This is a genomic window from Streptomyces sp. NPDC040610 (genome assembly GCF_055594065.1).
In genome coordinates, this window is the sequence record NZ_JBVIXA010000001.1 from 1,530,858 (window position 1) to 1,578,446 (window position 47,589).

At 71.0% G+C, this 47,589-nt stretch carries 31 protein-coding genes and 1 pseudogene; 17 read left to right on the forward strand and 15 right to left on the reverse strand.

Annotated elements, in window-relative coordinates; translation table 11 throughout:
* The first annotated feature begins 254 nt into the window (after positions 1 to 254).
* Positions 255 to 4,088 carry a serine protease gene (locus ACZ6AA_RS06775; protein WP_471456552.1) on the forward strand — a complete coding sequence of 1,278 codons (3,834 nt, stop codon included), beginning with the start codon at positions 255 to 257 and terminating at the stop codon, positions 4,086 to 4,088.
* Positions 4,089 to 4,219: 131 nt separating this feature from the next.
* Positions 4,220 to 5,170 (forward strand): bifunctional riboflavin kinase/FAD synthetase, encoded by a 951-nt coding sequence (locus ACZ6AA_RS06780; RefSeq protein WP_468451810.1) that lies wholly within the window; start codon positions 4,220 to 4,222, stop codon positions 5,168 to 5,170.
* Between the two features lie 101 nt (positions 5,171 to 5,271).
* Here ACZ6AA_RS06780 and ACZ6AA_RS06785 read toward each other — a convergent pair whose 3' ends face one another.
* The 9 genes and pseudogenes from ACZ6AA_RS06785 to eccE form a co-directional block, all read right to left on the reverse strand.
* Positions 5,272 to 6,291 carry an oligopeptide/dipeptide ABC transporter ATP-binding protein gene (locus tag ACZ6AA_RS06785; RefSeq protein WP_468451808.1) on the reverse strand — a complete coding sequence of 340 codons (1,020 nt, stop codon included), beginning with the start codon at positions 6,289 to 6,291 and terminating at the stop codon, positions 5,272 to 5,274.
* Positions 6,292 to 6,442: 151 nt separating this feature from the next.
* A complete protein-coding gene (locus ACZ6AA_RS06790) occupies positions 6,443 to 7,468 on the reverse strand; it encodes an ABC transporter ATP-binding protein (RefSeq protein WP_471456638.1) in 1,026 nt (341 codons plus the stop codon).
* A 23-nt stretch (positions 7,469 to 7,491) separates the two neighbouring features.
* Positions 7,492 to 8,454: an ABC transporter permease gene (locus tag ACZ6AA_RS06795; protein ID WP_468451804.1), complete on the reverse strand. Its 963-nt coding sequence runs from the start codon at positions 8,452 to 8,454 to the stop codon at positions 7,492 to 7,494.
* On the reverse strand, positions 8,451 to 9,551 hold the full coding sequence (locus tag ACZ6AA_RS06800) for an ABC transporter permease (RefSeq protein WP_468451802.1): 1,101 nt from the start codon (positions 9,549 to 9,551) through the stop codon (positions 8,451 to 8,453). The genes ACZ6AA_RS06795 and ACZ6AA_RS06800 overlap by 4 nt, the downstream gene beginning before the upstream one ends.
* Positions 9,552 to 9,610: 59 nt before the next feature.
* A complete protein-coding gene (locus tag ACZ6AA_RS06805; protein WP_471456555.1) occupies positions 9,611 to 11,500 on the reverse strand; it encodes an ABC transporter substrate-binding protein in 1,890 nt (629 codons plus the stop codon).
* Between the two features lie 292 nt (positions 11,501 to 11,792).
* Entirely contained in the window at positions 11,793 to 14,714 is a 2,922-nt protein-coding gene (locus ACZ6AA_RS06810) for a MinD/ParA family ATP-binding protein (RefSeq protein ID WP_471456640.1), read from the reverse strand.
* A 786-nt stretch (positions 14,715 to 15,500) separates the two neighbouring features.
* Positions 15,501 to 15,629, reverse strand: a pseudogene (locus ACZ6AA_RS06815) (SCO5717 family growth-regulating ATPase); the annotation flags it as partial.
* Between the two features lie 342 nt (positions 15,630 to 15,971).
* The gene (locus ACZ6AA_RS06820; protein WP_471456641.1) at positions 15,972 to 16,769 is read right to left on the reverse strand and encodes a hypothetical protein; all 798 of its coding nucleotides are present in this window, start codon (positions 16,767 to 16,769) and stop codon (positions 15,972 to 15,974) included.
* A gap of 50 nt (positions 16,770 to 16,819) precedes the next feature.
* Positions 16,820 to 18,118 carry a type VII secretion protein EccE gene (gene eccE, locus ACZ6AA_RS06825; protein ID WP_468451798.1) on the reverse strand — a complete coding sequence of 433 codons (1,299 nt, stop codon included), beginning with the start codon at positions 18,116 to 18,118 and terminating at the stop codon, positions 16,820 to 16,822.
* Between the two features lie 172 nt (positions 18,119 to 18,290).
* On the opposite strand from eccE, the gene eccB reads away from it, so the two are divergent.
* Both eccB and mycP read left to right on the forward strand, forming a co-directional pair.
* On the forward strand, positions 18,291 to 19,835 hold the full coding sequence (eccB, locus tag ACZ6AA_RS06830) for a type VII secretion protein EccB (protein WP_468451796.1): 1,545 nt from the start codon (positions 18,291 to 18,293) through the stop codon (positions 19,833 to 19,835).
* 12 nt (positions 19,836 to 19,847) lie between these two features.
* Positions 19,848 to 21,131: a type VII secretion-associated serine protease mycosin gene (mycP, locus tag ACZ6AA_RS06835; RefSeq protein WP_471456557.1), complete on the forward strand. Its 1,284-nt coding sequence runs from the start codon at positions 19,848 to 19,850 to the stop codon at positions 21,129 to 21,131.
* A 650-nt stretch (positions 21,132 to 21,781) separates the two neighbouring features.
* Here mycP and ACZ6AA_RS06840 read toward each other — a convergent pair.
* Positions 21,782 to 24,031, reverse strand: a complete 2,250-nt coding sequence (locus ACZ6AA_RS06840) for a hypothetical protein (protein WP_471456559.1) — start codon at positions 24,029 to 24,031, stop codon at positions 21,782 to 21,784.
* Between the two features lie 10 nt (positions 24,032 to 24,041).
* Complete coding sequence (locus ACZ6AA_RS06845) at positions 24,042 to 24,554, reverse strand: hypothetical protein (protein WP_468482011.1); 513 nt, start codon at positions 24,552 to 24,554, stop codon at positions 24,042 to 24,044.
* 375 nt (positions 24,555 to 24,929) lie between these two features.
* On the opposite strand from ACZ6AA_RS06845, the gene ACZ6AA_RS06850 reads away from it, so the two are divergent.
* From ACZ6AA_RS06850 to ACZ6AA_RS06865, 4 genes are all read left to right on the forward strand, one after another.
* Positions 24,930 to 25,403: a hypothetical protein gene (locus ACZ6AA_RS06850; protein ID WP_468451786.1), complete on the forward strand. Its 474-nt coding sequence runs from the start codon at positions 24,930 to 24,932 to the stop codon at positions 25,401 to 25,403.
* Between the two features lie 1,765 nt (positions 25,404 to 27,168).
* Entirely contained in the window at positions 27,169 to 28,272 is a 1,104-nt protein-coding gene (locus tag ACZ6AA_RS06855; RefSeq protein WP_471456561.1) for a S8 family serine peptidase, read from the forward strand.
* A gap of 102 nt (positions 28,273 to 28,374) precedes the next feature.
* Complete coding sequence (locus tag ACZ6AA_RS06860) at positions 28,375 to 28,677, forward strand: WXG100 family type VII secretion target (RefSeq protein ID WP_468482014.1); 303 nt, start codon at positions 28,375 to 28,377, stop codon at positions 28,675 to 28,677.
* Between the two features lie 62 nt (positions 28,678 to 28,739).
* On the forward strand, positions 28,740 to 29,042 hold the full coding sequence (locus ACZ6AA_RS06865; RefSeq protein WP_380846863.1) for a WXG100 family type VII secretion target: 303 nt from the start codon (positions 28,740 to 28,742) through the stop codon (positions 29,040 to 29,042).
* 644 nt (positions 29,043 to 29,686) lie between these two features.
* On the opposite strand, the gene ACZ6AA_RS06870 is transcribed toward ACZ6AA_RS06865, so the two are convergent.
* Complete coding sequence (locus ACZ6AA_RS06870) at positions 29,687 to 30,019, reverse strand: DUF397 domain-containing protein (protein WP_468451780.1); 333 nt, start codon at positions 30,017 to 30,019, stop codon at positions 29,687 to 29,689.
* Positions 30,020 to 30,174: 155 nt separating this feature from the next.
* On the reverse strand, positions 30,175 to 34,143 hold the full coding sequence (gene eccCa, locus ACZ6AA_RS06875; protein WP_471456564.1) for a type VII secretion protein EccCa: 3,969 nt from the start codon (positions 34,141 to 34,143) through the stop codon (positions 30,175 to 30,177).
* Between the two features lie 581 nt (positions 34,144 to 34,724).
* Between eccCa and eccD the strand changes: the two genes are divergently transcribed.
* From eccD to ACZ6AA_RS06905, 6 genes are all read left to right on the forward strand, one after another.
* The gene (gene eccD, locus ACZ6AA_RS06880; protein WP_471456566.1) at positions 34,725 to 36,254 is read left to right on the forward strand and encodes a type VII secretion integral membrane protein EccD; all 1,530 of its coding nucleotides are present in this window, start codon (positions 34,725 to 34,727) and stop codon (positions 36,252 to 36,254) included.
* Positions 36,255 to 36,648: 394 nt separating this feature from the next.
* Positions 36,649 to 36,936, forward strand: coding sequence for a 30S ribosomal protein S15 (rpsO, locus tag ACZ6AA_RS06885; protein WP_030363216.1), 288 nt, complete (start codon positions 36,649 to 36,651; stop codon positions 36,934 to 36,936).
* Between the two features lie 402 nt (positions 36,937 to 37,338).
* Entirely contained in the window at positions 37,339 to 39,573 is a 2,235-nt protein-coding gene (locus tag ACZ6AA_RS06890; protein WP_468451772.1) for a polyribonucleotide nucleotidyltransferase, read from the forward strand.
* 15 nt (positions 39,574 to 39,588) lie between these two features.
* Positions 39,589 to 40,968 (forward strand): M16 family metallopeptidase, encoded by a 1,380-nt coding sequence (locus tag ACZ6AA_RS06895; protein ID WP_471456568.1) that lies wholly within the window; start codon positions 39,589 to 39,591, stop codon positions 40,966 to 40,968.
* A gap of 85 nt (positions 40,969 to 41,053) precedes the next feature.
* Positions 41,054 to 41,806, forward strand: coding sequence for a 4-hydroxy-tetrahydrodipicolinate reductase (gene dapB / locus ACZ6AA_RS06900; RefSeq protein ID WP_289945090.1), 753 nt, complete (start codon positions 41,054 to 41,056; stop codon positions 41,804 to 41,806).
* Positions 41,807 to 41,810: 4 nt separating this feature from the next.
* Positions 41,811 to 42,263 carry a hypothetical protein gene (locus ACZ6AA_RS06905; protein WP_468482017.1) on the forward strand — a complete coding sequence of 151 codons (453 nt, stop codon included), beginning with the start codon at positions 41,811 to 41,813 and terminating at the stop codon, positions 42,261 to 42,263.
* 9 nt (positions 42,264 to 42,272) lie between these two features.
* Here the strand turns inward: ACZ6AA_RS06905 and ACZ6AA_RS06910 are convergent, their stop codons facing one another.
* Together ACZ6AA_RS06910 and ACZ6AA_RS06915 are read right to left on the reverse strand one after the other, a co-directional pair.
* Positions 42,273 to 42,833, reverse strand: a complete 561-nt coding sequence (locus tag ACZ6AA_RS06910; RefSeq protein WP_468451764.1) for a PH domain-containing protein — start codon at positions 42,831 to 42,833, stop codon at positions 42,273 to 42,275.
* A 173-nt stretch (positions 42,834 to 43,006) separates the two neighbouring features.
* Positions 43,007 to 43,246 carry a hypothetical protein gene (locus ACZ6AA_RS06915; RefSeq protein WP_385724696.1) on the reverse strand — a complete coding sequence of 80 codons (240 nt, stop codon included), beginning with the start codon at positions 43,244 to 43,246 and terminating at the stop codon, positions 43,007 to 43,009.
* A gap of 210 nt (positions 43,247 to 43,456) precedes the next feature.
* Here ACZ6AA_RS06915 and thyX point away from each other — a divergent pair, with 210 nt between their 5' ends.
* The 3 genes from thyX (at position 43,457) to ACZ6AA_RS06930 (ending at position 47,169) form a co-directional block, all read left to right on the forward strand.
* Positions 43,457 to 44,197 carry an FAD-dependent thymidylate synthase gene (thyX, locus tag ACZ6AA_RS06920; protein ID WP_471456572.1) on the forward strand — a complete coding sequence of 247 codons (741 nt, stop codon included), beginning with the start codon at positions 43,457 to 43,459 and terminating at the stop codon, positions 44,195 to 44,197.
* Between the two features lie 257 nt (positions 44,198 to 44,454).
* Positions 44,455 to 45,354: a 4-hydroxy-tetrahydrodipicolinate synthase gene (dapA, locus tag ACZ6AA_RS06925; RefSeq protein WP_468482020.1), complete on the forward strand. Its 900-nt coding sequence runs from the start codon at positions 44,455 to 44,457 to the stop codon at positions 45,352 to 45,354.
* 129 nt (positions 45,355 to 45,483) lie between these two features.
* The gene (locus ACZ6AA_RS06930) at positions 45,484 to 47,169 is read left to right on the forward strand and encodes a ribonuclease J (protein WP_030363224.1); all 1,686 of its coding nucleotides are present in this window, start codon (positions 45,484 to 45,486) and stop codon (positions 47,167 to 47,169) included.
* Positions 47,170 to 47,589 lie beyond the last annotated feature (420 nt).

The window sequence follows — 47,589 nt, forward strand, 5'->3', positions numbered from 1 at the left end:
GGGTGTGTGTGGGTGGTGGTTTGGGTGGTGGGGGGGGGGGGGGGGGGGGGGGGGGGGGGGCGTTCTCCCCCCCCCCCCCCCCACGGTCCCCCCTTCAGAAGGTGTATCCACCCCCACCCGCCGATTCACCCCTACGGGCAGGCGCTCGGAGTGAACCGAGGGAGCGGAAGGGGGCGCGTTCGGCTCGCGTTCTGTCCGGCTGATCATCGCCGACCTACGGTCGAAGGTACGGGGTGCGGCTGGGAGGTTCGAGCATGGCGGGACGGGGCCCGCGCGCCCGGGGCGGCGCGGAGCGGGACCGGGGCCGGAGCGCGTGGACGGCGGGCCGCGACGCGTGGCGCGAGCCCGAGCGGTCCCTGGTGCGGATCTGCGACCTGGCCGGGCGTCCGCGCGGCCACGGCTTCGCCGCCGACGACGACGGCACCGTCGTCACCAGCCACGAGGCGGTCGACGGCCTCGCCCGGATAGTCCTGCACGCGCCCGGCGAGCGCACCTGCGTCGTGACCGCCGACGCCGTCACCGCGCTCCCGGAGACCGACCTCGCCCTCGTCCGCACCGACGGCCTCGCCCTGCGCCCGCTGCCCGTCGCCGCGCGCGACGGCGTGGACGTCGGCTCGTACGTCCGCATCGCCACGGGTGGCTGGCGCCAGGCCCGGGTTCTCGACTCGGCCGCCGTCACGTACACCGCCACCGACCGCTTCCACCTCCTCGACGCCGCCATGGAGCTGGCCATCGGCACCGACGGGGCGGACGCGCTGCGGCTCGGCGGCGGCGCCGCGGGCGGGCCCGTCGTCGACGCCGCCTCCGGCGCGGTGCTCGCCGTCCTCGCCACCGCGTTGCAGGCCCCGCACCGCGCCGCCGGGTTCGCCGTGCCGCTGCGGGCCGCGGCCGCCGCGGACCCCGGCGGGCCGCTCGCCGCCCTGCTCGCGCGCAACGCGGCGACCGTGCCCGGCTTCGGCCGCGATCTGAACCTCGCGGGCGCGCTGCACCTCACGGCCACGTCACTCGGCTCCGACGGGCCCCGCGCGCTCGACCCCGAACCGGTCGAACGCCCCTTCACCTGCCGGGAGTTCACCCACTTCGCCGCCGGACCCGCACGGGTGCTCGGCCTCGTCGGCGACCCCGGCACCGGCCGCACCACGGAACTCGCCGCCCTCGCCCGCCGCCGCGCCCGGGGCGCCGAACCCGCCCCCACCCTGTGGCTGCGCGGCGCCGACCTGCGGGACGCGGACACCTCCGTGGCCGACGCGGTGGGCCGCGCCCTGGAGCGGGCCGGGCGCATCCTCGCCGCGTCCGACGCGGCGGTCGGCGGGGACGAGGGGCTGGGTGACATCTCCGCGGGGCGGGTCGCCCGGCTCGTGCGGGACGCCGGGCGGCCGCTGCTGCTCCTGCTCGACGGGCCCGAGGAGATGCCGCCCGTGCTCGCCCACCGCCTCGCCGGGTGGAGCGCGGGGACGGCCGGATGGCTGCGGGACACCGGGGCGCGGCTCGTCGTGGCCTGCCGCGCGGAGTACTGGGAACAGGCCGGGGCCCACTTCCCGCCGGAGCTGCTGCACGTCCCGGACGGCGACGCGATGGCGTACCGCTCCCGGGCCGCCCTGCCCGGCTGCGTACGCCTCGGCGAGCTGCCCGAGGCGCAGGCGCGCCGGGCCCGCGAGCGGTACGGCATCGCGGACGGCGCGCTCGCCGACGCCGACGCCGGACACCCCCTGACGCTGCGGCTCCTGTCCGAGGTCACGGCGGCGCTGCCGGACGCCGCCCCCGCCGGGCGGCCCTGCCGCGAGGAGGTGTTCGCCGCCCACCTCGACCTCCTCTGCCTGCGCGTCGCCGTGCGGCTCGCCGCCGACAGCGGGCTGCGCGGGACGGCCGTACGGCGCCTCGCGGCGAAGGTGTCCGGGCAGGTCCACGAGGCCGCCCGGCGCTGCCTCGGCCCCGGCCAGGGACAGCTCGACCGCCCCGCCTTCGAGACGGTCTTCCCCTGGGGAGCTTTGCCCGGCAGGGGCGCCGACGGCTGTACGGGCTGGGCCTCGGCCGTCCTCACCGAAGGCCTCCTCGTCCCCGCGGGCCCCGGCTACCGCTTCGCCCACGAGGAGCTGGGCGACTGGCTCCAGGGCCTCCACCTCGACATCGACGCGGCCCTGACCTCCCTGACCCTGCGCTACGCCCACCCCCACGCCCCGCCCCCGCCCCGCTCCCTGCCGGTGCCCCACCACCGGGCCGGCCCGGTCCTCCAGGCCCTGCTGGGGCTCGAACGCCAGCGGGGGGCCGAGGAACTCGCGTTGAGGTTGGGGGAGTTGGTGGGGGCGCTTGAGGTGTTTGGGGGGATGGGGGAGGCGGGGGAGGCAGAGACCGAGGGGGAGGTGGTGGTTGCGGGGGAGGTGGCCGCTTTGGGGGAGGCGACGGCTTTGGGGGAGGGTGCGGCCGACAGTTGCGGGGGCTCGGGGGTGGTCGCGGTCGACAGTGGTCTTGGGTTGTCGGGGGAGGTTGTGGCTGGTGGGGGTGTGACGGTGTGGGGTGAGGGGGTCTGTCTGGCCCGTACTGATGTCCCACAGCCACGGGTGGGCGGGTGGGACGGCCGCCGCGGAGCGGCGGTGGGGGGCGGTCACGCCGGTGCCGGGTGCGGGGCGGGGGACCCGGGAGCCCGGGGCGGCGTCGGGGCGGGGGACGACGTGGGGAGTGCGCGGTGGTGGGCGCGGCATCTGGTGCGGGAGACGCTGCTCCGGGTGGCCGACGCGACCCCGTACGCGCCCGTGCTCCAACGCCTCGCCGGGCAAAGGCAGTTCGGCCCCGACTTCTGGCTGGCCCTGCCCCTCTCGGAGGCGGCCAGGTTCGAGCTGCTGCGGGCGGTCGTGGTGCACGACGGCCCGCCGGGCACCGGGCGCCGCTGCCTGGACGCCGTCGCGGAGCGCCTCGCCGCCGACCCCGCCGCCGTACAGCACCATCTGACCCGGTGGTTCGCCGACGAGAGGCCGCTGCGCGCCGCCCCCGAGGCGACCGTCGCCTCCGCCGCCCAGGCCCTCCTCCACACGCACCGCCACCGCGCCGTCGACGACCTCACCGAGGCCCTCGTCGACTGCGCCCACCCGCGCGCCGACGAACTCCTCGGCGCCCTCGCCGAGGACGAGCCGTCCGCGCTCTGCCGCGCCGTCGACCGCTGGGCCCACGACGCCCGCCCCGCCCGCCGCGTCGCCGCCGCCACCCACGCCCCGCGCGCCGCCCGGCACACCACCGGCGAGGCCGACCGTCGCCTGCTGCGGTACGCGGCCCAGACGCTCCTCGACCGCCCCGGCGACGAGTCCCTGCACGGCGCCGCCCTCGGCCTCCTCGTCCGTGACCCGCACACCCGCGCTCGCCACCTCCCGTACGCCCTGCGCCGCTTCGCCACCGGCGACCCGGGCCTGCCCGCGAGCGCCCTGGCCACCGCCCTCGGCACGCACCCGGAGCCGGTGCTCGCCGCCTTCCGGGACCGGCTGCGCGCCCGCGACACCGGCACCGCCGAGGTCCTGCGCGGCCTCCCCGACGTGCCCTCGCCCGCCCTCGCCCGGCGCGTGGCGGACCTCGTACGCGAGCGGGTGGAGCAGTGCCCGCGTGCCGCGGCGGACGCGGCGGCGTATGTGGATCTGCGCCTCGAACGGGGGCCGGAGGCGCGAGCCGAGCTGTTCCCGCTGGTCGTCGCCCTGCTGAAGGGCCGCGGCGTGGACGTGCGCGTCGCCCTCGCCCCCGTGCTTGCCGCCCCCGGCACCCCCGTCTCGCGGCCCCTGCGCGCCGAACTGCTCGACCTGCTGCTCGCCGCCGAGCGGGAGCACGTCGTCTTCGAGGCCGTGCTGCGCGCCGTCGGCGGCCGGGGCGGCGGCGCCGAGCGCGACCGCGACCTCGTCCGCCGCACCGCCCTCCTCGCCGGCCGCACCCCGGAAGGCGCAACGGCCTTCGACCGCGCCCTGGTCGACGTGGCCCGGCGCGTCCCCGGCTTCGCCACCCGGCTCATGGGCTGGCTCACCGAAGCCCCGCAGGACTGGGCCGCGCTGGTCGGGCCGAGCGCCCGGCGCACCATCGAGCACCTGACCGGCGAGGTGCCCGTGTCGGCGTGAGCTCCGCCACCCCGGCCGATGCGGGCGACAAACTGTCGGCATGGCAGTCTTAGACCTGCGCAATCGGCAAGGGAACGTACAGACGTACGGGCGTACGGATACATACACGGGTTCGGCGAGGAGCGAAGACAGTGCAGCGCTGGCGTGGCTTGGAGGACATCCCCCAGGACTGGGGGCGCAGCGTCGTCACCATTGGTTCCTACGACGGCGTGCACCGCGGTCACCAGCTGATCATCGGCCGCGCGGTGGCCCGCGCCCGTGAACTGGGCGTGCCCGCCGTGGTCGTCACCTTCGACCCGCACCCGAGCGAGGTCGTGCGCCCCGGCAGCCACCCGCCGCTGCTCGCCCCGCACCACCGGCGCGCCGAGCTGATGGCCGACCTCGGCGTGGACGCCGTCCTCATCCTCCCCTTCACCACCGAGTTCTCGAAGCTGTCGCCCGCCGAGTTCGTGGCGAAGGTCCTTGTGGACAAGCTGCACGCCAAGGCCGTCGTCGAAGGCCCCAACTTCCGCTTCGGCCACCGCGCCGCGGGCAACGTCGAGGTCCTCACCGACCTCGGCCGGACGTATGACTACGAGGTCGAGGTCATCGACCTGTACGTGAGCGGCACGGCGGGCGGCGGCCAGCCCTTCTCCTCCACGCTCACCCGCCGCCTCATCGCCGAGGGCGACGTCGCGGGCGCCCACGAGATCCTGGGCCGCCCGCACCGCGTGGAGGGCGTCGTCGTCCGCGGCGCCCAGCGCGGCCGCGAGCTGGGCTTCCCCACGGCCAACGTCGAGACCCTGCCGCACACCGCGATCCCCGCCGACGGCGTCTACGCCGGGTGGCTGCACGCCCAGGGCGAGGCGATGCCCGCGGCGATCTCCGTCGGCACCAACCCCACGTTCGACGGCACCGCGCGCACCGTCGAGGCCTACGCGATCGACCGCGTCGGCCTGGACCTGTACGGCCTGCACGTCGCCGTGGACTTCCTCGCCTACGTCCGCGGCATGGCGAAGTTCGACTCGATCGACGACCTCCTGGTCGCGATGGCGGACGACGTGAAGAAGTCACGGGACCTGGTCGAGGCGGCAAGCGACTGACTCGGGTCCGCGCGGTGACGACGGCCTGAGCGGCAACGATCAGCCCGTCCGGCGTTTGAGGACGAGCCCGCAGGACGATCTGCGGCGCGCCGACTGCAAGGTCACCCCCGGACCGCCGCCCAGTGGCACGCCACCTGCGTCCCCCCGGCGCCCGACAGCACCGGCAGGTCCTTCGTACGGCAGTCCTGCGCCACCCCGGCCCGCTCCGCCTCACCGCCCGCCAGGATCTGGCACCGCGCGTGGAACCGGCACCCGCCCGGCACCCTGGACGGGTCCGGCGGCTCCCCCGTGAGCACCACCGGCTCCCCCTCCGCCTCCGGCAGGACGGACAGCAGGGCCTGGGTGTACGGGTGCTGAGGTGCCGTCAGGACCTGCTCGACCTCGCCGGTCTCCACGATCCGGCCCAGGTACATGACGGCCACCCGGTCGGCGATGTTCCAGGCGAGCCCCAGGTCGTGGGTCACCACGAGCGCGGACAGGCCGAGTTCCTCGCGCAGCCGGAGCAGCAGCGCCAGGATCTCGCCGCGCACGGACGCGTCCAGGGAGGCCACCGGCTCGTCCGCGACGATCAGCTCCGGCTCCAGGACCAGCGCGCCCGCGATGACCACGCGCTGGCGCTGCCCACCGGACAGCTCGTGCGGGTACCGCAGGAAGAACCGCTCCGGCGGCCGCAGCCCCGCCCGGGACAGGGCCGCGCCGACGGCGGCCCGCTCGTCGCCCCCGTACCCGTGGATGCGCAGCCCCTCCGCCACGGCCTCGTACACCGTGTGCCGGGGGTTGAGCGAGCCGCTCGGATCCTGCAGGACGAGCTGGACGCGCTTGCGGTACGCCTTCAGGGCGCGGCCGCGGTAGTCCAGCGGCTTGCCGTCGAAGGTGACGCGGCCGGACGTGGGCGGGACGAGGCCCAGCAGGGAGCGGGCGAGCGTCGTCTTGCCGCAGCCCGACTCTCCCACGAGCGCGACGATCTCGCCCCGCCGGATGTCGAGGTCCACGCCGTCCACCGCGCGCGCCGGGTCGGCGCCCCGGCGCCCGGGAAAGGAGATGCGCAGGTCGGAGGCGGTGAGAAGCGGTGCGGAACCGGTCGGGGGCTCGGTCGGGCCGAGGGTGGCTTCGGTGGTCATGCGCTTCTCCTCGCGGCCGGGCGCCCGGGTGGGCGGTTCATGGCGTACGCCGGGTGGTGCGCGGCGTGGGGCGGTGGCGGGGCGGCGTACGCGGGGCGCGCTCCCCGGCGCCCCCTCCCCGCCCCGGAGGGCGGCGCCGTCCGATGCCCCGTCACGGCGCCCCCTCCACCACCGGAGCCGACGGCCGCGCGCCATCCCCGGCCTCCGGCGCGCCCACGTGCACGCACGCCGCCCGCCGCGCCGGTCCCGCCGCGCGCAGCGCCTGGTCGTCCGTCGAGCAGGACTCGATCGCCTCCGGGCAGCGCGGGTGGAACGTGCAGCCGGACGGCAGCGCCGAGGGGTCCGGCGGGTCGCCGGGCAGGCCCCGGGGCGCGAACCGCGACGACAGGTCCCCGATGCGCGGGAACGCCGCCGACAGCGCCTTGCCGTACGGGTGCCGCGCCCGCTCGTACACCTCCCGCGCCGGACCCTCCTCCACCACCCGCCCCGCGTACATCACCGCGAGCCGGTCGCAGGTGTCGGACAGGACCGCCAGGTCATGGCTGATCATGATCAGGCCCAGGTCCTGCTCGGCCACGAGCTGTTCGATGAGGCGCAGGATCTGCGCCTGGATCATCACGTCGAGCGCCGTCGTCGGCTCGTCGGCGATGATCAGGCGCGGGTCGCAGGCGAGGGCCATCGCGATCATCACGCGCTGGCGCTGGCCGCCGGACAGCTCGTGCGGGTAGGCGTCCGCGCGTGCGCCCGGGAGCCCCACGTGTTCCAGGAGCTCGCGGGCCTTCTTCTTCGCGCCGGCCGGGGTCGCCTTCTTGTGCAGCAGGACGGGCTCGGCGATCTGGTCGCCGATGCGGTGCACCGCGTTCAGGGAGTGCATCGCGCCCTGGAAGACGATGGACGCGCCCGCCCAGCGGACCGCGCGCACCCGGCCCCACTTCATGGTGAGCACGTCCTCGCCGTCGAGCAGGATCTCGCCGGTCACCCTCGTGCCCGCGGGCAGCAGCCGCAGCAGCGCCAGCGCCAGCGTGGACTTGCCGCAGCCCGACTCCCCGGCCACGCCCAGCTTCTGCCCGGCGGCCACGGAGAGGTCGACGCCGCGGACGGCGGCGGCCCCGGACGCGTACGTCACCGTGAGGTCCCGTACGTCGAGCAGGGTCCGCCCGGCGCCCGCGTCGCCCATCGTGGTCTCGGTCGTCTCGGTGGTCAACGGGACACTCCCAGCCTGGGGTTGAGCACGGACTCCACGGCCCGCCCGCACAGCGTGAACGCGAGCGCGACGACGGCGATCGCGATGCCGGGCGGCGCCAGGTACCACCAGTCGCCCGCGCTGACCGCGCCCGCCTCGCGCGCGTCCTGGAGCAGACCGCCCCAGGAGACGACCGTGGGGTCGCCGAGGCCGAGGAAAGCGAGCGTCGCCTCGGTGAGGATCGCGCTGGAGATGACGAGGGTGGTCTGCGCGAGGACCAGCGGCATGACGTTGGGCAGCACGTGCCGGGCCATGATGTGGCCGTGGCCGCCGCCGAGCGCCTGGGCCCGCTCGATGTAGGGCCGGGACTCCACGGCGAGGGTCTGGGCGCGCACCAGGCGGGCCGTGGTCGGCCACGTCGTCACGCCGATCGCGAGGATGACGGTCCACACGGAGCGGTCCATCACGGACGCGAGCGCGATGGCGAGGACGAGCGTCGGCATCACCAGGAACCAGTCCGTGACCCGCATGATGACGGTCGCGTACCAGCCCCGGAAGTGGCCCGCGGTGATCCCCACGACCGTCCCGATGGCCACCGACAGGAACGCCGCGAGCAGCCCGACCGTCAGCGAGATGCGCGCGCCCCACACGAGCAGCGCGAGCAGATCGCGGCCGAACTGGTCGGTGCCGAGCGGGAACTCGCCGGTCGGCGACTGCATGGCCTCGCCCGGCGCCTCTGTCACGCTCTGCGCGTCCGAGCCGACGAGCAGCGGCGCGAACACCGCGGCGAGGGCGATGAGGACCAGCGCGACCAGGCCGAAGACCCCGGCCCGGTGGGTGCGGTACTCCCGCCAGAAGCGGGCCGCGGAGTGCCGCCTGCGCGTCCAGGCGAGGGCGCGCGGGCTCTTCGCCTCCCGCGGGGCGCCCGTCTTCTCGGGCTCCTGCGGCGCGGGGACGGAGGAGGCTGTCTCGGTCGTCATCGGCCCACCCTGGGATCGAGCAGCGGATAGATCACGTCGGCCACCGTGTTCATCAGGATCACCGCCGTCGCGAAGACGAAGAAGAGCCCCTGCACCAGCGGCAGGTCCGGCACGCTGAGCGCCTGGTAGAACAGGCCGCCGAGCCCGGGCCAGGAGAACACCGTCTCGACCAGGATCGCGCCCGCGACCACCGTGCCCAGGTTCACGAACATCAGGGTGACGGTGGGCAGCAGCGCGTTCGGCACGGCGTGCCGCCGCCGCACCAGGTCGTCCCGCAGCCCCTTGGCCCGCGCCGTCGTCAGATAGTCGCTGCCCATCTCGTCGAGCAGCGACGAGCGCATGACGAGCAGCGTCTGCGCGTATCCGACGGCGACGAGCGTGACCACCGGCAGGACCATGTGGTGCGCGACGTCGACGACGTACCCGAACCCGCTCTCGTCACCGCTCTCCATGCCGCCCGTCGGGAACATCCCGGGCAGCGGCCCGACCCCCACGGAGAACGTGATGATGAGCAGAAGCCCGAGCCAGAACGACGGCACCGAGTACAGCGTCAGCGCGAGCCCGGTGTGGAAGCGGTCGCCGAAGCGGCCGTTGCGCCAGGCCGTGCGCGTCCCCAGCCAGATGCCGATGAGCGTGTAGAGGACGTACGCCGTGCCGGTGAGCCACAGCGTCGGGCCGAGCGCCTCCGTGATCTTGTCCATGACGGGCGTGTGGAACTGGTACGACGTGCCGAAGTCCCCGGTGAGGACATTGCCGCAGTAGTCGGTGAACTGCTTCCACACCGGCTGGTCGAGCCCGAACTCCGTGCGCATGGCGGCCAGTTGCTCACTGGAGACCCGCCGTCCGCCCGTCATCTGCTTCACCGGGTCGCCCGGGATGAGCCGGAACAGGAAGAAGCTGGTGACGAGCACGGCGAACATCGAGACGAGGGCGCCGCCGAGCTTGCCCGCGACGTACTGGAGATAGGCGGCCGTGCTGCCCGCCCGGGGGCCGCGGCCCCGGGGACCGGCCGGCACGGCCGGTCCGCCGGAAGCCGCGTCCTTGGCTTCGGCCTCGGCGGCGAGGATCGCCGCCGGATTGCGTTCGCCCCCGGTCATGCGTCACTCGCGGTGTGGGGGGACGTCCGCTTGGCTGTCATCCGCTGGTGTCTCATGCGTTACTCGCGGTCCTCTGCGGTCGAGCGGCGGCGCAGGGCGATCAGGACTCCGCCGCCCGCGAGCACCACCGCGGCGACGGCGATACCGATGATGACACCGGTCGAGCTGCCACCATCGGAAGAACTCTTCCCACTCGCCGGGACCGCCGACCACCAACTCCAATAGCCGTCCTGGCCGTAGATGTTCCCCGCCGCCGACGGCATGGTGGTGATGGACTTGATCTGGTCCGTGCGGTAGGCCTCCACGGCGTTCGGGTACGCGATGACGTTCATGTAGCCCGAGTCGTACAGCCGCGACTGCATCTGCTTGACGAGATCGACCCGCTTGGCCGGGTCGTACTCGGCGAGCTGCTTGTCGTACAGTTCGTCGAACTTCTTGTCGCAGATGAAGTTGTCCGTCGCCGCGCTCTCCTTGGCCTTCTCCGGCAGCGCGGCGCAGGTGTGGATGCCGAGGACGAAGTCGGGGTCGGGGTTGACCGACCAGCCGTCGAAGGCGAGGTCGTACTCGCCCGCGTACCAGGGCACGGACACGTCGTCGAGGCAGTTCACCTTCAGGCCGATGCCGAGGTCGCCCCACCACTCCTTGAGGTACTTGCCGACCGCCTTGTCGTTCGGGTCGGTGGCGTGGCACAGGATCCGGAAGTCGAGCGGCTTGCCGTCCTTGCCGACGCGCTTGCCGCCCTTCTTCTTGTACCCGGCCTCGTCGAGGAGCGCCGCCGCCCGCTTCGGGTCGTAGCGCAGCTCCTGGTCGGCGGAGGGCTTCCAGGCGTAGTCGGAGAAGCGCGGCGGGATGTACCCGGCGCCCTCGACGGCGTTGCCCTGGAACACCTTGTCGACGATCGTCTTGCGGTCCACGGAGAGGAAGAGCGCCTGCCGGACCCGCTTGTCGAGCAGCGCGGGGTGGCCGTCGCCGAACTTCTTGCCGTCGAGCGTGCGCGCGCCGGGGTTCGTGGCCAGGGCGAAGAAGCGGCGGCCCGGGCCGTTGTTCACCTTGATGTCCGACTCGCCCTTGAGGCCGTTCGCCTGAGCGGGCGTCAGCGCGGGCTGGCCCGCGACGAACGACACCTCACCCTTCTTCAGCGCCGCCACCGCGGCGTCCTGGTCCTTGTACGTCTTGAAGACCAGCTCGTCGAACTTCGGCGCGCCGCGCCAGAAGTTCTTGTTGGCCTTCAGTTTCACGTACTGGTCGACCTTGAAGTCGGTGAGGACGAAAGGACCGTTCCCGACGACCGGGAAATCCTTGTCGTTGTTGAACTTGGAGATGTCGTCGACCTTCTCCCAGACGTGCTTGGGCACGATCGGGACGTCGAGCGCCGCCATGGTCGACTGCGGCTTCTTGAGTTCGACGACCAGTTTCGTCGGACTCGGCGCCGTCACCTTCTTGAAATTGGTGACGAAGTTGGAGTTCGCGGTGGCTGTGCCTTCCTTGGACATGATTTTGTTGAACGTCCAGGCGGCGTCCTCCGCCGTGGCCTTCTTCCCGTCCGACCACTTGGAATTCGACCGGATGGTGTACGTCCAGGTGAGCTTGTCCGCCGACGGCTCCCACTTCTCGGCGAAGGCCGGGATCGCGTGGTTGTCCTTGGCGTCGTAGTTCGTGAGGTACTCGTACGTCAGCCGGTGGATGCTGGTGCTGAGCAGGCGCTGCGCGAGGAACGGGCTGAGCGAGTCGACGCTCTGCGCCACCGCGATGGTGAGGGTCTTCTTGCCGTCGTCCTTGGCCTCTGCCTGCTGGGGCGCCGGGTTGAGGGGGGTCGCCAGGCCCGCGGTGAGCGTGAAGGCCGCGGCCGCGGCGGCGAGGAGGAGGCGGGGGCGGCGGCGCTTCCGTGCGGTGGCCGCTCGGGCCTCTGATGATGGCCGTGTTCTGCCGTGCTGATCTTTAGTGTCCATGGATCGGTGACCTCGCGTCATCGCTTGCGCAGAGATGGCTGGTTACGGCTACGTGATCAAGGAACGTCAGGTGGTTGATGTGTGTGTATCAGCGCCGGTCATCGCGCGTCAACGGCCGGTGAACCCCATGTGGCCTGCGGAAATAACGAGTTGACCGGGAATTCATCCGCATTGGTCAAGACCACTGACGCCGTGCTGGCCAGAGAGTGGCACGCAAAAGCGCCCCGCCTTTTCGCTGGCGGGGCGCTTGCGCGGTTCCGGTGTGTTTCCTGGGGTTTCCGGGAGGGGGTGGTTACTGCTGCTGGGGCGGCTGCGGCTGCTGGTGGGGGTTGCCGGGGGCGGCCGGTTGCTGGTGGGGCTGGCCCGGGGCGGACGGCTGCCAGCCCTGCGGGCCGGTGGCCGGTGGCTGCGGCTGCTGCGCGCCCTGCTGCGGGACGGTTCCGTACGGCTGCTGCGCGCCTTGCTGCGGCGTGGCCTCGTACGGCTGCTGCCCGCCCCCGGGATACCCCTGACCCGGCAGCGGCGGGGCGACCCGCGGCGGCGGGTTGCCGTCCGACGTCCAGAGCCCCTGCGCCTGCTGCGCCCGTACGAAGTCCTCGGCCACCATCGCCGAGAGGTTGAAGTACGCCTCCCGCACCTTCGGCCGCATCATGTCCAGATTGACCTCGGCCCCGGCCGCCAGGTGCTCGTCGAAGGGCACGACGACGACGCCCCGGCAGCGCGTCTCGAAGTGGGACACGATGTCCTCCACCTTGATCATCTTCCCGGTCTCGCGGACCCCGGAGATGACGGTGATGGACCGCGAGACGAGGTCGGCGTACCCGTGCGCGGACAGCCAGTCCAGCGTCGTGGACGCGCTGCTCGCCCCGTCCACGGACGGCGTGGAGATGATGATCAGCTGGTCGGCGAGGTCGAGCACCCCGCGCATCGCGCTGTACAGCAGGCCGGTGCCGGAGTCCGTCAGGATGATCGGGTACTGCTTGCCGAGCACGTCGATCGCGCGCCGGTAGTCCTCGTCGTTGAACGTCGTGGACACGGCGGGGTCGACGTCGTTGGCGATGATCTCCAGGCCGGACGGCGCCTGCGAGGTGAAGCGCCGGATGTCCATGTACGAGTTGAGGTACGGGATCGCCTGGACCAGGTCGCGGATGGTCGCCCCGGTCTCGCGCCGCACGCGCCGCCCGAGCGTACCGGCGTCCGGGTTGGCGTCGATGGCGAGGATCTTGTCCTGCCGCTCACTGGCCAGCGTCGAGCCGAGCGCGGTCGTCGTGGTCGTCTTGCCGACGCCGCCCTTGAGGGAGATGACCGCGATGCGGTAGCAGGACAGGACGGGCGTACGGATCAGCTCCAGCTTGCGCTGGCGCTCGGCCTCCTCCTTCTTCCCGCCGAACTTGAACCGCGACCCGCCGCCCGCGGGACGGCTGCTCTTCGCCTTCTGCTTCTTGTTGTTGAGCAGCCGGTCGGAGGACAGCTCCACGGCGGCCGTGTACCCGAGGGGCGCGCCGGGGTTGGTCCGCTCCCGCTGATCGTGCTGCACGGGCTGCGGCCAGGCGGCACCGGCGCGGGGGTCGACGGGGGCCTGGGGCATCTGAGGCGCTTGGGGTGCCTGGGGCATCTGGGGTGCTTGGGGTTGCGCCTGCGGTTGTGCCTGTGCCTGTGCCTGTGGTTGCGGCTGGGGTGCTTGGGGCTGCGGGAGCTGGGCGTGCGGGGTCTGGGGCTGCACGGCCTGCGGCTGCTCCGGGGCGGGAGGCGTGGGCTGCTGGCCGAGCGGGTTCGGGAACTGGGCCTGCTGGAAGGGGGGTTGGGCCTGGGGTTGCGCGGGCTGCTGGTAGGGGCCGCTCGGCTGCTGCCCCGGGATGTGCGGCTGCTGCGGCTGCGCGTCCTGCGGGGGCTGGGCCTGAGGAGGCTGGGCCTGCGGCTGGGCGGCTTGGAACGGTGCCGTCTGCTGCGGGGGTACGGGAGCCGGGGGCGCGGCTTGCGGCTGGGGCTGTGGCTGGTGGGGCTGGGCTGCCTGCGGTGCTTGGGGTTCGTGCGTGTGGGGAGCCTGAGGGGCGGCTGTCTGAGGAGCGGCCGTCTGAGGCGGCTGGGGGAAGCCGTAACTGCCCTGGGGGGTGGGGGAGTTGACTCCGGGTGCGGGGGTCGGGGTCGGCGCCGGGAAGCCGTAGCCGCTCTGCGGGGGAGCGGGGGTCTCGGCGGGCTGTGTGGGCGCCGGGAACCCGTACCCGCTCGGCGGGGGAGTGGGCGTCTCGGGGACCGGGGCGGGCGCGGGCGTCTGCGCGGTGGGGACGGCCGGGGGCGTGGGCGCGGGCCAGGCCTGCGGGGCCGAAGGCTGGGGCTGCGGCTGGTGGGGCTGCTGGTCCTGGGCGACGGGGGCCGGGGCTTGGGCCGGGGCCGGCGTCGGGGCCTGGGTCGGCGCGGGCCACTGCGGGGCGGAGGTGGGGGCCGCGGGCTGGAACGCGGGCGGCAGGGGCGGGAGCCCGGCCTCGGGGGCGGGCGGCGGGGTCCAGGCGGGCGGGGTGGAGTCTTGTACGTCGTGGAGGTCGGCGGGGGGCTTGGGGGTGGGGTCCACCTTGGGGGTCGGCGTCACGTCGGCCGCGGGCTCGGGCTTGGGGGCGTCCTGGGGCTCGGCCTCGGGGGTCGGTGTCAGGTCGGCCTCGGGGGCGGCAGCGTCGGCTTCGGCCTCGGCCGGGGTGCCGGACTTTGGCTCGGCGCCCTGGTCGTCGCCGCTGCTGGAGCGAGGGTCGGCGCCGAAGGAACCGGCGACGAGGGCTGCGGCGAGCGAGTCGAAGTCGGAAGCCGGGTCGGTGCTGGTGCTGGTGCTGGTGCTGGTGCTGGTGCCTGTGCCGGAGCTGGTGCTGGAGTCGACGTCGGAGCCGGGGTCGACGTCAGAGTCGGAGCCGGAGTCGGAGTCGGAGTCGGCGACTGGGCCGGAGCCGATGCCGGAGACAGAGCTGGCGTCGGCGTCGGATTCCACGTCGGAGACGGCCTCGGCGGACTGCCCCGCGACCTCACGCCCGTCCTCGTCCCCGGTCCTCTCGACCACAGCACCGGAAGCCGACCCACCGACGAGTTCCTCATCGGAGCCAACAATCGCAGCGTCGACAACCGCGCCATCGGCACCCGCACCCTCGGCAGCCGAACTCTCGCCGACCGCACCGGAGTCGACCGCACCCGAGTCGGTCAGGCCTGAGTCGACCGCACCCGAGTCGGTCACGCCCGATTCGCTCACGCCCGAGTCGACCGCACCCGAGTCGACCGCACCCAAGTCGCTCAGACCCGAGCCAGCCGATCCACCCCCCGCGTCGACCTTCTCCTCGGCACCCTGGGCATCCCCCGACGCACGTTCAGCGTCCCGCTCGGCCATCTCACGCCGCAGCGCGGCAGGGGAGAACCGCATGGTGGCACCGCTCTCCAGGTCACCACCGCCCAGGTCGTCACCCCCGAGGCTCTCGGCGACGGGAGCGGCGGCCTGGCCCTTGTCGGAGTCCCCGGCACCCGAGGCGTCCCCGCTCCCGGCACCCACACCACGTACAGGAACGGAGGAAGCGACTCCCGCGACGGCCCCGCCCCAGTCCGCCACGCCCCCGGAGGCCGGAGGGGTCACGGGCGGGGCGGGCGGAACGGCAGGAGCCGTGGGCGGTGCGGGCGGAGCGGGCGGGGTGATCGGCTGCCCCGTGGGCGGCGCGAGCTGGAACCCGCTGCCGACCGGAAGCTTCGGCACGGCGCCGGCAGGAACACCGGAAGGTGCCCCGGACCCCCCGGAACCCGTACCCCAGGATCCAGCCGAAGCCTCGGAGGAGCCCCCGGCGGCACCGGACTCGGCAGGAGCAGCCGCATCCGCGGCCGCACCCGGAACGGAACCGGCCGAAGACGTAGGCGAGGAAGGCGTAGGCGAAGAGGAAGCGGACGCGTCACCGGAGCCGGAGGCGTCACCAGAGCCAGGGGTGGTGGCGGCGGGCGACGCGGACGGCGTCTCCCCTGCGCTGCCGGACGCGTTCTGCGTGTACCAGGCGGGCGGCGCATAGTCGATGGTGAACTCGCCCGTTGTCTCGGCAGCGGACTCCGCGTCGGACTGATCGTCGACGGGTGTGTCCCAGCCGCCGCGGATCTTGTCCCGATCGCTGTTCACAATGCCTCCTGGTGTGGTCGAGCACGTTCGTGCCGTGGTGGGAGGCGACCGTTCCTGTCGTCCGATCCGCCTGGCTCTCCCCGAGTGAGGGACGCGCGCACCCCGCGTACGGGTTCTGGCGTCGCCCTTGTCCCAGCCTAATCACCAAAAGCACCAGCACGGCAGGCCAGTCCGTCCCCCGGTCGGCGACCGTTACGTCACGCCTCACTCAAGTCCGGTCAACTCCCGTCAAACCACACGGACAAACCGCCCAACCACCCCCGAACCCCACAAACCCCATGCCCACCGTCGGACTGCCGGTCGCCCTGAAACCCCTCCGCCCCCTCCACGCCCCCCGATCCCTCAATCCATCCGCCGAGCCGCCCCAAGCAGCCCGATCTCCGCGTCGGTGCCCTGAGTCATCACGTACTGCCGGTCCCGCTCGGCGCACCACAGCGTCACCCCGTCGGCGAGCGTCGGCAGCGAGTCCACGTCCCCGCGCGGCAGCCCGAGGGAGCGCCCGATCTGCGTGGCCTCGTCGGGCGAGACCCGCTGCACCCCCACGAGCCGCGCCTGCCGGATCAACCGGGGTGCCACGGGGCTGAGATAGGGCAGCAGCGTCAGCACGGACTGCCAGGGCCCGGACACCACCCGCCCCCGAGGCGGCCGCATCCCGCAGTCCCGCACCACGAGCACCGGACTCCCGGCCGTCGCCCCCTGCGGCGGCACCCGCCCCACGTCGTGCACGGACATCCCGGCCTGCCCGACCCCCAGGGCCTGCACCAACTGCGCCCAGGCCTGCGCCCGCCCGGTCTCGACGGCCACCCGTGCCCCCGTGGCGGCGGCCCGCAGGGCGATCACCTGGGCGGTCCAGAGGCCACCGATGAGCAGGACGTCGTACGGAGTGGGGCGGTTCACGCCGAGCACGGCCGGCTGCCCGGCGGCGTCGGCGCCTATCACCACGCCGTCGTCCCCGATGGGCAGCGCGAGCAGGTCCACCTCCTCGGCGGAGAGCGCGTGCCGCCGGTGCCGGGGGCCGAGCAGCCCGAACCCTGTCCGCAGGACCTCGCGGAGACCGTTCGGAGACGGAGACGGAGGGGGAGTTGGGGACGGACCCGGTGCGGGAGTCGGTGTCCGCATCGGCCCCGGCGGCGGACCCATGGTCGGCGCGGCGGGACCGCGCGGCGCCGGGGGAGACGACGGAACACTCATCAGCGCGTGCCTCCCAGCGGCAACGTGGCGAGCATGGCGGGCAGTTGCTCCCGGTCGAGCCGCAGCAGGCCCGTCCCGGTGTGGCGCGCCGCGTGCTCCAACGCGCGCCGTGCCGCGACCAGTTCGGCGTCGCTCCGGCCGGTCACCCGCATATGGGCGCGCAGCGACACCGCCTGCCGCTCGTCGCGCGCCAGGGTGAGGCTGAACGTCGTGGCCAGCGTGGGCACCGCCGTGAGCAGGGACACCAGCTGCGGCAGCGAAGGCCCGCCGCCCGGGCCGCTCAGGCGCGGCCAGCGTCGTACCCAGTACGTCGTGTGCCGTCGGTTGTCGCAGCGCCAGGCGCGCTGGGACTCCTCGGTCCTGCGCGCGGGCGGCGCGTCCCCACCGGCCTGTGCCATCGCCAGCGGGTTGGCGCAGGCGGACGTGGCGACGGCGGCCGTCAGCTCGTCCTCGGTCAGCAGCGTCGCCCGGAATCCCGCCCCCGTCAGACGGCTCGCCAAGTGGTCCGCGGCCCGCACCGCGCACTTCTGCGCCCCGACGAGTCCGCCGCCCCGGGCGGCCACGGCCTCCGGGCACCGCTCCGGGTCGAGCTTCAGGGCTATCCAGGTGATGCGCACCGCGGGGGCGCCGGTCTGCGCCTGCAGCGGCGCGTAGTTGCTGACGGCCACCGACTGCTGCGGCAGATGCAGCGCGGGCGCGGGCTGCGTGTGCAGTACGACCTGCGCCGACTCCAGGCGGATCCCGTCGACTTCCAGGGTGTCGCGCACCAGGCCGATCGGCAGTGGCTGCCGCGTCCGCTCCGCCCGCAGGGCCGTCGCGTCCGACTCCACCTGCAGGACGACGGTCAGGAAGCTGCCGTCGCCGATCATCCCGACGGGCCGCCGGTCCTGGTCCTTACCGCGGCTGTACGCGTACGTCCGCAGCGAGGGGTCGCACTCCACGGCCGGCGCGAGCCCCGGCTCCGTGCCGGGCGGCACAGGAGTGGCGGCCGCGCGGCGCCTTCGGGCACGCAAGGCCCATGCGGCCGCGAGCAGTTCGGGCAACGAGCGCCCCCGTCGCCGTACCACCGCGAGCAGAAGGAGCGCTGCCGCGACCGCGCCTGCCGGAACGAGCGCCATCGGTGACACCACCCAGGCGGCGAGCAGCAGCGCCGCCGACACCTCCACCAGCGCCAGTTGTCGCAGCCGCAATGAACCGGCGCGCCCGGAACGGAACTTCAGGTGGTGCACCACCGTGCCGCCGTCCGGCGCCTGGCCGGAGGTCGTCGGCGGCCGCGCCCGCGTCGCGGAAGCCGTCATCCCAAACCCCCCGAATCTCCCGAAATACGGTGCACGGCAAGCCTCTTGAGGCTCCAGAACCTTACCCGCCCCACACGCGTGATTACTCAACAGGCATAGTAGGAGCTCGGTCTGACAACGAGCGAGGGGGGACGCCGACCCCCGGCGCTGCACAGGGGGGACGCGGACAGTCATGGCATCACGGCGCGACGAACTCAACGCCTACACGTTTGCGAAGCGTCGTACGCTCGCTGCCTTCATCCAGCCGACACCCTCGGGCTCGGAGGAAAGTGCCCCGCGACCACTGCGCGGCGTGCTTCCCGGGATCGTCGTCGGGGTGATCGTTCTGGCCGTTTTCGGCGCCTGGGGGATGCTCAAGCCCGCGGCCAAGCCCGGCTGGGACACGCCGAAGGAACACGTGATCATCGCGAGCAAGTCCACGACCCGGTACGTGATCCTCAAGACCGACGGCAAGCGGCAACTGCACCCCGTCCTCAACATGGCGTCGGCGAAGCTCCTCCTGGACGCCGACAAGGGCGAGGTCATCAAGGTCTCCGAGTCCGTCCTTGACAAGGGCAGGATCCCGCGGGGCGCGACCATCGGCATCCCGTACGCCCCGGACCGGCTGCCCGCCGCGTCCGAGGCCGGTGCCGCCAAGCGCTGGGCCGTCTGCGAACGCCCCGCGGACGGCGAACGCGCCATCCAGAAGGCCGCGTTCGTCCTGGCGGCGCGCGACCAGGACAGGACCGAGGGCGGCGAACGGCTGCGCGGCGGCGAGCTGTTGTACGTCGTCGGCCCCGACAAGGTGCGCTACGTGGTCGACGCGCGGGGCACCGCGTACCGCGTCCCCTCCAAGAACGAGAAGCTGCTGCGCGCCCTCGTACGCTTCGCCCGGGAACCGCAGCGGGTGTCCCGGCAGTGGCTGGCGACCCTGCACCGCGGCCACCTGATCTACTTCCCGAAGGTGGAGGGCACCCCCGGAGCGGACGCCGGGGTGGCCGACCTCCAGGAGCCGGGCGTCAACAAGGTCGGCATGGTGCTCAGGGCCCCCAACGCGGACAAGAAGCAGTACTACGTAGTGCTGCCCGGACGCGTCGCCCCGGTCTCCGACTTCACGGCGCACCTCCTGCTCGCGAGCCCCGACCTGGTCCGCCTCGGGCAGGAGGCCAAGGCGCGGGACGTCAGCCCCGGAGCGATCAGCCCCGTCAAGGAGGAGTTCGGCGCCCAGCACGAATGGCCGCGCTCCGCGCCGTCCCCCGCCAACGAGGCCTCCACCGCGCGCGGCAGCCGTAACACCGTCTGCAACGTCCTGCGCCACGTCGACGGCGACAGCGGCAGGACCACGCTGAGCACCTGGGCGGGCACGGACTTCCCCGCTCCCCTCCCCGCCGGTTCGTCGAGTGCGTACGTCACGCCCGGCTCGGGCCAGCTGTACCGGCAGTTCCTCGGCCGGGGCACGAAGACGGGCGGCGACTTCCTCGTCACCGACACGGGTCTGCGGTACGCGATGCAGTCCAACAGCGACAGCGCGACCGACGACGCGGGCATCGGCACCAGCGCCAAGGAGCGCGAGGAGCGCAAGGAGCGCGAGGAGCAGCAACAGGAGGCGGAACAGGCGCGCACCCGCCTCGGCTACGCCGACGTGGACGTGGCCCCGGTGCCCGTGGCCTGGTCCAGGTTCCTGCCGACGGGTCCGCGCCTGTCCACGGCCGCGGCACGGCAGCCACAGGGTTCGTAGGGGGAGTCACTGATGCCCACAGTGCCCTCGACACGCCTGCCCTCGCCCTTGGCGCCGCCGCGTGTGCGCAGGGCCGGGGCGGCTGTGGCCGTAGCCCTGGCCGTCGCGGCGACGACGGCCGCCCCCGCGGCGGCGGCACCGCCGACCAAGTCCCCGTCCTCGGACCGGTGCGAGTTCCCCAACAAGCCGTACGCGGGCCGCCCATGGGCGCTCCAGCGGGTCCTCCTCGACGAACTGTGGCGCCAGTCCACGGGCAAGGGCGTGAAGGTCGCGGTGATCGACACCGGCGTCGACGTCAAGAACCGCCAGCTCAAGCCCGCCGTCGACGTGTCCAAGGGGCGCAACTATCTCCCCAGGAACCTCAAGGACGACGACGGCAACAAGATCAAACGGGGCAAGGAGAACGGCACGTCGGACCTGGTCGGCCACGGCACCCGCGTGGCCGGCATCATCGCGGCCCGCCCGGCGAAGGACACCGGCTTCGTGGGCCTCGCACCCGACGCGACGATCATCCCGATCCAGCAGAATGACGCGGAGGGCCACGGCGACACCGCATCCCTCGCCCGCGCCATCGACTACGCGGTGGACGCCGGAGCGGAGATCATCAACATCTCCCAGGACACGGCGAACGCGGTGCGCCCCGCGCAGCACCTCGAGGACGCGGTGAAGCGAGCCGTCGCGAAGGGCCACCTGATCGTCGCCTCAGCGGGCAACGACGGCTTGGGCGGCAACGTCAAAAGGACGTACCCGGCGTGGTACGAGGGCGTGCTCGCGGTGGCGTCGTCGGACCGCAACAACGAACGCGCCCCCTTCTCCCAGTCGGGCGACTTCGTGGACGTCGCGGCGCCGGGCGTCGACATGATCTCCACGGTCCCGCTGGGCGGCCACTGCTCCGACAACGGCACGAGCTTCTCCGCCCCGTACGTCACCGGCGTGGCAGCCCTCATCAAGTCCAAGCACAGGGACTGGACCCCCCGCCAGATCACCGCCCAGATCCAACAAACAGCCGAACGCTCGACGTCCGGCCACGACCGCCTGGTCGGCTGGGGCGTAGTCGACCCCGTCCGCGCCCTCACCGAGGACGACCACCCGATCGAACGCCCCATCCCCCACGAGGGCGTACGACGCGGCAAGGCCCCGACCGCAGCCAAACTCCACCTCGGCGAGACGGCCGAGGAACGCACGGCCCGCATCGCCACGTATGTCGCCGTGGGCGCTGTGGTCGTGGTGGCGGGGCTTGGTGGGGCGGGGGTGGCTTTGCGGGATGCGCGGCGGAGGCGGGGGAGGGGAACGTGAGGCTGAGGGAGGGGAACCCGGGTGCCTCTTACGGCTTGGAGGACTTGGATGGCTTGGGGTGGCAGGCCTTCGATTGTTCAACCATCTTTGTGTAGGTCTTGATGAGTTTCCCCATGGAGCGGGAGTCCTCGCGGTCGCGAGTAAACGACTGAATTGTTGTGAACAAGCGCTGCTCGGGATGCGCTGGATCAGCACAGTTCTTGGTTCTGCCGGTTGCCCCTGCGCCTGCGTACAGGTATTGGTCGTTCTCTGTCACCTGGTCCGGACTCCTCCGGACAGATGATGGGGCTGCGAAACGCAGACCCTCTCTTTCCGGCAGCCACTCCTGGTCGGCGAATAGCGCTACTTTGCTCTTGTCTACGATTACGGTGCATCGCTCGGTCCCTCCGTCAGGAAATGTTCGATGCATGGATACCCGGTCTCCAGGCGGCAAGAACGGTGACAGCAGATCGGAGTTGACGGCCACACCGCACAAGGAGTTCGGTGCCGCATAGTTCCTTTCCTTGCGGTCGCCTTCTTTCGAACATCCTGCAAGCGCAGCTCCCAGGAGCATCACGACTCCCCCAATGGTGGCTCGCTGGAGTTGACGTGAAAGTGCAACCCGATTGCGATGGAGACTCAAGAGGGGGTCCTCCCTTTATTTGGTTGCCCTAAATTTCCGTCTTGAGGTCTGATGCCATTGCGTTCACGCTCGACTCTGAAAATGTGAATCCACGTCTTGCCGCGCCTCGGGCCCATTCCCCTACATCGGGGAGATCGGTCCTCCGATGTTCTTTGGCTGCCTTTTCTGCAGCAGTCTCGGTGTACTGGGTGTTTTCCTTCATTCCGGCATCCCAGGACTCGCCCATGATGAGCCCGGCTTCCCCTTTGGCTTTTCCTTCTGCGTTCCTGAACAGATCCTCTAGAACTGCGCTGGTCACCGTCTCGGCCACTCCTCCGACTACTGCCCCGCCCACCGGGCTGGCGATGTAGGAGGTTCCCACACCGATGCCAGTTCCGATACCTCCAGAGATTCCGTCCTTCCATCGGGCAACGGATTCCTCGTAGGCTTGGTCCTTTTCTGCGGCTTCTCCTGCGACCGCCTCCGCCCGCCCTTGGGCCAGGGTTCCCGCCACTTCGCCAGATCCATTGGCCACGTTCTCGACAACGAACTGCGGATCCTTGGCGTAGCGCTGATCCGCAGGAAGGGACGGGTCCAGGTGGTGGGCCATCAGTTGTCCCATGTACGACTTCTGCCCGACTTCCACCGCCGCGTAGCCCTCGGGGTGCTGACCCACGGTGAAGAGGAAACGAGTCACGTCGCGGTGCTGGAACTCCGCCGGCTCGCCGACGATCGGGAAGAGGCGGTTCGTATCCCCGTCCGAATCGTTGGTCATCGCTCGGTTCATGTCGTGCAGGTACTCAGAAGCCATCTGCCCGAAGCTGTCTGCCATGTATGGGTGCTCACTGAGTAGCGTGTTCTCCTTGGAGACCGCGGAGACGACGCTTTCCATGAGCTTGGCTTGTTCCGCGGTGTGCGGTGGCGTGTCGGCCGTGGGAAGCTCGCCCGCTGGATGTCCGGTCGTGGCCGCCTCGAGTGCCAGCGCCAGATTGTTCCGCCCGGTGCTGCTGGTCTGCCCGTCGGAGCCTTCCTCAACGGGCCAGTCCCGCTTTTCGAAGAGGTACTGAAAGTTCGAGACGTCTGCGTCCTGTCCGCTTCCCTTCGACATGAAAGTGTCGTTGAGGAATGGGGTTGCCGCGCCAGGACTGTTCGACAAGCCCTTCAGGAAACCCGTCATGGGATCCCAGCCCGTGTCACTTCCGGTGCGGTTGAGGTACGGCGAATTGGGCGTGCGCTGCCACGCGCCTCGCTCGCCGTTGTCGGTCAGCCGCTTCTCGGTCTCCATGAGCGCGGTGCCGTAGCTGTGCAGAAAGCTGTCGTCGTAATCGCCCCAGCGCATGAGGTTGCTCATGACCTGGAAGCCAAGGGGGCCGCTGTTGGTACGCACGGGCTGGCTGCCCTGGTCCACCATCTGGCGCGTCCAGTCCACCATCCCCGCGGAATCACTCTGCGTGGCCGACGCGAGGGTGAGGCTCAGATACTTCTGGAGCTCTCCGAACTTGCCCTGACGGCTGTCGTTCAGGTCGGGGTTGACCCCGGGTTCATTGATCCCGGCCCAGAACTCCAGCGTCCCCTTCGCACCGAGCTTCGTGGCGAAGCGTTCCGAGAAGAGCGGATCGTCTGCGTACTTCTTCAGCCCTGAGTGGAGCGCGTCGAACTCCCTGACCGTGAGGTCCTGAGGATCCTTCCTGGCGAGTTTCGACAGCTCGTCAGCCTTCTCGACCGCGGCGACCGCGCCGTCCCGGTCCTTGTAGCTCGCGTCGGTGAAGCCGTACGTGCTCTGGTCGGCGAGCGCCTTGAGGACCTTGCTCGCCGAGCTGTCGCTCTCCGTGGCGTCATCGAGGATCCGCTGGATCTCGTCGCGCAGCGCGGTGACGTCACCCTCGCTGTGGTCGGGAAGGTCGGTTCCCTTCCCGGCCCGGTCGGGGTGGATGTTCAACCGTACGGTGAACCCCCCGTCGCCGACGGGGGCGACCGTCAGGTTCTTCCTCATCCCGCGCTCGATGGCGTCGTTGAGCCGATGGTGATGGCGCTTCAGCTCGTCCCGGGTGTCCAGCAGAATCCGATGGATGGACTTGGCCTGCGTGTGGGCGTCCTTGAACTCTCCGGCGGTCTTGCCGATGAACTCTTTCGAGACGGTGGCGTTGACGCCTGCCCACTGAGCCCTGTTCGCCGCGGACCGAAGGCCTTTGTCGGCGTCGCTCTTCAGTCTCTCCAGGGTGCCCACCAGGGTCGACCAGTCGTCGACAGCGTCGTTCAGGGACGCGAAGTCGGCGAAGCGGAGCGCGTCGAGGTCCATCGGTTGTCCTTCAGTCGTCTTTCTGCTTCTTCGGCGGCAGGTACACCGGGTTCTTGTCTCCGGGCCTGCCGACCCGTTCGTCGAAGCCCGCGTCGAGTACGTCGATGCGGCTCAACTGCCGTCCGATGTGCTGCTCGTCGCCCTGGTGCAACTTCTTCGTCACGCGCATGTGGTTCGAGATGTGGGCGCAGGCGTCACGGAGCGAGTTGAGCTGCTCCTCCCAGCGCTCGGCGACGTGCTGGAGCCCGCCGCCGAGCGCGAACCCTTGCCGGGTCAGGTCTCCCGCGGCCTGCTGACTGCTGGGCACCGCCACCCGCCCCTTGCTGCTGAGCCGGTCGAAGAGGTCGAAGGCATGCTCGCCGATCTTCGCCAGATCGGCCTGGTGGACCCTCAAATCCCCGTACGACCCCGGCGCCGCGCCCGGGGGGCCACCCATACCCGGCTCAACTTGGTTGAGTTGCATCTGCGTTGACTGACGCTCCGCAGCCTGCGCCTTGAGCTGCTCCCACTCTTCCCACGCCATGGGCGGGTTCCTTCCCCCGGTGCGAACGGTGAGGACTGTACGGACAGTGGCTCACTGTGGACGGCAGCCTTCCGCGTCAACGTACCAACTCGCCGGAACAACCCCTGAGTTGTCCGGATCTCGACCCCCGCAAGAGTGAATTTGACCGCCACGGAGACCGCTCGCAGCGTGCCTTCGGGTGCGGGGCGCATGCGGGGATCCTCTGCTGGCTGATTTGCAACTGCTCTGACGCAAAGCCCAGTTGGATGTCACTCACCGTGTGGCTAAAGTGACGATGGTGGGGTGTGCAATCACCGGCCGTCGGCAATCTCATGACCGTCAAGGCCTGCTGCAACCGCACGCCGAGGGCAACGGGGATTCGGGGATGGGGGCATCGTGCTCGAGGACGGGTACAGGGGGGCACCACCACCGGGTGGCGCTGACATCAAGCGCGGCCTGGAGGCGTTGAAGAAATTCCGGCGGCGCATCGACACGCTGCTCACGGAGTTCGAGGGGTCGGACGGAGGTTCGTCCAAAGTCGGCCACCAGAAGGTCGCCCGCGCCTCCTTCAGCGGCCAGGCGGCCCCCTTCCCCGAGGCGGACGGCCTCTACGCACAGTACGACCGGGTGCACGAGCGGCTCACCTCGCTCTCGAAGATGCTCGGCCACCAGATCGAGGCCATGGGCATCGCCGTGCACGGCGCGGACGTCGGCTTCGACAACCTTGAGGACGACCTGCGGCAGCGCTTCTGGTCGATCCAGACGTCGGTCCAGCGCGAGCAGGAACCGACCGGGCGCGAGCGGGTAGGCAAGCCCGACGAGCAGGGCGGCCACGGCAGCGACAAGTCCGACTCGGGGTGGAAGCTGTGAGCTTCGAAAGCCACCGACTCAACGACATGATCGACCTCGTCGAGCACGCGAATCCGGCCGACCTGGAGAGCGCGGGCGAAGCCCTGAAGAAGGCACGCGACGCGATCGCCGTGGCGGCCCGCGAACTCGGCGACCACATCGACCGGGTCGACTGGGAGGGCGAGGCGGGCCAGGCCTTCCGCAAGTGGGGCAAGAAGCTCGTCAAGGAGACACACCAGCTCTCCGACTTCGCCGACACCGCAAGCGTCCAGATCGCCTCGGCCGGGGCGGGGCTGGCTTCCGTACGCAGCTCCATGCCGCCGCGGGACACGCGCGCCGACCCGAAGGCCGTGGAGGACATCCCCTCTCCGAAGAGGGTGGACGGCAACGCGGCCTACGAGGCCGCGGTCAAGTCGGAGAAGCACCGGCAGGAGGCGATCAACCAGATGAATCGGTTGGCGTCGTTCTATCGGGTGTCCCAGCACGAGATGGCGGGGCAGGAGGCGCCTACGTTTTCGGTTATGCCGGATGTGGGGGTGCCGCGGCCGAAGCAAGTGTATGGAATCGAACCTGGCGATAAGTGGAAGCAGATGGTGCCCCCTGGTGCGGCTGTCGGGGCTGATGCCTCGTCGACGCCTCAAGGTGTGGCTGATCCTGTGTCGCCGGATCCCTCGGGCTCGGGTCGGACCTCGCCGTCCGGCAACGACTACTCACGTGGTCCGATCGCGCTCCCGGACCGGCCAGCCGGTCCGGGGTCTGTCGGCACAGAGATTGACAGCGTCGACCCACTGCCCCCTCAGAAGATCATCAGTCCGGCGCCTGCCTCGCCGCCACCGGCACCTGCTCCAACGACCATCGACGGCGGACCTCCTCCACTGCCTGGCGGTGGCCCTGTGAGGCGACCGCGAGACGGCCCCGATCCCCGGGCGCCCCGTCGCGGAGGCGATGGGAAGTTGGCGTTGCCCGAGCAGGGGCGAACAGGCGTTGGACGGACCAAGGAGCCGTTTGGGCTGCCTGGGCGCGGCCCTTCCGGCCCAGGCCCGACAGGGCGTACGGGGCCGGTGCCTCCGGCCCGGGGCCCCAGTGGTCCGACGACGTCTGTGCCTTCGCCGATGGGGCGAGGCATCTCAGGCGGCACACCGCAGCCTCGTGGCCTGCCGGGTCCGCGCCCCGCTGTTCCGGGCATCACCGGCACACCACGGTCCGACGGTGTCTTGGGTGGTCGGCCTGCTCCCGCACCGGCAGCGGGAGGCCCGGCCGGTTCGAGGAAGCCCCCGGGAGCTGGCCACGGGCAGCGCGGTGTTGTGGGAGCTGCGCCCCAGGTCCCGGGAGGCAGGGGCCAGATGTCACGTCGTCCCGTCGGCAACCCTGACGGTGTGGTCGGTACACCTAAGGGGCGTACGCCTGCTGCTGGAGGTCGCGGGAACGGATTCACCGCGGGCGGCACGGGGCTGGTACGCGGAGCTGCGACCAGCCGCCGACGCGAACCTGGAGAGAACGAGGCCGCCCAGCGGCCCGACTACGTGGTCGAGGAAGACGAGACACATCTGCCTGGTGCAGGGCGGCACGTGCCGCCAGTTATCGGTCAGTGACGAGTAAGGGCGTGCAGGGCGTGGAGTCAGCAATGGGTCGACACGGGGGCGGGACCGGGCTGTTCGCGGGACGTGCGAGGCGCTGGACCGTCTCGACGGGCTCGGCGGTCAGCGCGCTCGCTCTGCTGTCTGTGGGGTTGGCGCCGAGTGCGGTCGCAGACGATGCGCAGTCGAAGCAGTGGTACTTGGATGCGATGGGTGCCGAGGAGCTGTGGGACGTCAGCACCGGCGAGGGTGTCAAAGTCGCAGTTGTCGACACCGGCGTGGCAGAGACGCCTTCTCTCAAGGGCCGTGTGCTCGCCGGCAAGGACGTGACAGGCCTGAAGGGCGGAGCCCTGGACGACTATCGCGGCCACGGAACCACGATGGCGGAGCTGATTGTCGGGTCTGGGCGGGGAGGGGGCATCAGGGGACTGGCGCCGGGTGCCAAAGTCATCTCCTTTCGGCTCACCCTGACGGGTGCCCAGGGCAAGGACAAGGGCGCGAAAAGCAGCGAACGTGACGGTGAGGCGATTCGGGCCGCTGCGGACAGCGATGCGCGGATCATCAATATGTCCTTCGGCTCTGAGTTCATGCACCCGGCTGAGGAAGAAGCGGTGAAGTACGCAGCATCAAAAGGGAAGCTGATGTTCGCCAGCGTCGGAAACGATGCGCAGAAGAAGAACTTCATCGGCTATCCGGCGGCGTACCCCAACGTCACAGGCATCTCTTCCGCAGACAAGTCGGGCAAGGTGGCCAAGTACTCGGAGTTCGGCGAGTACGTGGATCTGGCGGCTCCAGGTCGGAATCTTCCTCAATGGTGTGACGCCACGTTCCGTTCGTACTGCGAGGGCGAGGGCGGCACCAGCGCATCCACCGCCATCGCCTCCGCCTCCGCCGCCCTCATCTGGTCCAAGCACCCCACCTGGACCGCGAACCAGGTCCTCCGCGTCCTCATCGACACCGCGGGCCGCAGCTGGCCGAAGGACAAGCCCAGTGACTATCTCGGCTACGGCCTGGTGCGCCCCGCGCCGAACCTCCTGAAGAACAGGGGAAATCCCGGCCCGCCGGACATCGACCCCCTCACCAACAAGAAGACCCCAGGCGTGCAGGCATCACCCTCCGCACCTCAGGAGGAGTCCTCGAAGTCCGCGTCGCGGCCCACGAAGGACGCTGTCGCCGACAAGCCCGCAGAGCCAGCAGCAGACTCGAAGTCCGACGACAACGACCAGCTGTGGATGGTCGGCGGTGGGGTCGCCGCCGCAGCGGTCATCGGTGGTGGGGCCTTCGCCGCGGTGCGAAAGCGGCGCAACGCCTGAGTGCTTCAGACACCAGCAGCTCAGTCTCAATGATCGCCCGACAGCTCACGTAAGGAGATCCCGTTCATGGCCGATGGCCGGAAGCTAAATGACCAGGAAGTCGTGCTCCTCGAGAAGGAGATCGTCGACAAGTACGACTCGGTGCAGAGGCAGCTCAGGCGCCTGCAGGGGACGCTCGACACGATGGAGGGCAACTGGCGCGGTATCGGCGCGCACGCCTTCGACGCGAAGCAGACCGAGATCAACCAGCACATGCAGGCGATCGGCCGCATCCTGGTCGACTTCCTGGAAGGCATCAACGCCAACCGCAAGGACAAGGACAGGCTCGAGGACGAGGTCCGCTCGACCATGAACAGCATTGATGTGCAGTACGGCGGACAGCAGTCGGCGATCAGCAGCTACTGAGCTGAGCCGTTTCCCGGGCCGGCGCCGCCGCCCGAACCGGACCATCAGGAGATGAGGCACACATGGCCAGCGTCAACAGGGATGAACTCGCAGTCAAGTATGGCGGCCTTGACGCCATCACCACCGAACTCGGCATTCAGGCGAAGCAGTTGGAGTCCGACCTCGGCGACATCAAGCGGGCCGTGGCCAGGGTCGCCGAAGGGTGGGAGGGCGAGGCCCACACCGCGTACACCCTGAAGCAGAAGGAGTGGGACAAGCACGCGTCGGCGATCCATCAGGCGCTCATGCAGATCGGCCAGAAGGTCAGCCAGGCCGGCGGCGACTACCGGGGCGGCGACCTGAAGGGCGCCAGCTACTTCCAGTGAGTCGCCGCCGCTGAACAGCGCGGAACGCGGGGTGGGCATGCGCGGGAGATGCCCACCCCGTTCTAAGGGGACGTTGAGCCGCGAGCGGAGGTGACGTACCGGTTCTCGTCGAGGATGCCGTCGGCGGCATGCGAGCCTCGTAGAGGGTGATCCCTGATGAGGCGCTGTACGCCATCGACGTGTGCGTCGCTCAGCCGTCCAGGAGATCTGCGATGTACTCCTGAAGTGTGCTCGGCAGTTCGCTGCGGTCAATCTCACGCAAATGGATAGTGTCTTCCCTTCGCACATGGCCGCTGGACATGGGTGCGGCCCCGGCCGTGAGCCCGGTGCGGCGGCCCGAAGCGTTGTACGACCACGTGCTCGTCGCCCCCGAAGGGGGCGCGCGGCCGGCGCGGCGCCCCAGCGAGTCGTACGCGGACGTCAACTCACGGCCGTCCACCGTCTCCGACCGCAGCCTGCCGAAGCTCGTACGCGTCCTTGACTGCGCGGTCCGGGCGCGTGGCCGTGGAGGCCAGACCGGCCAGCCGTCACCGTCGCCCGGACCTCTGGGACGGGCGGGGTATGCCATCCCCACCCGCGTCCGCCCTCATGAGCGGAACCTCACCTGCCCCTCACCTGCCCGCAAGCCCCACCCCAGCCACGCACTACTCCGCCCCCACCCCACCATTGTGCGGCGCGGGCTCCAAGTCGAACTCCCCGTCCCGCGCCCCCAGGACGAACGCCTGCCACTCCGCCTCGGTGTAGCGGAGGACGGTCTCGGGGTCGAGGGAGGAGCGCATGGCCACGGCGCCCTCGGGGAGGTAGGCGATCTCGACGCGCTCCTCGTGGGTCTCGGTGCCCGGTGCGCTGTGCCATTCGACGCCGGAGATGTCGAGGGCGTAGAGCTCGTTCTTCTCCCGCTCCTTGCGCGCCTTGATCTCTTCCTCGGACTCCTGGCCCCGCGCCCGGCCCGCTGCCTGCTCCTGTGCCTCGGCCATGTGAAGCGACCCCTTCCCGACTTCCGGACTTCCCGGCGTACGGACGTACGCGTGAACTGTGCGCTCAGACTACTTGTCACCGCGTGTGTGCCGGGGGCGCACAGCAAGCAACAACCCGGCAGGCCCCGCCCGTTCGGCCCGGCCGACCCGGCCCCTCACCGGTCCCCCTCCACCAATCCCGTCTGCACCAACGGCTTCCCCCGCTTCCGCGAGACGAAGATCCCCCGGCCCGCGGGCATCGGCCGCGGCCGCAGCCCGCCCAGCAGGTCGCCCTCGGACGGGTCGCCGGCGAGCAGGACGCCCTGGGCGCCGAGTTCCTTCATGCGCTGGAGGAACGGCTCGTACGAGGCGCGCCCGGCGCCCGCCGTGGAGCGGGCGAGGATGAAGCGGACGCCCACGTCGCGGGCGAAGGGGAGGAGGTCGGTGAGGGGAGCGAGGGGGTTGCCGCTGGACGTGGACACCAGGTCGTAGTCGTCGACGACGACGTACACCGTCGGGCCCTGCCACCAGCTGCGGTCGCGGAGCTGCTGGGCGGTGACGTCGTCCGCGGGGGCGCGCCGCCGCATGAGGTCGACGAGGGCGTCGACGTGGTGGTCCATGGCGTTGGACATGGGGATGTACTCGGCCAGGTGGGAGGCCGGGGTGACGTCGAGGAGGGAGCGGCGGTTGTCGACGACGAAGAGCTTGCAGGCGTCGCCGCTGTAGCGCTCGGTGAGGCGCCGGACGAGCAGCCGCAGCAGGTTGGACTTGCCCGACTCGCTCTCGCCGAGGACGAGGAAGAAGGGGTCCTGCTCGAAGTCCACGAAGACGGGTTCGAGGTTGTCCTCGTCGAGGGCGAAGGACACTCCCCGGTCCGGGAAGAGGTGGCCGGGCGGAAGCTGCGCGGCGGGCAGCTCGCGCGGCAGCAGCCGTACGGCGGGCGCGGCCGGATCCGTCCAGTGCCGGGAGACCTCGGTGGCGAGCGCGGCCGTGGCCTCGGCCAGGTCGGTGTCGGACGAGAGGCCGTCGACGCGCGGCACGGCCGCCATGAAGTGCTGCTTCTGCGGGGTCTGGCCGCGGCCGGGCACACCGGCCGGAACGTTGGCGGCGACCTTGCGGTCCAGCTCGGAGTCCATGGTGTCGCCGAGGCGCAGTTCGAGGCGGTTCATGAGGTGGTCCTTGAGGTTCGCCCGGACCTCCATCGACCGTGACGCGGTCAGGATCAGGTGGATGCCGTAGCCGAGGCCGCGCGCGGCGATGTCGAGGACGGCGGGCTCCAGGCCCTCGTAGTCCGTACGGAAGTTGCCCCAGCCGTCGATGACGAGGAAGACGTCACCCCACGGCTGGTCCGTGACGGAGATGTCGCCGCGCGCCCGGCGTGCCCGGAAGTCGGCGATCGAGGCGATGCCGGCCGACCTGAAGTACTCCTCGCGGCGCGTCATGACGGAGAAGGCCTCGGCGAGCGTGCGCCGCACCCGCTCCGGGTCGAGACGCGAAGCGACCCCGCCCACGTGCGGAAGCCCGGCGATCGCCGACAGGCCGCCACCGCCGAAGTCGAGGCAGTAGAACTGCACTTCACGCGGGGTGTGGGTGAGCGCGAACGACGCGATCAGCGAGCGCAGCAGCGTCGACTTGCCCGACTGCGGCCCGCCCAGGACCTGCATATGGCCCGCCGCGCCCGAGAAGTCGCACCACAGCGGGTCGCGGCGCTGCTCGTACGGCTTGTCGACCAGGCCGAGCGGTACGACGAGGCGGCCCGCCCTCTCGTACCCGGGCTGTGTGAGCCCCCGTCCGGGCACGGCGGTGAGCCCCGGAAGCAGCGAGTCCAGCGACGGCGGGCTGTCCAGGGGCGGCAGCCACACCTGGTGCGCGGCCGGGCCCTGCGCCTCCAGACGGCGCACGATGACGTCGAGGACGGTGTCGGCGAGGGCGTCGTCCGTGTCGGGGGTCGGCGGCGGTCCCGGCCGGGACGTGGCCGCGTACCGCACCGGCACCTCGGCGGCCGTGAACAGCACGGGCCGCCGGTCCACCGGCAGGGGCCCGCCGAGGGCCGCGGCCTGCGCCGACCCCGTGCGGTACACCCCGGAGACGTACGCGGCCTTGAAGCGCACCATCTCGTCCGTGCCGAACTTCAGATAGCCCGAACCGGGCACGTTCGGCAGCTGGTAGGCGTCGGGCACACCGAGGGCCGCCCGGGACTCGGCGGCGGAGAACGTGCGCAGGCCCACGCGGTACGAGAGGTAGGTCTCCAGGCCGCGCAGGCGCCCCTCCTCCAGGCGCTGCGAGGCGAGCAGCAGATGCACGCCGAGGGACCGGCCGATGCGGCCGATCTGCACGAACATGTCGATGAAGTCGGGCTTCGCGGTGAGCAGTTCGCTGAACTCGTCGATGACGAGGACCAGCGACGGGATGGGCTGGAGCGCGGCTCCGGCGGCGCGGGCCTTCTCGTAGTCGTGGATGTTCGCGTAGTTGCCCGCGTCGCGCAGGAGTTCCTGGCGGCGGTTGAGCTCGCCGCGGATGGAGTCGCCCATGCGATCGACCAGCGTCAGATCGTCCGCGAGGTTGGTGATCACGGCGGCGACGTGCGGCAGCTGCGCCATGCCCGCGAAGGTCGCGCCGCCCTTGAAGTCGGCGAGCACGAAGTTCAGGCTCTCGGACGAGTGGGTGACGGCGAGGCCGAGGACCAGGGTGCGCAGCAGCTCCGACTTGCCGGAACCGGTGGCTCCCACGCACAGGCCGTGCGGCCCCATGCCCTCCTGCGCCGCCTCCTTGAGGTCCAGCATCACGGGCCTGCCGTCCTCGCCGACGCCGATCGGGACGCGCAGCCGCTCCGCCTGCGCGCGCGGGCGCCAGGTCCGGCTCGTGTCCACCGAGTCGGCGTCGCCGAGCCCGAGCAGCTCCGTGAAGTCCAGGTTGGCGAGCAGCGGCTGGCCGTCGTCACCGCCCGACGCCATCCGCAGCGGCGCGAGCTGCCGGGCGAGCGCCTCGGCGGCCTCGTACGACAGGAGGTCGGGCGTGCCGTCATAGACCAGGCCGTGCCCCGACTCCAGGCGCAGCGACTTCGGCTGTACGACGACGGAGAGGCCGCCGCGCCCGCCGCCGAGCTCGCCCGGCACGACCTCCACGATGGTGACGCCCTGCAGTCCCTCGGCGGACGCGAGGACGGACGTCGGGTCCAGGGACAGGCCGTCGAGTACGACGACGATGTGCGGCTCCTCCGGCAGCGGGGTCCCGCCGGGGTGGAAGCGGGGGCGGCCCTGGAGCCGGGCGGACAGCATCGCCTCCAGCTCCACCGGGTCGCCGGTGATCAGGCGGCGGCTGCCCGCCCCGTCCGCGGCGCCCGGCGCCTGGCAGTGCGGGAGCCACTTGGTCCACTCCCAGTACGGCGCCTGCTCCCGGCCCGCCGCGACGGCGACGAGCACGTCGTCGGGGGAGTGCAGGGAGGCCAGTGAGGCGGTCAGGGCGCGGGCGGTGCCGCGTACCGCGTCCGGCTCGCCGCTCACCGTCACGTGGTAGAAGGCGCGCAGGGACACCGCCATCGGCAGCGACTCCACGGTGCCGTGCGTGGCGAGGAAGCGCTGCATCGCGCCCGCGGTCAGCGGCTCCAGCTCGTCCACCGGCGCGGTCTCGGGGGCGACGAGCGGCGCGGCCAGGGCCTGCGAGCCGAGGCCGACGCGCACCTGCCCGAAGTCCGCGTCGCCCGTGCGCCGCTCCCAGACCCGGCTGCCCTCGGCGACCAGGGCCCACAGCTGCTCGGGGGAGGGGTGGAGGTAGTACTGGGCGTCGCGCTGCGCCTTCGCGGTGTTCAGGGCGGAGCGGCGGGTCTGCTTCAGGTACCGGAGGTAGTCGCGCCGCATGTCCGCGAGCTGGCCCTGGGTGCCGCGGCGGTGCCTGATCACCATCGCGATGGTCATCGCCAGCGTCGCGGTGACCATCACCATGCCCATGATCTTCATAAACGGATGCGAATTCGGCATGAAGAAGAACACCACGGAGCCACCCATGCCCAGCATCGGCAGGAGCTGCATCATCGCGCCCTCCTGCTGGCCGCGCGGCAGCTCCGGCGGGGGTTGCAGGACGATCTCCGCGGTGGGCACCTCGGACGGAAGAACCCGAGGCGGGCGCCTCACGATGATGTGGCTCACTACGCACCAATCCCCTTGCCAGGCCTGGGTGTTCCGGCCGTCGTCCCCGTCTCGGGCGGACGAGGACCAGCGGCCGATCCTACTGACATCGGCCGTCGCGAGGGGCGGTAAGGTGCCGGTCGTGTGTGTGAACACACGCGAATCAAGCCGAAGCGCGGTCCGGTCAACAGCCCGAAGAACCAGGGCATTTCGTGCCACAGGGCGTTACGGGGGAGACGCGCGGGCTCAAGAACCAGCCATGCGAGCCGATTTGCACCGTGCCGACGCGCGGGATGCGGCACAGTCGGCGAGGGTGGCGCGGGTGTGCGCGGCTCGGGGAGGTCGTCGCCGCGCGCGGTTTCGGCGGGGCTCTCCCGGCGGAGGTAGGACCGGTGTTGACGCGGCGTCAGCGTCAGCACGGGAGTACGCGGCACCAGTACGTGACCAGCACACCAGCGTTGACGCGACGTCAGCGCCAGTACGGGGCTACGCGGCGCCAGTACGGGACCAGCAACACCGCACAGGACCAGCAACACCAGCACCGAGCGGGCACACGCACCACCAGCACCGAGCAGTCACCAGTACGAAGGGGGAAACAGCAGGTGAGCACCACGGCCTCCGCGACGGCCACCACCACCGGTCGACCCGGCCACGTGGCCACGACCGGGACCGGCGCCGGACTCGGCTTCTGCCGCGTCACCATCGTCGCGCCCGACAGCCGGATCGACGTGGCGCTGCCCGACGACATCCCGGTCGCCGACATCTACCCGGAGGTCCTGCGGCTGTCCCGGCAGAGCCCGGCCGAAGGTGCCCCCGTGGGCTACCACCTCGTCCGCAGGGACGGCGCCGTCCTCGACAGCGCCCGCTCCTTCGCCGCCCAGCGCATCCTCGACGGCGAGCTGCTGACCCTGCGCCCCTTCTCGGCGTCACTGCCGCCCGCCGTCTACGACGACGTGTCCGACGCCGTCGCCTCGGCCGTGACCAGCGACCGCACGCTGTGGAACGGCGACCTCACCCGCGCCGCGGGCCTGATCGGCGGCGCCGTCCTGCCGCTCCTGCTGGCCTTCGTGACCTGGACCGCCGAGCCCCGCCACGACATGCACAGCTTCCCCGGCGTCCTCGCCGCCGTCGCGGGCCTGCTGCTGCTCACCTTCGCCTGCGTACGGGCCCGGGTGTACGACGACCGGGCCGCCGCCGTCGCACTCGGCCTCGGCGCGCTGCCGAACCTGGCGGTGGCGGGCTCCGGGCTGCTGCCCCTCACCGACGGTGACGGCATCGGCAGGCTCCAGTTCCTGCTGGCCTGCGCGGCCGTGCTCGTCGCCTCCGTGGTCCTGACGCTGGTGTCGCCGCGCGGGGACGGCCCGTTCGTGGCGTTCGTCTGCGCGTCCGCGATCGGCCTGCTCACGGTGTTCGCGGCGACCGTCTGGCGCATGGAGGCGGTCGAGACCGCCGCGCTGTGCGCCCCGCTGGCCGTGGGGGCCCTCGCGTTCCTGCCGGGCCTCGCCATGCGGTTCGCCCGCCTCCCCATCGGCTTCGCGTCGCCGCACGCCGCACGCCCCACCTACGGCGCCGACCTCGACCCCGACTCCGACCGCGCCCCCCAGGACCCCGTCGACGCCGACCGCATCGCCGCCCAGGCCCGCCGCGGCCACGAACTGCTCATCGGCCTCGTCGGCGGCTGCGCCCTGGTCTCCGTGGGCGCGGCGGCCGTCCTCGGGTTCGCCGACGACGGCTGGGGGCAGCTCCTCGCCCTCGCCACCGGCGTCGCCATGCTGATGCGCGCCCAGCTCTTCCGCTACACGGCCCAGGTCGCCGCCACCCTGGCCGCGGGCCTCGCGTGTCTGGTCCTGCTCGGCGTCGGCCTGTGCCTCAACCCCTCCGACAGCCTGATGCGCGACGCCCTGAGCGGCGACACCGCGGCGCTCGACCTGCGCACCATCTGGCTGGTCGCCGCCATCGCGGCCGCCGCCGTCCTCTGCACCGCCGTCGGCCTGATCACCTCCCGCAGCGGCGTGACCCCCTTCTGGGGCCGCTTCGTGGAGATCGCCGAGGTCCTCGTCCTCCTGACCCTCGTACCCCTGACACTCGCGGTCTTCGACGTGTACGCCTCCGCACGCGCGATGACCAGCTGAGACCGGAAGGCCAGCTGAGACCGGATGACCAGCTGACACCGGATGACCAGCCGACACCGACGCTGATGCCGGATGACCGCCTGAAACCGGCACCGACACCGGCGACCGGCTGACGACGACCACCCGCCGACGGCGCCCGCGAGGCGTCACCGCGGCCCCCGGCGAACCCGCCACCCCCACCCTGGTACTCTGTGTAACGCCCGCATGTCTGCGCACGCCCCAGGCCCCCGGCCAGAGGCCCGCGCCCAGCGGACCCGCCTCCCAAGGCGACCCACCCTCCAGGGTGGACCCCCCGCCTCCCGAGGCGGACCCAGCCTTCAGAGTTCCGAAAGCTCCCCTGAGACGAAGACCAGGGGCACTCGAAGGCGAAACGAAGACATCACAAGGAGTACGCGTGTCGCTCGACGCCGCTACGAAGAAGCAGATCATGACCGAGTTCGGCCAGAAGGAGGGCGACACCGGCTCCCCCGAGGTCCAGGTCGCACTGCTCTCGCGTCGCATCTCGGACCTGACCGAGCACCTCAAGACGCACAAGCACGACCACCACTCCCGTCGTGGTCTGCTGATCCTCGTCGGCCAGCGCCGCCGTCTGCTGCAGTACCTGGCCAAGAAGGACATCCAGCGCTTCCGTGCCCTGGTTGACCGGCTCGGCATCCGCCGCGGTGCGGCGGGCGCCAAGTAAGACGCCGTGAAGGGAGCGGTTCCCACTCGAAGCACTCGAAGGGGGCCGCTCCCTTTGCTGTACGTGCGCGATGTCACCGCCCGTTTGTAGTCTGGTGACGTCCGGCACAGTACGGACGCCGGGCACGAGCCCGGACAGGACGCGACCGCCAGGAGCGTCCGGCAGGACAAATCCATAGGAGAGCGCACCCAGCCGCCGCCGGTCCTCGGTAGTGGCCCCCGGGATACGAAGAGAACGAACCCCGGGTGCTTCGATCGAAGACCGGCCCGCACCCACGGCGCGCTCCTCCGCCCCACCGCACGGCCACACGGGCCCGCGGTGGACCTCCCCGGCCATACGGGCGGGGGAAACTCCCCGGCCACACGGGCCCGGGAGCGAAGACGAAAAGTAGGAGAACCGCTAGTGGAGAACGAGACCCACTACGCCGAGGCCGTCATCGACAACGGCTCCTTCGGCACCCGCACCATCCGCTTCGAGACGGGCCGCCTCGCCAAGCAGGCCGCCGGCTCCGCCGTGGCGTACCTGGACGACGACACCATGGTGCTGTCGGCCACCACCGCTTCCAAGAAGCCCAAGGACCAGCTCGACTTCTTCCCCCTCACGGTGGACGTCGAGGAGCGGCAGTACGCCGCCGGCAAGATCCCCGGCTCCTTCTTCCGTCGTGAGGGTCGCCCCTCCGAGGACGCGGTCCTGACCTGCCGCCTGATCGACCGCCCGCTGCGTCCTTCCTTCAAGAAGGGCCTGCGCAACGAGATCCAGATCGTCGAGACGATCATGGCGCTCAACCCCGACCACCTGTACGACGTGGTCGCGATCAACGCCGCCTCCTGCTCCACGCAGCTGGCCGGCCTGCCCTTCTCGGGCCCGATCGGCGGCACCCGCGTGGCGCTCATCAAGGGCCAGTGGGTCGCCTTCCCGACGCACACCGAGCTCGAGGACGCCGTCTTCGACATGGTCGTCGCCGGTCGCGTCCTCGAGGACGGCGACGTCGCGATCATGATGGTCGAGGCCGAGGCCACCGAGAAGACCATCCAGCTGGTGAAGGACGGCGCCGAGGCCCCGACCGAAGAGGTCGTCGCCGCCGGTCTGGAAGCCGCGAAGCCCTTCATCAAGGTCCTCTGCAAGGCCCAGGCGGACCTCGCCGCCAAGGCCGCCAAGCCCACCGGCGACTTCCCGGTCTTCCTGGACTACCAGGACGACGTGCTCGAGGCCCTGACCGCCGCGGTCAAGTCCGAGCTCGCCCAGGCGCTCACCATCGCCGGCAAGCAGGAGCGCGAGGCCGAGCTGGACCGCGTCAAGGAGATCGCCGCCGAGAAGCTGCTCCCGCAGTTCGAGGGCCGCGAGAAGGAGATCTCCGGTGCCTACCGCGCGCTGACCAAGAAGCTGGTCCGCGAGCGCATCATCAAGGACAAGGTCCGCATCGACGGCCGCGGCGTCACGGACATCCGTACGCTCGCCGCCGAGGTCGAGGCCATCCCGCGCGTGCACGGCTCGGCGCTGTTCGAGCGTGGCGAGACCCAGATCCTGGGCGTCACCACCCTCAACATGCTCCGCATGGAGCAGCAGCTGGACACCCTCTCCCCGGTGACCCGCAAGCGCTACATGCACAACTACAACTTCCCGCCGTACTCCGTCGGTGAGACCGGCCGCGTCGGCTCCCCGAAGCGCCGCGAGATCGGCCACGGCGCACTCGCCGAGCGCGCCATCGTGCCGGTCCTGCCGACGCGCGAGGAGTTCCCCTACGCGATCCGTCAGGTGTCCGAGGCCCTCGGCTCCAACGGCTCGACGTCCATGGGCTCGGTCTGCGCCTCCACCATGTCGCTGCTGAACGCCGGTGTGCCCCTGAAGGCCGCCGTCGCCGGCATCGCCATGGGTCTGATCTCCCAGGAGATCGACGGCGACACGCACTACGTGGCCCTCACCGACATCCTCGGTGCGGAAGACGCCTTCGGCGACATGGACTTCAAGGTCGCCGGCACCAAGGAGTTCGTGACCGCCCTCCAGCTCGACACCAAGCTGGACGGCATCCCGGCCTCCGTCCTGGCCGCCGCCCTGAAGCAGGCCCGCGACGCCCGCCTGCACATCCTCGACGTGATGATGGAAGCGATCGACGTTCCGGACGAGATGTCCCCGAACGCCCCGCGGATCATCACCGTCAAGATCCCGGTGGACAAGATCGGTGAGGTCATCGGCCCGAAGGGCAAGATGATCAACCAGATCCAGGAGGACACCGGCGCCGACATCACGATCGAGGACGACGGCACCATCTACATCGGTGCCGCCGACGGCCCGGCCGCCGAGGCCGCCCGCGCCACGATCAACGGCATCGCCAACCCGACCATGCCGGAGGTCGGCGAGCGCTACCTGGGCACCGTCGTGAAGACGACGACCTTCGGCGCGTTCGTCTCGCTGCTCCCGGGCAAGGACGGTCTGCTGCACATCTCGCAGATCCGCAAGCTCGCCGGCGGCAAGCGCGTGGAGAACGTCGAGGACGTCCTCGGTGTGGGCCAGAAGGTCCAGGTCGAGATCGCCGAGATCGACTCCCGCGGCAAGCTCTCCCTCATCCCCGTCATCGAGGGCGAAGAGGGCGACGAGGCCAGCGCCGACAGCGGCTCCGCCGCGGGCTCCGACAAGTAAGGACGACACCCACAAGTGACGTCGCGTAGCACCACGACGACGGCCCGCACCTCCTCGGAGGCGCGGGCCGTCGCCCGTACCCAAACCTTGATCAAGGGCGAGAACGGCATCGGCACGGTCCGCAAGACCACCCTCCCCGGCGGCCTGCGCATCGTCACCGAGACCCTGCCGTCCGTCCGCTCGGCCACCTTCGGCATCTGGGCCCACGTGGGCTCACGGGACGAGACCCCGTCCCTGAACGGCGCCACGCACTACCTGGAGCACCTGCTCTTCAAGGGCACCAGGAAGCGCAGCGCCCTGGACATCTCCTCGGCGATCGACGCGGTCGGCGGCGAGATGAACGCGTTCACGGCCAAGGAGTACACGTGCTACTACGCACGCGTGCTCGACACGGACCTGCCGCTGGCCATCGACGTCGTCTGCGACATGCTGACCGGCTCGCTCATCGAGCAGGAGGACGTCGACGCCGAGCGCGGCGTCATCCTCGAAGAGATCGCCATGACCGAGGACGACCCGGGCGACTGCGTGCACGACCTGTTCGCGCACACGATGCTCGGCGACACCCCCCTCGGCCGCCCGGTCCTCGGCACCGTCGACACCATCAACGCCCTCACGGCCGACCGCATCCGCCGCTTCTACAAGAAGCACTACGACCCGACGCACCTGGTCGTCGCGGCCGCGGGCAACGTCGACCACCAGAAGGTCGTCCGCCAGGTCCGCGCCGCCTTCGAGAAGGCCGACGCGCTGCACCGCACGGACGCCACCCCCCTCGCCCCGCGGTCCGGCGCCCGCCGCCTGACCACCGCGGGCCGCGTCGAGCTCGTCGACCGCAGGACGGAGCAGGCCCACGTCATCCTCGGCATGCCGGGCCTGGCCCGCACCGACGAGCGCCGCTGGGCCCTCGGCGTCCTGAACACGACGCTCGGCGGCGGCATGTCCTCACGCCTGTTCCAGGAGGTCCGCGAGAAGCGCGGCCTGGCCTACAGCGTGTACTCGTACACCTCGGGCTTCGCCGACACCGGCCTCTTCGGTGTGTACGCGGGCTGCCGTCCGAACCAGGTGCACGACGTCCTGAAGATCTGCCGCGACGAGCTGGACCAGGTCGCGCAGCACGGCCTCACGGACGACGAGATCGCCCGTGCCATCGGCCAGCTCGCGGGCTCCACCGTCCTCGGCCTCGAGGACACCGGCGCGCTGATGAACCGTATCGGCAAGAGCGAGCTGTGCTGGGGCGAGCAGATGTCGGTCGACGACATGCTCGCGAAGATCACCGCGGTCACGCCCGACGAGGTGCGCGAGGTGGCCCGGGACGTCCTGGGCCGGCGCCCCTCGCTGTCGGCGATAGGCCCGCTCCGCGGCAAGCAGGCGGAGCGCCTGCACGAAGCGGTCGCGTAGGTTCGTGCGTGCGGGGCCGCGCGGCGCGCGCGGCCCCGGTACGTACGTCCCGTACGTCTCGTCACTCCCGTAAGGAATGAAGGACATGAGCAAGCTGCGCGTGGCGGTCATCGGCGCCAAGGGCCGGATCGGCTCCGAGGCCGTGCGGGCCGTCGAGGCCGCCGAGGACATGGATCTCGTCGCCGCCCTCGGGCGCGGCGACCGCCTGGACACCCTGGTCGAGACCGGCGCCCAGGTCGCGGTGGAACTGACCACCCCGGCCTCGGTGATGGGCAACCTCGACTTCTGCGTACGGCACGGCATCCACGCCGTCGTCGGTACGACGGGCTGGACCGACGAGCGCCTCGCGCAGCTGCGGACGTCCCTGGCCGCGTCCCCGGAGACGGGCGTCCTCATCGCCCCGAACTTCTCCATCGGCGCGGTCCTGACCATGAAGTTCGCGCAGATCGCTGCCCCCTACTTCGAGTCGGTCGAGGTCGTCGAGCTGCACCACCCGAACAAGGTCGACGCCCCCAGCGGCACCGCGACCCGCACCGCCCAGCTCATCGCCGCCGCCCGCGAGCAGGCGGGCAGCGCCCCGCAGCCGGACGCGACGGCGACGGCGCTCGACGGGGCCCGGGGTGCGAACGTCGACGGTGTGCCCGTGCACGCCGTGCGCCTGCGCGGCCTCCTCGCCCACCAGGAGGTGCTGCTCGGCGCCGAGGGCGAGACCCTGACGGTCCGCCACGACTCGCTGCACCACAGCAGCTTCATGCCGGGCATCCTGCTCGGCGCCCGCCGGGTCGTGGCCACACCGGGCCTGACCTTCGGCCTTGAACACTTCCTGGACCTGAACTGACGTCATGCGCGCAAAGATCACCTACGCCGTCACGGCCGCCGTCCTGGTCGTCTACTTCGTCCTGGTCGGCAGCCGCGGTGTGCTCCTGATAAAGCACGGCACCGTCCTCACCGTCACCTTCGGTGTCGCGGTGCTGATCCTGCCGGTCATCGGCGTCTGGTTCCTGTGGCAGAACACGCGGTTCGTGCAGCGCGCGAACCGGCTCGCGGCCGAGCTGGAGGCCGAGGGCGGGCTGCCCGTGGACGAGTTGAAGCGCACGCCCGGCGGCCGCATCGACCGGGACTCCGCCGACGAGGTCTTCGCCAAGCGCAAGGCCGAGACGGAGGACACCCCCGACGACTGGCGCTGCTGGTTCCGCCTCGCCGTGGCCTACCACGACGCCCGCGACACACCTCGCGCACGCAAGGCCATGCAGCGGGCGATCGCCCTGCGCGAGGGCAGGCCGGTCGGCGCCTAGGCCGTGCGCTCAGGCCGTGCGGCGGTACTCGTCGGCCCAGACCTCGACCGTGTCGGCGGCCCGGTCGAAGGCCGCGCGCCGCGCCAGGAAGTCCGCGTTCCGGTCGGTCAGGAGCAGCCGCCGCTCACCGGCCGCCCGGTCATGTCGTACGAGCACGAGGGCCTGCCCCTGCACCGTGCGCGGCAGCCCCAGCCACCGCACCGGCTGCTGCGCCGTGCGCACCTCCGCGACCTGGGCCCACGGCACCGTCTGGGTGCCCAGGAAGCCCACGCGGCGCAGCCCCTGCGCGCTCACCCAGGTGCCCATGCGCAGGAGCCGCAGGGCGGCGGCGATGATGAGGACGGACAGGCCCACGCAGATCGCGGCGCCCGAAAGGGCCCCGGCGGCGGCGATGATCACGGCGGCCACGAGGACGAACGAGGCGAGCAGGAGCAGCACGGCGGCGGCGCCCACGCGCCAGGGGCCCGGGCGGTACGGCCGGCGCCAGCGGTCGCGGTCGTCGAAGGGGAGCGCGGCGTCGTGCGCGGCCTCGTCGAAAGCGCGGTCCGCGGTCAGGAAAGGCAGGGGCACGGCTGATCCTCACTCAATCCACGCATGGGCTGTGCCCGGTGAGGTTATCGAGCCGTGCTCCCTGCTACCACCCTTGGGGGGCCAAGGGGGTACCTCCCGCGCCACTCGGACGGCGGGGTGCGGGAATTCTCCCGCTGCCGCTGGTCAGCGCTGGTCAGCGGCGGGCGGTGCGGTCAGCGCCCGTCCGAGGCCTCGGACTGCTGGGTCTTGGCGGGCGACTGGTCGGCCGACATCGCGGGCATGCCGAAGAGCACGGAACCCACCAGACCGGCGACCACGGTGAGACCGATGAGCGTGCGGCCCACGATCTGACCGGCCGTGGCGCGCTCACGGGGTGGGGGAGTGACGTTGCTGCGGAACTTGTCGGCTTCGGCGATGAAGGCGAAGGGTACGGGCTCTCGCCGACGGAACATGGGGCGCGCGTCTCCTCACGGGACTCGAACTGAACTCTGTCAACAAGACAGACGCTCGAAACGCCCAAAAGGTGCCCTGTATCGGCAAATTCGCCGAAGATTGTCGGGACGGGGCAGCTGACAGCCGTTTGTCAGTGCCGGGCCCTACAGTGGGCGCCGCCCGCAGACGCACCCGGGCCGCACCACAACGCACCTGGAAGGACCCCGCCGGTGAGCGAGACCCCCGCCGAAGACCTCAAGCCCACGTTCCGCAGCGATGTCACGGTCGAGCTGGTCAAGCACGCCGCGACCGACCAGGACGTGCTGTGGGCCGCGCGGGTCTCGACCGCGGGCGAGCAGTCCCTGGACGAGCTGGGCAAGGACCCGGAGCGCTCCAAGGGCCTGATCAACTATCTGATGCGGGACCGCCACGGCAGCCCCTTCGAGCACAACTCGATGACGTTCTTCATCAGCGCCCCGATCTTCGTGTTCCGCGAGTTCATGCGCCACCGCGTCGGCTGGTCGTACAACGAGGAGTCGGGCAGGTACCGCGAGCTCCAGCCCGTCTTCTACGTCCCCGACGAGTCCCGCAACCTCGTCCAGGAGGGCCGCCCTGGCAAGTACGTCTTCGTCGAGGGCACCCGGGCCCAGCAGGAGCTGACGGGCCGCGTCCTCGAGGACTCCTACCGGCGGGCGTACGAGGCGTATCAGGAGATGCTGGCCGCGGGCGTGGCCCGGGAGGTGGCCCGCGCGGTCCTGCCGGTGGGCCTGTTCTCGTCGATGTACGCGACCTGCAACGCCCGCTCCCTGATGCACTTCCTCGGCCTGCGCACCCAGCACGAGCTGGCCAAGGTCCCGTCCTTCCCGCAGCGGGAGATCGAGATGGTCGGCGAGAGGATGGAGCGGGAGTGGGCCGCGCTCATGCCGCTCACGCACGCGGCGTTCAACGCCAACGGCCGCGTCGCTCCCTGACCGGGGCGCGCGACCGCGTACGGCGCCTCGTGACGCGCGTCACGAGGCGCGGACACATGGCGTCTTGAGGCACGTATGTGCGGATGGGCCGAGCGAAGTGTCCGTATTGCGGCATTTCTAGAAGTTCATCTAGCCTGATCAAACGGACCCGGCACTGCTTGAACCCCCGAGCAGGCAGTGCCGGGCTCCTCCCGTGTCAGGCCCTGTGCGTCACCCGAGGGGCGACCCCGTGCTGAGCAGCGAGTAGCGTGTTACCCATGGCTCCGACCTCCACTCCGCAGACCCCCTTCGGGAGGGTCCTCACCGCCATGGTCACGCCCTTCACGGCGGACGGCGCACTCGACCTCGACGGCGCGCGCCAGCTCGCCGCCCACCTGGTGGACGCAGGCAACGACGGCCTGATCGTCAACGGCACCACGGGCGAGTCCCCGACCACCACCGACGCGGAGAAAGCAGAGCTGGTACGAGCGGTGGTGGACGCCGTCGGAGACCGCGCCCACGTCGTCGCCGGAGTCGGCACGAACGACACCCGGCACAGCATCGAACTGGCCCGCGCGGCCGAGAGCGCCGGCGCACACGGCCTGCTCACCGTCACGCCGTACTACAACAAGCCCCCGCAGGAGGGCCTCTTCCGGCACTTCACGGCGATCGCTGACGCCACCGAGCTGCCGGTGATGCTGTACGACATCCCGGGCCGCAGCGGCGTACCGATCAACACCGAAACGATCGTGCGCCTCGCCGAGCACCCGCGTATCGTCGCCAACAAGGACGCCAAGGGCGACCTCGGCCGCGCCAGCTGGGCCATCGCCCGCTCCGGCCTCGCCTGGTACTCCGGCGACGACATGCTCAACCTGCCGCTGCTCTCGGTCGGCGCCTGCGGCTTCGTCTCCGTCGTCGGCCATGTCGTCACCCCCGAGCTGCGCGCGATGATCGACGCGTACACCAACGGCGACGTCCAGAAGGCGACCGAGATCCACCAGAAGCTGCTCCCGGTCTTCACGGGCATGTTCCGTACGCAGGGTGTGATCACCACCAAGGCGGCGCTCGCCCTGCAGGGCCGCCCCGGCGGACCTCTGCGCCTGCCGCTGGTCGAGCTCTCACCCGAGGAGACGGCCCAGCTCAAGATCGATCTTGCCGCCGGTGGGGTACAGCTTTAACCACAGACTTCACAACTGAATAGGCAACACCGCAGGCCACATGCCTGCACCCACACAACTGCTACTGCACGAACGTCATGCGCGCCACGTGCCCCGGAGGTACGTGGCGTGTGTGGTGAGGAGAGTCTTTTGAGTCATCCGCATCCTGAACTCGGCGCCCCGCCGAAGCTCCCGAAGGGCGGCCTGCGGGTCACCCCGCTGGGCGGCCTCGGCGAGATCGGCCGCAACATGACCGTCTTCGAGTACGACGGGCGTCTCCTGATCGTCGACTGCGGAGTGCTCTTCCCCGAGGAGGAGCAGCCCGGAATCGACCTCATCCTGCCGGACTTCACGTCCATCCGGGACCGCCTCGACGACATCGAGGGCATCGTCCTCACGCACGGCCACGAGGACCACATCGGCGGTGTCCCCTATCTCCTGCGCGAGAAGCCGGACATCCCCCTGATCGGCTCCAAGCTGACCCTCGCCCTGATCGAGGCCAAGCTCCAGGAGCACCGCATCCGGCCCTACACGCTCGAGGTCGCCGAGGGCCACCGCGAGCGCGTCGGTCCCTTCGACTGCGAGTTCGTCGCGGTCAACCACTCCATCCCGGACGCGCTCGCGGTCGCCATCCGCACGCCCGCGGGCATGGTGGTGCACACCGGCGACTTCAAGATGGACCAGCTCCCCCTGGACCGTCGCCTCACCGACCTGCACGCCTTCGCGCGTCTGAGCGAGGAGGGCATCGACCTTCTTCTCTCCGACTCGACGAACGCCGAGGTCCCGGGCTTCGTCCCGCCGGAGCGCGACATCTCCAACGTGCTCCGTCAGGTCTTCGCGGGCGCCCGCAAGCGGATCATCGTGGCCAGCTTCGCCAGCCATGTGCACCGCATCCAGCAGATCCTCGACGCGGCCCACGAGTACGGCCGCCGGGTCGCCTTCGTCGGCCGCTCCATGGTCCGCAACATGGGCATCGCCCGTGACCTCGGATATCTGAAGGTCCCGCCGGGCCTGGTCGTCGACGTCAAGACCCTCGACGACCTGCCGGACCACGAGGTCGTCCTGGTCTGCACGGGTTCCCAGGGCGAGCCGATGGCCGCGCTCTCCCGCATGGCCAACCGGGACCACCAGATCCGCATCGTCTCCGGCGACACGGTGATCCTGGCGTCGTCGCTCATCCCGGGCAACGAGAACGCGGTCTACCGCGTCATCAACGGCCTGACCCGCTGGGGCGCCAACGTCGTCCACAAGGGCAACGCCAAGGTGCACGTCTCGGGCCACGCCTCGGCCGGCGAGCTGCTGTATTTCTACAACATCTGCAAGCCGAAGAACCTGATGCCGGTCCACGGTGAATGGCGCCACCTGCGGGCCAACGCCGAGCTCGGCGCCCTCACCGGCGTCCCGCACGACCGCATCGTCATCGCCGAGGACGGCGTCGTGGTCGACCTCGTCGCGGGCAAGGCCAAGATCGTCGGCAAGGTCCAGGCGGGGTACGTGTACGTCGACGGGCTCTCCGTCGGCGATGTGGGCGAGCCCGCCCTCAAGGACCGCAAGATCCTCGGGGACGAGGGCATCATCTCGGTCTTCGTGGTGGTGGACTCCTCCACCGGGAAGATCACCGGCGGCCCGCACGTCCAGGCCCGGGGCTCCGGCATCGAGGACTCGGCGTTCAACGCCGTCATCCCGAAGGTCCAGGAAGTCCTGGAGAAGTCGGCCCAGGACGGTGTCGTCGAACCCCACCAGCTGCAGCAGCTCATCCGCCGCACGCTGGGGAAGTGGGTGTCGGACAACTACCGTCGCCGCCCGATGATCCTTCCGGTCGTCGTCGAGGTCTGACGGTCACTCGACCGGTCCGACCAGCGGTCCCCTGGAGCGGGGCGCCTCGATTTGCATCGGGGCGCCCCGCTCCAGTACGTTTACGGCTCCGCCAGAGGGGGAAGCGCCGCGCACGGTTGTGCCGGAGGCCGACTCGGACGGGGCGGAAATTCCGACTCAGAATCTCTGATAAAGTCGGAGCCGCCGGAAAGGGAAACGCGAAAGCGAATACCTGGAAGGCGCCGAGGAAATCGGATCGGAACGGGAAGCCGGAAAGATCTGATAGAGTCGGAAACGCAAGAACAAAAGAAACACCGAAGGGAAGCGCCCGGAGGAAAGCCCGAGAGGGTGAGTACGAAGGAAGCGTCCGTTCCTTGAGAACTCAACAGCGTGCCAAAAGTCAACGCCAGATATGTTGATACCCCGTCTACCAGACACTGT

Bases quoted from the DNA above. Each gene is read 5' to 3' on its own strand.
- ACZ6AA_RS06840 (WP_471456559.1), bottom strand. From the start codon at position 24,031: ATGGACCTCGACGCGCTCCGCTTCGCCGACTTCGCGTCCCTGAACGAC.
- eccE (WP_468451798.1), bottom strand. From the start codon at position 18,118: ATGACGGCTTCCGCGACGCGGGCGCGGCCGCCGACGACCTCCGGCCAG.
- ACZ6AA_RS06915 (WP_385724696.1), bottom strand. From the start codon at position 43,246: ATGTTCCGTCGGCGAGAGCCCGTACCCTTCGCCTTCATCGCCGAAGCC.
- ACZ6AA_RS06845 (WP_468482011.1), bottom strand. From the start codon at position 24,554: ATGGCGTGGGAAGAGTGGGAGCAGCTCAAGGCGCAGGCTGCGGAGCGT.
- ACZ6AA_RS06790 (WP_471456638.1), bottom strand. From the start codon at position 7,468: ATGGGCGACGCGGGCGCCGGGCGGACCCTGCTCGACGTACGGGACCTC.
- ACZ6AA_RS06865 (WP_380846863.1), top strand. From the start codon at position 28,740: ATGGCCAGCGTCAACAGGGATGAACTCGCAGTCAAGTATGGCGGCCTT.
- dapA (WP_468482020.1), top strand. From the start codon at position 44,455: ATGGCTCCGACCTCCACTCCGCAGACCCCCTTCGGGAGGGTCCTCACC.
- ACZ6AA_RS06855 (WP_471456561.1), top strand. From the start codon at position 27,169: ATGGGTGCCGAGGAGCTGTGGGACGTCAGCACCGGCGAGGGTGTCAAA.
- ACZ6AA_RS06820 (WP_471456641.1), bottom strand. From the start codon at position 16,769: ATGGGTCCGCCGCCGGGGCCGATGCGGACACCGACTCCCGCACCGGGT.
- ACZ6AA_RS06800 (WP_468451802.1), bottom strand. From the start codon at position 9,551: ATGACCGGGGGCGAACGCAATCCGGCGGCGATCCTCGCCGCCGAGGCC.
- ACZ6AA_RS06905 (WP_468482017.1), top strand. From the start codon at position 41,811: ATGCGCGCAAAGATCACCTACGCCGTCACGGCCGCCGTCCTGGTCGTC.
- ACZ6AA_RS06785 (WP_468451808.1), bottom strand. From the start codon at position 6,291: ATGACCACCGAAGCCACCCTCGGCCCGACCGAGCCCCCGACCGGTTCC.
- eccB (WP_468451796.1), top strand. From the start codon at position 18,291: ATGGCATCACGGCGCGACGAACTCAACGCCTACACGTTTGCGAAGCGT.
- ACZ6AA_RS06795 (WP_468451804.1), bottom strand. From the start codon at position 8,454: ATGACGACCGAGACAGCCTCCTCCGTCCCCGCGCCGCAGGAGCCCGAG.
- ACZ6AA_RS06805 (WP_471456555.1), bottom strand. From the start codon at position 11,500: ATGGACACTAAAGATCAGCACGGCAGAACACGGCCATCATCAGAGGCC.
- mycP (WP_471456557.1), top strand. From the start codon at position 19,848: ATGCCCACAGTGCCCTCGACACGCCTGCCCTCGCCCTTGGCGCCGCCG.
- ACZ6AA_RS06775 (WP_471456552.1), top strand. From the start codon at position 255: ATGGCGGGACGGGGCCCGCGCGCCCGGGGCGGCGCGGAGCGGGACCGG.
- ACZ6AA_RS06870 (WP_468451780.1), bottom strand. From the start codon at position 30,019: ATGGCCGAGGCACAGGAGCAGGCAGCGGGCCGGGCGCGGGGCCAGGAG.
- dapB (WP_289945090.1), top strand. From the start codon at position 41,054: ATGAGCAAGCTGCGCGTGGCGGTCATCGGCGCCAAGGGCCGGATCGGC.